Raw genomic sequence first — 57,063 nt, forward strand, 5'->3', positions numbered from 1 at the left:
AAAAAAAGAGTCAGCAATATGCTGACTCTTTTTTATTTTGTAGAATCCTCCTTTATCAACTGATTTTCCTGAAATAAATAAAGGGATTTAGGAAAAGCTATGGTATGTATAAAAAGGAGGAGACAAAAATGACACGAGTGAGAGACTTTATGAGTACTCATGTTGTACATTGTACACCGTTAGACAATGTATATGAGGCTGCTGTAAAAATGAAGGAAGAATCGGTTGGATTGATTCCTGTTGTTGAAAATGAACAAGTTGTTGGGCTTGTTACTGATCGAGACCTAGTTGTTCGTGGGATTGCTGAAAAACATCCTGGATCTAATAAAATTACAAATATAATGACAACAAACATTGTTTCAGTTTCTCCAGATGATTCGATTGAAAAAGCTACAGAATTAATGGCACAGTATCAAATTAGACGCTTACCAGTAGTTGAGAGTGGGCAACTTGTGGGTATGCTAGCACTAGGTGATTTAGCTATAAGAGAATCGGCTGATGATCAAGCTGGCTTTGCTTTAAGTGAAATCTCGGAGCACATGGAATAAAGTATGTATAAAGATCAGATACATTATTCTAGTATATATGGATTAAACTAATATGTTAGCGTGATGTATCTGAGGCATTATATAATAAATATAGCGTTAATATTTCCGACAGTTTATTAAAAATTTGTTATTCCTAATTTTTAATAAGAGGAAAAATGATATACTAATAGATATAAGTATTATGATAGATTTTGAATATAACAATATTCATTGTTAATGATGTAATAATGGATTAATATTTCCTATGTAGACAAAAGGAAAGGGGAATTATATGAGGGCTGTACAGGGCGATCCAAATTGGAATTTGGTTACAGATACATATATAGAACCAAACAATTTCGCTGAGTTATTTTCTTTGCTTGTGCCTTGTCATCCAAAAGGTGAAGGGAAAGAGCGAACTATATTAGTATGGAAAGAAAAAGAGTTTTATAAAGAAGAAAATTTAGCGGCATTTATCGTATATGGAATGAAAAAAGTAAAGGGTTTACCGCAGTTTCATAAAGATGAAATTCCAACTCTAGTACGTATTCTGCGTTTATGTCAAGAGATTGGTTGGTATGAAGAGGCAAATGCTTTTATGATAAGCCAGGGACTAGAAGAATTTGTCCAAACTTCATTGGAATATGAAACATGGGATCTTTTGACGCAAGCGGTTGCTTTAAACTATTTAATTATTAAATATCGTATTGGTGAATTAACAGATGGCGATGTAGAAATCTGGAATCGAGTTAAATTTAATGAGAAATGTATAACAGATTGTAAACATCTATTATCGCATAAAGAAGTATTGGAATTTACATTCTTTTATATGTGTAAGCGAGCTAAGCTACTGTCAAAAGAGCAATTAAATAGTGATATGATGAATCTAGCAATGTATTGTAATACTTTTGTGTATGATTTGTATACACATGACTTATTACGAAAGTATCGTAAGTGTACAGATTTTCTATCATATTATGGACCGAGTCAAGCAGTTTTAGCTTGTCAAAGAGCTGTACTTTCTCAAATTTCAGATCGATTAGATCCATTAAAGACAACGCATGTAGATGATTATTTATATGTGATGAAAGAAATGATGGAGCATATGACGATAGGGGTAATGGATCGATATGGTCATTTTATTGGAAAGTTGCTATCATATGTACCATTTTTTGAAATGATTCAAGTTCCACAGCATGCATATTATTGTGAAGAATTACTTTATATTTGTAAGGGCATTGAATACAAAGAAGAAATACTACGCAATTATATATTTATACAATTACATGATTGTTTACCATCCTTCTTTAAACTATTTCTTAAAAATAAGCGTTATGCAACGATTCATGATATTCTTTTCTATTGGTGCGATGATGAACAAAGAATGAGTTTAGAGAAAAAATATAATCTTAGTTTTATTTATGAAAAATATGCTTGTGGTTAAACCGTATTTTACATATTAAAAATTAATATAAATTAAAAAGGATCTCAAGTTTATGTGAGATCCTTTTTTGTTAGTAAAACAAGGAGAAAGTAACTAAGATAAGAAATAACATTCCATAAAGGAGAATTTGTGCAGTATAACTTCCTTGTATACCAAAAAAAGTATTCATTTTTTCATATAAATGCAGTATATATTTCGTTGGATTATCTTTGAAAGATTGGTACACAGTGTCTCCTCTTTCTAAGCTTCTTGTTCATGTTTTTGGTTATGAGGAACATTAATGTATCTAGCTATGAATAATAAAACACCTATAAAGAATACAGGAAGTATGGTAGATAAATAAAAACCAGTACTAATTATATTTGTTATAAGAGCACTCAAAAGAAAAATTGCATTATAAATATGCGCTATTTTTTGTTTTAGCCGCATTTGTAATGCTTCCATAATGATTTCTAAGGCAACAAAAGTAATAATAATAGATAAAAATACAGTGTTCGTATTATAAATGATTAAACAACAGATTAAGCCTAAAAAGGCTAAGTATTCAATTATGAGAGGTATATTGATATTGCGTGGCATACAATTTACCTAACTAGATATGGCAGTGGGTTCACTGCATTTGTTTTTTCAAGATTCCATTCCCCATTATGTAATTCAAAATGGAGATGTTGCCCGTATGAATGACCTGTATTTCCCATATGACCGACTAATTGTCCAGCTTGCACTTGATCCCCAACTTGTACAGCACGATCCTTCATATGAGCATAAACTGTTGTATATAATTTTCCATTTATTTGATGGGCAACGAACACAACATTGCCATAGCTAGCTGAATAATATGATCTCACCACTTTACCTGCAGCTGCCGCTTGGATAGAGACATTACCTTGTGCTGCAATATCTATACCATAATGCATTTGTTCCCAGCGCATATCAAAAGTTGAGCTAATTCTTCCTTGAGTAGGAAATTTGAAAACAGCTGGAATTGATGAAGGTTGAGCTGTTTTAGTTTGTGATTGATTTTGATGTTGCACTACATAGTGTTTTGCTACATATCCGTATCCTGTGCCAAAACGAATTTTATACCAAGTACCTAGCGTTTCTACTACTTGTACTTGTGTACCATTTTGTAACGAACCAAGTAGAGAGCTACTTGTACTAGCGTTGCTACGTACATTTAATTTTGGTGTTGCAACAGTATAAGAAGGTGAACCTTGTACAGCTACACCTTTTACCAGAGGTGTGGATCCATTAGATACAAAGTTTTTTTGTACGTATCCAATTTGACCGTTATGTAATATTTTGTACCAATCCCCTTGTTCACCTTGAATGGTAATGAATTGACCATTCGGTAATATATCTAGAATAGAAGACTCTGTATTAGGTTCAGAGCGAACGTTTAATGCGTTTGCATTTACGATATATTGATTCTTTGATTGAACATTTTTTTTGAATAGAATTGCATCTTTTTTTATGTAGCCTGTTTTGTTGTTAACAGATACTTTATACCAATCTTGAGTTGTCTCAAGAATAGTAACCGGGCTATTAAATCGAATGTTGTCAATTATTGCACTGTCTGCATGGTTATTTTGATGTAGTGCAACGTTGTCAATTTTTACATATCCAGTTTTTACTTTAGATGGTTGCTTAGCAGCAGCTGTTTGTATATTGGATTCTCCCATAGAAGGAAGTAAAGAAGCAATTGCGATAGTAGTGGCTGTTAAAGCCGTAGCTTTCATATTCATGTAATAAAGACCTCCTCTAGTTGTATAGTTGTAATTTTATTATAGTATAAAGATATAATATATTGGTCGTATTCACATAAATGTAATATGAAATCAATAAAAATAATGTTAGAAGAGAGGTTCGTAAATAAACATTGTATCTATCATTTGTGGGAGTGCATTTATATTTGTTAAACATATTAATATTTAATGGATAATTAAGAAAATTAAAACAGTTGATGATGTCTTATTACGGTGTTATACTGACAGTGATAATTTTATAGTTTGCTAGGAGAGCTGGTGTTGCCAGCTGAGAGTAGGCCGTAAGCCTTTGATCCTTTTCATTACCTGATCTAGATTATGCTAGCGTAGGGAAGCAATTCGGACACTAACAATGAGTCCCCGTTTCTTTGCGTATAGAAACGGGGCTTTTTTATTTGAAAATTTCATATTGAAACCACTAGGGGTGCTTGATGTGCTGAGAGAGGAATAATCCTTAACCCTTACAGACCTGATCTAGGTAATACTAGCGAAGGGAAGTGGACAACGAATAAATGTATAATTTTATTTGCTGTAACCACTTCTTATATAGAAGTGGTTTTTTATTTAGATACATATATCGGAGGGGGAAATAGAAATGAAATTTTGCGATAGATTATTAGAAACTGTACAACCAGTTTGGGAGATGAGTCATAATCATCCGTTTGTAGTAGGTATGGGGGATGGCACGTTAGAAAAAGATAAGTTTCAGTATTATATTATTCAAGATTATTTATATTTGTTAGATTATGCAAAGCTATATGCCATCGGTGTTGTAAAGGCAACAAATCCACAAGTAATGGGGAAATTTGCTGAACAAATTGATGGAATATTAAATGGAGAAATGACGATCCATAAACAGTATGCAAAAAGACTTGGAATTTCTATAGAGGAGATAGAGTCAGCAAAACCATCTGCTAAAAATTTAGCTTATACAAATTACATGATGTCTGTATCTCAAAATGGCACACTTGCGGAATTAATAGCAGCACTTCTTCCGTGTATGTGGAGCTACTGGGAGATTGGAAAGCGTTTAAATGATATTCCTGGAGCAAGAGATCATGAGTTCTTTGGTGAGTGGATTCAAGGATATAGTTCTGAAGAATACGGTAACCTTTGTATTTGGTTAATAGATTTATTAAATGAAATGGCAGTTGGAAAGTCTGAAAAAGAGCTAGATCGATTAGAGGAGATTTTCCTATATTCCAGTCGATTTGAATATTTATTCTGGGATATGTCCTATCGTAAGGAGATGTGGGGATTTGAGGAGCAAGAACATACTACAGTTTCATAATGTTTCTTTTCATTATGATGAGAAACCAATCATCAATGAATTAAATGCTTCTATACAAGATAAAGAGTTTGTAAGTATTATCGGACCGAGTGGATGCGGGAAAAGTACTTTATTTCGCCTTATTACAGGTTTAGAAGAAGCAAGTACTGGACAGATAGAGCTGACAGAAACAAAGAGCCACCCTGTAGGGTATATGCCCCAAAAAGATATGCTCTTGCCGTGGAGGACGATTATTGAGAATGCTGCCCTGCCGCTAGAGTGCCAAGGTGTGCAGAAAAAAGAAGCGCACGTAAAAGCGAAAGAACTGTTACATAAATTTGGGTTACAAGGATACGAGGCGAAATATCCGAAAGATTTATCTGGTGGTATGAGACAACGTGTATCTTTTATCCGAACTTTATTAACGGGCGGGGAGATATTATTGTTAGATGAACCGTTTAGCGCATTGGACGCTTTAACGAAGGCATCTTTGCAAGAATGGTTGTTTGAACAATGGAAAGAGTGGGAAAAAACAATTTTATTTATCACTCATGATGTTGAAGAAGCATTGTTTCTTTCTAATCGAATTTTCGTTGTAGAAAATCAACCGATAGCAACTTTAACTGAGCGAATTGTACCGCTTGATCGTAACCGAACAAGAAAGGATTTATATAGGCCTGAAGTATTGGTGCTTAAAGATGAGCTCCTTAGTATGTTACAAAGGCAGGTACTTGTATGATGAACCGTTTGAAAGAATTAGTTCCTGCTCTGACACTTTCTAGTATTTTACTCGTTATGTGGGAAGTAGGAGCAAGAATTGTAGATGAGATGTACATTTTGCCATCACCTTCTGCAATTGTAATGAAGATATGGAAACTAAAAGACATATTATTTACGGTTCATTTACCGGCAACGTTATACGTCGTTTTAATAGGTGTTGCTATTTCTATCGTATTAGGTGTGGGGCTAGCAATGTTAATGAATGCGAGTACGTGGATGGAAAGAGCATTTTACCCATTATTAATAGCTTCACAAACCATCCCGATTACAGCACTTGCGCCCCTATTTGTTTTATGGTTTGGATATACCATTTGGAGCAAGATTGTTGTCACAGTTTTAATTACGTTTTTCCCAATTGCGGTCAATACGTATGATGGACTGCGCAGTACGAAGAAAGAGTGGGAGGAGCTCTTAGTTACGTATGGGGCAACGAAGAAAGATGTTTTTCTTAAATTAAAGTTACCATCTGCTCTTCCTTACTTTTTCTCAGCTTTAAAAATTGCAGTTCCGCTTAGTGTGATAGGGGCAGCAATTGGAGAATGGCTCGGTGCACAAGCTGGGCTTGGATATTTCAGTAAAAGAATGATGACGCAGTTAGACGGAGCTGGTGTATTTGCACCCATTGTATTGTTATCATTATTAGCTATATTCTTCGTCATACTTATTTCCATATTAGAAAAGAAATTTATTAGTTGGAGGAAACATTCATGAAATTATTAAAACGCATCTTTGTGTTTACATTATTAGTTGCAATGATTGCAGGATGTTCGAGTAATTCAGCATCAGATAAGAATAAAACAGAAAAAGAAATAACAGTAATGCTTGATTGGTACCCAAATGCGGTACATAGCTTTATTTATACGGCAATTGAAAAAGGATATTTTAAAGAAGAAGGAGTAAAGGTGAATATTAAATTCCCTTCTAATCCGACTGATCCATTAACGCTAGCGGCGGCAGGGAAAGTGACAGTTGGTTTGTATTATCAACCAGATGTTGTCATGGCAAAAGCAAATGAACAGATTCCAGTGAAATCAATTGGAGCTGTCGTACGTTCGCCGTTAAATCATGTTGTATCACTGAAATCAGCAGGTATTAAGTCACCTAAAGACTTAGAAGGAAAGACAGTTGGATATTCTGGAACTCCTTTAAGTGAAGCATATTTAAAAACGATGGTAAAAGAAGATGGTGGTAATCCAGATACAGTAAAAGTAGTCGATGTTGGATTTGATTTAGTACCAGCGTTAATTACGAAAAAAGTAGATGCTGTAACAGGAGCATACATTAACCATGAAGTACCTGTTATGCGTCATGAGGGCCATGAACCAGCATACTTTAATCCAGCTGATTACGGAGTACCGAACTACCATGAGCTTGTGTTTGTAACGGGTGATAAAACATTGAAAAAAGATAAAGAAGCATTGCAAGCCTTTTTACGTGGGGCACAAAAAGGGTATGAATTTATGAAGAAAAAACCTGATGAAGCATTAAATATTTTATTAGATCATCAAGAAAAAGAAAACTTCCCGCTTGTACCAGAAGTTGAAAAAGAAAGTATGAAAATTTTATTAGAGAAGATGGAAACGAAAGATGAGCCATTCTTATCGGATTCAAAAGAGTCATGGGAGAAACAAAACAAATGGTTGAAAGACAAAGGAATGACGAAAGAAATTGTTCCAGCCGATGAATTATTTGAAAACATTTTAAAGTAGGCGAGTGAATATGAAAAATGAGCTCCATGTAATCTCAAATGGCCATATGCCATTCGAAGAGTTAGTGAATGTAGCGATGCAAATTGAGAGTGAGATTGATTATTTGCATATTCGTGAGCGTGAGAAAAGTACGAAGGAATTGCATGAAGGTGTGGAAAGTCTTTTGAAGAAAGGCTTTCCGGCATCGAAGATAGTAATAAATGATCGAATTGATATTGCTATTTTATTAAATATTCCGCGTGTTCAGCTAGGATATCGAAGTGCAGATGTAAGGTTAGTAAAAGAAAAGTTTTCTTATTTGCATGTTGGTTATTCAGTACATTCTTTAGATGAAGCGATAGTGGCATTTAAAAATGGAGCGGATTCTCTCGTTTACGGTCATGTATTTCCAACGGCTTGTAAAAAAGATGTGCCAGCAAGAGGATTAGAAGAAATTGCTGATATGGCAAGGTGTTTATCCATACCAATAACTGCAATTGGTGGAATCACTCCTGAAAATACAGGTGATGTTCTTGCAAATGGTGTAAGTGGCATTGCTGTTATGTCCGGGATTATAAGCAGTAGTAATCCCTATAGCAAGGCGAAATCTTATAAGGAATCAATAAGAAAGTGGGCGGAAAAACATGTGTAAGAAGTATGATGTAGCGATTATTGGCGGAGGTGTAATTGGTAGTTCGGTTGCACATTTTCTAGCAGAAAGAGGGCGTAAAGTAGCGATTATAGAGAAGCAAAGAATCGCATCTGAAGCTTCGAAAGCAGCTGCTGGTTTACTTGGGGTTCAGGCAGAGTGGGATGAATATGATCCGTTGTTTGAACTTGCTAGAGAAAGCCGTGCTATATTTCCACAACTTGCAGAAGTTTTACGTGAAAAGACAGGCATCGATATTGGGTATGAAGAAAAAGGCATTTATCGCATTGCTCAAAATGAAGATGAGAAGGAAAGAATTCTTCATATTATGGATTGGCAACAGAAAACAGGTGAAGATTCTTATTTTCTAACGGGTGATCGTTTGCGAGAAAAAGAGCCGTTTCTATCCGAATCAATTATAGGAGCAGTATATTATCCAAAAGATGGTCATGTTATTGCACCAGAGCTTACGAAAGCATTCGCACACTCCGCGGCATTTTCTGGAGCTGATATATATGAACAAACAGAAGTGTTAGATATTCGAATTGAAAATGATAAAGTGACTGGGATTGTTACAAGTGAAGGTGTAATCATATGCGAAAAAGTCGTTATCGCTGGAGGGGCATGGAGTACGAAATTACTACAGTATTTCCATAGTGATTGGGGTACGTATCCTGTGAAGGGTGAAGTTGTTGCAGTAAGAAGCAAGAAACAGCTCTTGAAAGCTCCTATTTTCCAAGAACGTTTTTATATTACACCGAAGCGCGGTGGGCGTTACGTAATTGGAGCAACGATGAAGCCTCGTACGTTTAATAAAACTGTGCAACCAGAAAGTATTACTTCTATATTAGAGCGTGCTTATACAATATTGCCGGCTTTAAAAGAAGCAGAATGGGAAAGTACGTGGGCTGGGTTAAGACCGCAGTCTAATCACGAAGCTCCTTATATGGGAGAGCATGAAGAAATAAAAGGTTTATATGCTTGTACTGGACATTATCGAAATGGCATTTTATTAAGTCCTGTTTCTGGTCAGTATATGGCTGATTTAATAGAAGGAAAGCAGGAGAATCACTTGCTAGATTCATTGCTTTCTAAAACAGTTTAGAAAGGGGATGGAAGTTTGAATTTAAAAATTAATGGTAACCAAATTGAAGTGCCAGAGAGTGTAAAAACAGTAGCTGGGTTACTTACACATTTAGAATTAGATAACAGAATTGTTGTAGTAGAACGTAATAAAGATATTTTACAAAAAGATGATCATAACGATACATCTGTTTTTGATGGAGACCAAATTGAGATTGTAACTTTCGTAGGAGGCGGTTGATTATGTTAAACATTGGACCATTTTCATTTCATTCTAGACTTTTATTAGGAACAGGAAAATTCCCTGATTTTGATGTACAGCAAAAGGCAATTGATGTATCTGAGGCTGAGGTTTTAACGTTTGCAGTACGTCGTATGGATATATTCGATGCGAAGCAGCCGAATTTATTAGAGAAACTTGATGTAAAAAAATATAAGTTATTACCGAATACCGCAGGAGCAAAAAATGCTGAAGAAGCTGTTCGAATTGCGAAATTAGCAAAAGCTTCGGGGCTTTGCGATATGATCAAAGTAGAAGTTATTGGTGATGATAGAACGTTATTACCTGATCCAGTAGAAACGTTAAAGGCATCTGAAATGTTACTAGAAGAAGGATTTATCGTACTTCCGTATACATCTGATGATGTTGTATTAGCACGTAAATTACAAGAACTTGGTGTACACGCGATTATGCCAGGAGCATCACCGATTGGTTCAGGGCTTGGTATTGTAAATCCATTAAATTTAAGTTTCATTATTGAACAAGCGACAGTACCAGTTATTGTTGACGCTGGTATTGGTAGTCCAGCTGATGCAGCATTTGCAATGGAATTAGGAGCGGATGGTGTGTTATTAAATACAGCAGTATCTGGAGCAAACGATCCTATTAAAATGGCATACGCAATGAAATTAGGTATTGAGGCAGGACGATTAGGGTTTGAAGCAGGTCGTATTGCACGTAAACGTTGTGCAACAGCAAGTAGTCCTTTAGAAGGAATGAGTGTAGTTGAATAATCGATATTCTCGCCAAGAATTATTTTCTCCAATTGGAGAAGAAGGGCAACGAAAGATAAGAGAAAAGCATGTACTCATTATTGGTGCAGGCGCATTAGGTAGTGCAAACGCAGAGATGTTTGTAAGAGCAGGCGTTGGTCAAGTAACAATTGTTGACCGTGATTATGTCGATTGGAGTAATTTACAAAGGCAGCAATTGTATGCAGAGAGTGATGTAGAGAATAATCTTCCGAAGGCTGTAGCGGCAAAGAAACGTCTAGAAGAGATTAATAGTGAAGTACGAGTAGAAGCTCTCGTTCAGGATGTAACGGCTGAAGAGTTAGAAGAACTCGTTACAAATGTTGATGTAATCATCGATGCGACTGACAATTTCGAAACACGTTTCATTGTGAATGATATATCGCAAAAATATTCTATTCCATGGGTTTACGGGGCATGTGTAGGGAGTTACGGCCTTTCTTACACGATTCTTCCAGACAAAACGCCATGTTTATCTTGTTTATTACAATCGATTCCGCTTGGCGGAGCGACATGTGATACAGCGGGTATTATATCACCTGCTGTATCTCTTGTCGTTTCTCATCAAGTAACGGAAGCTCTTAAACTGTTAGTGGAAGATTACGAATCACTTCGAGAGGGACTTGTATCATTTGATGTATGGAAAAATGAATATTCATGTATGAATGTGCAAAAGCTTCGTAAACATAATTGTCTATCGTGTGGTGAACAGGCAATATATCCGTATTTAAATAAAGAAAACACTTCAAAAACAGCAGTGTTATGTGGGAGAAATACAGTTCAAATTAGACCACCTCATAAAGAGGAAATGGATTTTGAACAATATAAAAAATTGCTGAATGATCGCGTGAATGATTTGAATGTAAATCCATATTTATTATCATTTTCGGTTGAAGAAAAGAGATTAGTGGCTTTTAAAGATGGCCGTGTACTTGTACATGGAACGAAAGATATAAGCGAAGCAAAAACAATTTATCATCGCTATTTTGGGTAGAAAAGGATGAGTGGGATGAAAGTGAATAAAGCTTTAACAATTGCAGGGTCTGATAGCGGAGGCGGCGCTGGCATTCAAGCAGATTTAAAAACTTTCCAAGAGCTTGGTGTGTATGGAATGACGGCTATTACAGCAATTACTGCTCAAAATACGCTTGGCGTTCAAGGGGTATATCCTGTTTCTTTAGAAGGAATTACGGAACAGCTGAATTCAATTGGTACGGATTTAACGCCAGATGCTGTAAAACTAGGAATGTTATTTAGTAGTGAAATTATTCAAATTGTTGCAGAACATATTAAAAGATTCGGCTGGAATAATATTGTACTAGATCCTGTTATGATTGCAAAAGGCGGAGCATCATTATTACAACAAGAAGCAGTACAAGCATTAAAAGAATATTTATTGCCACTAGCAACTGTTGTAACACCGAATGTTCCTGAAGCAGAAGTGTTAACTGGGATGGAGATTCATAATATAGACGATAGTAAAGAAGCTGCGAAAGTATTGCATGAATTAGGTGCTAAATATGTGCTTATGAAGGGCGGGCATGCAGAATATCAAGGTAATGAAGTAATCGATTTCCTCTTTGATGGAGAAGAGTTTATTGAATTTAGAAGTGAACGAATTCCTTCGAAGCAAACGCACGGAAGTGGGTGTACATTTGCGTCTGCAGTTACAGCAGGACTTGCTAAAGGGTATTCAATTGAAGAGGCAGTTCAAGAGGCAAAACAATTTATTAGTATAGCGATTGAAGAGCCATTGAATATTGGAAGTGGTCATGGGCCGACGAATCATTTTGCATATAAATTGAATAAAACACAAGCATAAGTGAAAATTCAACCAGTGGGGCTATATCCTCACTGGTTATTAACGTTAATGATTAATAGAAGTTTAATATATGGTAGTGAATTTGATTGGGGTATCTTGTTTAAATGCGTCCTTTTAGATAAATAAAGTGTATAAAAGGTGTGATGATATTAATATTAAAAATATAAGGTATGGAATCATGGCTTTCTTATTATTACTTAAGTATTTACTATAAATTAATAACAAACAAGAAATTAAAAAAATGATTTCTAGTGTAGTACGGAATTCAGTATAACTAGTAATAGTAACTAAAATCGCTAGAGTTAAAAGTAACGAATTACCTAGAATGTTTATTATTTTAATAAAATTATTCTTTTTACCCTCGTTCATATAGCATCCTCGTTTCACGTTTAATTTTTAATCATTTCTTTATTTAGTATTATTACAATACGACTCATGAAAATCCCTATTGAATATAAATATTTATAATGTCTAGCAACAATGCAAAATCCATCTTAAGGATTTTATATTGTTTACTTTTTCCAAATACAGGAGTAATATATCAGCCAGAATACATTTTTTGTAATACGCTGAGTCCAAATGTATGGAGCGGAGGAACCAATTGGTGCGTCGTCACTAGGGGTGAATCTTTCAATTTTGAAAGTAGGGCTACTCTCAAAGCCCGAATCCGACAGCTAACTTCGTAAGCGTCTTGAGAGAGGGCGGTGCCATGATGGATATATCACTTCGTCGGTCTGATTAGTATAGGAGAATATCAATCTATGTTTGAGTTCTTTTATGCTAAGGAGGATGAGGTACATGGAATTAACGCTTATTTGCGTTGGAGAAGAAAATAAGGTAAAGAGTTTAAGAGAGCTAGCAGCATTTCAGCATGAGTTAATTATTTTTACAGCAAATGAAGAGATAGCTGCTGAAGTTAGGAATTGTGGGTTTGATTGGACTTATAGCTGTAGTAAGGCGCAAGATTTTACTAGTATTTGTGAATGTATTAAGAAGGTGATTTTACTAGGGGATGAGCTTTCAATCGTTAGCTTCTTTACAGAACACATTCGCTTTTCTTTTCAGGCACCTATTACTGTTGTTACAAGGAATAAACGATATCCAGCGAGGCTCTATGAAACAATGGGAGCTAAATTTGTTGTGTTTACGAATTGTGATAATATTTCTTTTTTATTTTTTGAATAGGGCGGGGGAAAAGAAGATGAAGGTGTTGTTACTAGGAGATATAGCGAATCGTTGGGCGGTATCGGTAGAGCGAGTACAAGAATTGGTGGTGCTTGATCCTATTTTTCCAAGGCCCTATATTATATTGCCATCGAAAGACGCTTTATATTTAAAAACAGATGTTATCGAATATGAGCAGCTACATGCAGAATTGTCACAAGTTTATATTCGTGGGAGAAATTTGCGCGTGTTTTTGCGTGGAGAATAAATAGTGAAAAAAAGAGCGAATGCTGAGTGCAACAAGCTATGCACTTCATGCCATTCGCTCTTTTTATTTCGTATTTAAAAGATCATTTCTGTGAAAAAGAAAGAAAAGATGAGAAAACAGATGAAATAATATTAATAACACTCAATGTAAGCGTTTAAATAGATGGATATTTTCTTATTTTCAGTAATTTAGCTCTTTACAAGTTAAAAATAGAGGAGTATATTTACTCTCATAAATCATTCATGAAATTTCCAAAAAAAACCTAAAATCGCTGAGTTCCAGAAATGGAGCGGGGGAACCAATTTTGTGCATCGTCACTTGGGGTGAATCTTTCAATTTTGAAAGTAGGGCTACTCTTTAGGCCCGAATCCGACAGCTAACCTCGTAAGCGTTTAGAGAGGAGGTTTACTTTGTGTTGTTCATTTCGAACACTAAGTAGAGCTTAGTGTTCTTTTTTTGATAATAAGATGGTAAATTTTAACAAAAAGTGAGGGGTAGTTATGTTAGATGTTGTAATGATCGGGATTTTTGTTGTATTAGTTGCATCGATGGCAAGCCTGGCAAGTTGGTCAGATAAAGTTGTGAAAGAAGGGAAGCAATCATGATGATTGCCTTATCGGTTATTGTTGCAGCGATTACGGTGTACTTAGTGTACGCATTATTAAATCCAGAAAAGTTTTAATTAGGGGGAATCATTCATTATGATTTGGGTTGCAGTCGTTATTACAATGCTCTTGTTTATTTTAGTAGCAAAGCCAACGGGGATTTATTTAGAAAAAGCTTTTCAAGGTAGCAAAACGCTAGATAAAGTATTCGGGCCTTTTGAAAAACTTATTTTTAAAATTACGGGTGTAAAAGAATACAATCAAACGTGGAAACAGTACGCATTATCACTCGTTTTACTCAACGGATTTATGATTGTTGTTGTATATTTCATTTTCAGATTACAAGGTGTGCTGCCGCTAAATCCAGCGCATATTGAGGGAATGGAGCCTACGCTCGCTTTTAATACAGCAATTAGTTTTATGGCTGATACAAATTTACAGCATTATAGCGGTGAAAATGGTTTGTCTTATTTATCACAATTAATTGGGATTACATTTTTAATGTTCGCGGCACCAGCAACGACATTAGCACTTGTTATGGCGTTTATAAGAGGACTTGCTGGAAAAGAACTTGGTAACTTTTTCGTTGATTTTACGAGAGCATTAACGAGAGTTTTTCTTCCTATCGCATTTATTGCGGCGCTAGTCTTTGTCGCACTTGGTGTACCACAAACGTTAGACGGGGCGGTTACAGCACAAACAATTGATGGTGCGAAGCAAAGTATATTACGCGGGCCTGTTGCATCATTCGTTTCCATTAAGGAACTTGGAAATAACGGCGGAGGATTTTTCGGGGCAAACTCTACACATCCTTTCGAAAATCCAGGACAAATGAGTAATATTTTGCAAATGATGCTTATGATGTTATTACCAACAGCACTTCCATTTACGTACGGACGAATGGTAGGAAATAAAAAACAAGGTCGCATCCTTTTCGTGTCACTATTCATGGTGTTTTTACTAGGATTTATAACGATTACGACATCTGAATTACATGGAAATCCAGCGTTAAATGGAATGGGTATCGAACATGTACAAGGAAGTACAGAAGGAAAAGAAGTACGATTTGGAACAGTATTTTCTTCCCTTTATGCGACAGTAACGACAGCTGCTGAAACAGGGGCTGTTAATACGATGCATGATACGTTAACACCAATTGGTGGTCTAGTTCCACTCGTAAATATGATGTTAAATACAGTATACGGCGGTGTTGGAGCAGGTTTTGTGAACATTATTATGTATGCAATTATTGCAGTCTTTATATCTGGTTTAATGGTCGGACGGACACCGGAGTTTTTAGGTAAGAAAATTGAAGGTAAGGAAATGAAATTGATTGCGGTAACGATTTTATTTCATCCATTGCTTATTTTAGGGTTTTCAGCATTAGCTCTTTCAACAAGCTTAGGAACGGATGCAATTTCTCATTCAGGTTTCCACGGTTTAACGCAAGTTGTATATGAATACACATCGTCAGCTGCGAATAACGGATCCGGATTTGAAGGATTAGCAGATAATACACCGTTTTGGAATATTACGACTGGTTTAGTTATGTTTTTAGGACGCTATTTCAGTTTAATTACGATGCTAGCTGTTGCAGCTTCACTGAAAGAGAAGACGGTAGTACCAGAAACAGTCGGAACATTCCGTACGGATAATAGTTTATTTGGTGGTATTTTCATCGGAACGATTGTAATCGTCGGTGCGTTAACATTCTTCCCGATGTTAGTACTTGGCCCAATTGCAGAATTTCTTACATTGAAGTAATGGAGGGTAAATGATGAGACCGGTAGTAGTAAAAGAAAAAAGAGTAAATGAATCACAAATACATGTTGTAGAAGATGAGGTTAGACAAGCGAAAACGATGGATCGTGATATCGTGACACATGCGATGAAACAATCCTTTGCGAAATTGAATCCGAAAGTAATGATAAAGAATCCGATTATGTTCGTTGTGGAAATTGGATTTATCATTACGTTCATTTTATCGTTTCTTCCAAGTCGTTCTAGTAGTGTACCAGGATGGTTTAATATAACAGTTTCTCTCATTCTATTATTTACAGTTTTATTTGCTAACTTTGCAGAAGCGTTAGCTGAAGGTCGTGGTAAAGCGCAAGCCGATTCTTTAAAACAATCGAAGAAAGATGTGTTTGCAAATGTTGTAAAAGAAAATGGAGATATTGTTCAAGTTTCAGCAACTGATCTGAGAAAAGGTGACGTTGTTATTGTAAAACAAGGAGAAATGATTCCAAATGATGGTGAAGTAATTAAAGGTTTAGCGTCTGTCGATGAATCTGCAATTACAGGGGAATCAGCTCCTGTAATAAAAGAGGCGGGCGGCGATTTTTGTTCAGTAACAGGCGGTACGATGGTCGTAAGTGATGAGATTACGATTGTAATTACGAGTAACCCTGGTGAATCATTTATTGATAAAATGATTTCTTTAGTAGAAGGAGCTGCTCGTCAAAAGACGCCGAATGAGATTGCTTTAAATACAGTATTAATGAGTTTGACGCTTATTTTCTTAATCGTTGTTGTGACGTTGCCGATATTTACAAATTATTTAGGATTTCAAATTGATACAGCTGTACTTGTAGCGTTGTTAGTTTGTTTAATTCCAACGACAATTGGTGGGCTATTATCAGCGATTGGTATTGCCGGGATGGACCGTGTGACAAAGTTTAATGTATTAGCGATGTCGGGTAAAGCAGTAGAAGCTGCGGGTGATATTAATACAATTATTTTAGATAAAACAGGTACGATTACTTTCGGGAACCGGATGGCACATACACTGCTCCCTGTAGGTAATGAAACGATTGAACAAGTAGGAAAGTGGGCAGCAATTAGTTCAGTTTTAGATGAAACACCAGAAGGTCGATCAGTTATAGAATATGTACAAACGAAATCTATATCATATAATAGAGAACTTGCCGAACAAGGTGAATTTGTTCCGTTTAAAGCAGAAACGAGAATGAGTGGTGTTGATTTAAAAGACGGAACGAAAGTGAGAAAAGGTGCTGTAGGTAGCGTGATTGAATGGGTTCAATCACAAGGTGGAATGATCCCGAAAGATGTGAATCAAAAAGCAGATTTCATTTCAAAAGAGGGCGGGACCCCACTTGTAGTTGCAGTGGATAATCGTATTTACGGTTTAATCTATTTAAAAGATACAGTAAAACCCGGTATGCGTGAGCGTTTTGAACAATTGCGCCAAATGGGGATTAAAACGGTTATGTGTACAGGGGATAACCCATTAACAGCAGCAACAATCGCAAAAGAAGCAGGGGTAGATGAATTCGTTGCTGAGTGTAAACCAGAAGATAAAATTGCAGTTATTAAAGCAGAGCAAGATAAAGGGAAACTTGTAGCGATGACCGGTGATGGTACAAATGATGCCCCGGCATTAGCGCAAGCTGATGTTGGATTAGCAATGAATAGTGGTACGACAGCTGCGAAAGAAGCAGCAAATATGATCGATTTAGATTCGAATCCAACGAAAATTATTGAGGTTGTAGGAATCGGTAAGCAATTGTTAATGACACGTGGTGCGTTAACGACGTTTAGTATTGCGAACGATATTGCAAAATATTTTGCAATCATTCCAGCAATGTTTACACTTGCGATTCCGCAAATGGAAGCATTAAACATTATGAAATTAACATCACCGCTTTCAGCAATCTTATCAGCATTAATATTTAATGCGGTTATTATTCCATTACTCATTCCGCTAGCGATGAAAGGTATCGCATATAAACCGATGAGTTCGAATGCACTACTTAGCCGAAACTTACTTATTTACGGGCTTGGTGGAGTTATCGTTCCGTTCATTGGAATTAAAGTAATTGATATGATCGTCGGTCTGTTCATATAAGGAAGAGGGGAAAAAAGATGGCGAAAAAACAAAGTATATTTTCACCAATTATTCGTATTACTTTTACGTTCTTAGTCTTGTGTGGCATTGTATACCCGCTTATTGTAACCGGTATTGCGCAAGCGGTAATGAAGGATAATGCGGATGGAAGTCTTATATATAATGATGAGGATGAAGTAGTTGGTTCAAAATTAATCGGTCAAAATTTCACAGATCCACGTTATTTTCATGGGCGTGTCTCTAGTATAGAATATAAAGCAGAAGCGTCTGGTTCAAATAACTATGCACCGTCTAATCCAGATTTAGCAAAACGAGTTGAGAAAAGTATTGAAGACTGGAAAAAACAAAATCCAACCATTCCAGTTACAGAAGTGCCGATAGATTTAGTGACGAATTCAGGTTCAGGGCTTGATCCTGATATTAGTCCGAAGGCGGCTTCCGTACAGGTGGATCGCATCTCGAAAATAACGAATATTCCGAAAGAAAAGCTAGATCAATTGATTAAGGATCAAACGGAAGGTGCTGCACTTGGTTTGTTTGGAGAAGATCGCGTGAACGTCTTAAAGTTAAATTTAGAATTACAGAAACTAATGAAATAGTAACAGTGCTACCTCAATCTAAAGGATTGAGGTAGTGTTGTTTCGAAAGAAAGGTTGTGAGTATTTTGTATGCGGATGACTATAAACCAACGTTTCAAAGGCGAACGCCAGAGGAATATTTAGAATATATTCGTCAGCAAAATCGGGGGAAGTTAAAGCTATATGTAGGAGCAGCTCCAGGAGTAGGGAAAAGTTATAAAATGCTCTTTGATGCAAGAGAGATGAAAAAAGATGGTATTGATATTGTCATTGGTTTAATTGAAACGCACGGCAGAATCGAGACGGAAGAAGCAATTGCTGATTTAGAAAAAGTCCCTTTAAAAGAAATAGATTATAAAGGAAAGGGATTTTATGAGCTTGATGTGGAAGGAATTATAAAGCGTGCGCCGCAAGTAGTTGTAGTGGATGAACTCGCGCATAGTAATATTCCTGGATCTAAAAATAAGAAGCGTTATATGGATGTTCAAGAATTGCTAGAGGCTGGTATATCAGTATTATCAGCATTTAATATTCAACATTTAGAAAGTGTTCATGACATTGTAGCTCAAATTACGAATGTAAAAGTAAGAGAGCGTATTCCAGATTTTATTTTGCAAAAAGCAAATGAAATTCAACTTGTTGATGCAACACCTGAGGTACTCCGGAAGAGATTAGTTGATGGAAAGATATATAAGGAAGAAAAAATAAAGCAAAGCTTACAAAACTTCTTTACGCTTAATAATTTAGGGGCACTAAGGGAATTGTCGCTTCGTGAAGTTGCAGATGATATGGATGATAAAATTAGCCAAACAGTTATAGAACCGATTGGGGTGAAAGAAAAAATTCTCGTTTGTGTACAATACAGTTCAACAGCAGAGAAATTAATACGGAGAGGTTGGCGCATGGCCGATCGGTTAAACGCTGAATTGTATGTGTTAAACGTAGAAAGGGAAAATATAGATTCCCTTTCAGCAGGGAAAAAGCAAACAATTGAAGAGTGGAAATCGCTAACGAATCAATTTGATGCGAGCTTTGTATTAGAAGAAGCAAAGGGAAGAAAGCCCGCTGATGTTATTATTGAAGTTGCAAAAAGACTACAGGTGACACAAGTTTTACTTGGGCAATCGGCGAGAACACGGTGGGAAGAAATACGAAAAGGTTCTATTGTAAATGAAATTATGAGACAAACGAAGTATATTGATATTCATATCGTTGCTGATCAAAGAGCTTAAGAGACCATCTATAGGTCTCTTAAGCTTTTTGTGCAGCATGGGAATGTAGCATTTTCATTGCGTGTAAAACTATAAGTAGAAATATAATTGCCCCTAGGAAGAAAATCCAAAAGTAATTTTGATTAAATAAAAGAAACCCACCTACAATAGGCCCTGTACCCATACCAAGATAGCGAATGAAGTTGTACATACCGATGGCAGTTGCGCGTTCTTGTACGAATTCTTCCGTTAATAAAGTAGTGTGAGTCGGCATAGAAAGTCCCATACTAAAACCGTATAAAGAGGTAACGATAATTACGGATGGGATATTGATGCTATATGTGAAAGAGAATAAAGTGACACATATAATGTTGAAGAAACTAGTGATGAATAAAGCCTGCCTTGTTTTGAAATGTTTTTGCAAAAATTTGTAGCAATAGCTTCCTAACATAAGAGAAAGGGACATTGGTACAAACATAAGACCAATTTCGCTTGCGCTTAGATGAAATATATTTGTTAATATGCTAGGTAAAAAAACGAGGAAACAGAAATATATACAAAATTGAATAAAGCCAATAAGTGTAATGGAAAATCCAGTTTTATTTTTTAAGATAAGCCAGTAATTCTTTTTTGCTTCAGGTTTCTCAATTACATTTGGTTTTGTTTCTGGAAGTAGTGAAATGTTTATAATTAATAAGATGATGCCAATTGTAGATAAAAAAAGAAATACAGATAAGTGGCCATTTATACTGCCGAGATAGCCACCTATGAGAGGACCGATTGCAGGTGCGAGAGCAAGTAACATTTGATAAAGGCTCATCGCTTCTCCGCGTTCTTTTCCTTCAAATAAATCACCGATAATCGTTGCTGCAACTACAGGTATAGCCGCTATTCCTATAGCTTGAACAGCTCTAAAAAATAGAAATAAGTAAATGTTTGGTGAGAAAGCACAACCAATTGAGCCGATTGTACTAATGATTAAACTAGGGATAAGGACAGATTTTCTTCCCTTTGTATCAATTAAAGGTCCGTATATGAGCTGCATAACCGCAAGAACGAATGTGAAAAGTGAAACGGTTAAATTTACAAGATAAAGAGAAGTATGAAACGAATTTTGAATCATCGGCAAGATAGGTGTATAAATATTTTGAGCGAAGGAACCGAGTAAGGCACTCATACAGACAACATATAAAATGAAATTCAGTTTGTTTTTTTCCATAATGTTAACCTCCTTGTCATTTAGTTTCCTTGGAAACTAAATTAATTTTAACATGATTTTCTCACTTGTAAAGATGAAAAAATGATTTTAAAATGGTATATAGTTAAATTGTTTCTTTGGAAACTTAGGAGGCGAATGGATTGGAACGTACAGCGAAACAAATGGAAATACTTTCGGATATTCGTACACTTTTTCATAAAAAAGAAGAGCATTTGAAAGAAAATAATGAGAAGTTTCTTCGTGAGACAGGTGTAAGTGGTATGTCTTTATCTGAGTTACATGTTATCGAGTGTATCGGAAAAAATGGTCTGATGAATGTAACTGCTATTGCAACAGAAATGGGAATGACGAAAGGCGCAATCTCTAAAATTTGTACAAAGTTGTTTCAAAAGCAATTCGTTGAGAAAATGCAAATGTTAGATAATCAAAAAGAAATTTTCTTCCGCTTAACGGAAAGAGGAAATGAAATATATAAAGCTCATGAAAAATTGCATAAACAAGCTGAAGAAAAGTGGCTGTTACTTTTAGATGGATATACGAAAGAAGAGCAAGATTTTATTCAAAGGTTTATAAAGGATGTCTCTGGTCATTTGGAAATATAATTGGAAGAAAAAACCCCTCCATTTCAAGCCTTTTCAATATAATTTCTGAAAGAACTCATATATAATAGAAAAAGATACTTAACATAGTGAATAATTAAAGAGTCAATATATATAAAGAGGAGAGAATAACATGCTTGAAAATACGGGGTTAGTATTAGAAGGCGGCGGTATGCGTGGTGTATATACGGGCGGGATACTAGAATACTTTATGGAACAAGGCTTATATTTTCCATATGTAGTCGGTGTATCAGCTGGTGCTTGTCATGCAGCGTCGTATCTTTCCAGACAAAGAAATAGAAATAAAACGGTCAATATTGATTATGTATCACATCCGAAGTATTTATCATATAAAAACTTATGGAGAAAACGTCAGTTATTTGATATGGATTTCATTTTTCATGAAATACCAGAAAAGCATGTGCCGTTTGATTTTGAAACATACTTTAATAGTCCCGAACGCTTCCTTGTAGGAACAACGGATTGTGAAACAGGGCAGTCTGTTTATTTTGAAAAAGAGGGAACGAATGATGATGCGCTCAATTTATTACAAGCGTCTAGTTCATTACCTTTCATTGCACCAGTAGTAAATTACCGTGGTAAGCAATTGTTAGATGGCGGGATTTCTGATCCGATTCCAGTCCGTAAAGCACAGGAGGATGGATTTAGAAAATCAGTCGTTATTTTGACGAGAAATTATGGTTACGCAAAGAAAAAATCAAAATTTGGCTGGGTTGCAGCGAAAGCTTATAAAAAATATCCGAACCTTGTTAATACGATGCTAACTCGTTATGAAGTGTATAATGAAACACTTCACTACATTGAAAAAGAAGAGCAAGCGGGTAATTTATTTGTTATTCGCCCAGAAGTGCCGCTTCAAGTAGATCGTATGGAAAAAGATGCGACAAAACTACAAAGTTTATATGAGCAAGGCTATGAGGATGCAAAGAGACAATTTGCAGATTTACAGGCGTTTTTGCAAAAATAAGTATTAGGCTGTGGAGATGGAGTTCTCTGCAGCCTTTTTTATTATTGGTTTCAATACCGAATGTTGGTTATATACATTTTTAGGTCATGGTATAATATGGATAAAAGTATGTAGAGAGGTGATACATATGGAAAATGTATATAAAGGGCTTAGACATACTGGATTTACTATGTTGCTTATTTTTGGTGGCGTATTTCTACTGCGCTGGTTCATTCATGATGAAATGTTATTAGATCAGCTTATTGGTTTTAGTATAGGAATGGTAATGGTTATTTCATCAGTGTTCATTCAAAAGTATAGTAAAGAATTGCAGGTAAATGAGAAATATTAAAGGTTTCTAACCTCTTTTAAGTAGTTTGGTCGTAGAGGAGGCTTTCATATGATTTTTTTATTTGCGGTATATTTTGTTTTTATTATGACATTGTTAATTACATTTCTTCTTACTAAAAGATCATTTGAGAAGCCTTTTATTAAATATATACCAGCGTTCATATTGTTTATTTTGGCTTTCATTTCTTCTATTATTTTTGTATTTAATAACGGAATGAGAGAGCTTATGATAGCAATATTCTTAGGTGTTACAGCAATAGCGAACGGTCTTTTGCTTTTTGCGTTGAAAGTAGTTCGTGTGATTGTTGCAAAAGGAAAGTAGCGCATCGGAATTCGATGCGCTACTTTTTTATTTACGCTTCTTTTTAATAAATGAAAAGGCTAAAGCTGCAATTAAAATACTGCCTTTAATGATATCTTGTGCATAATAAGGAACGTTCATCATTGTAAGGCCGTTTAATATGATTCCAATTAATACGGAACCAAGAAATGTTCCGATGACATTTGGTTTCTTAGCACCGAACATTGCATAACCGATATAGGCAGCTGCAACTGCATCCATTAATAATGGGGCGCCAGCTGAAACTTGTCCTGTTCCAACGCGGCTACATAGAATAATACCGCCAATAGAGGCAAGTAAACCGCTAATCATATAAGCATATACACGGTAACGATCAGTAGGAATACCAGCTAGTCTAGCAGCTTCCCGATTCCCACCTGTCATATAAAAGAAACGACCGTACGTTGTTTTTTCTAAAAATACATATGCAATTAAAACGACGATAAGCATGATAATGACAGGGACTGGAATTCCTAACACAGAACCTTGGCCGATAAATAAAAAGGATGGAATAAAATGTCCTTTGGCACCAGACATTCCTTCATAAATAGAAGATCCTTTTGAAAATGTTAAGTGTAGTCCATTCACGATATACATGATACTTAATGTAGCTAGTAAATCTGGTAGTTTAATTCGGATAACGAGTAGTGCATTTAATAATCCAACTAATAGCCCACAAAGAATAGGAACAAGGAGTGTGACTAATAGTTCTTGTCGATATAAAACGAGACAGGAAGCAGCGGCAATGGTTGCTAAACTAGCGGTAGAGCCGACTGATAAATCAAATCCATCTACAATTAATGTAAAGGTAACACCAATTGCAAGTAACGTTACGATAGAAATGGAACGTAAAATATCACTAATATTGTTGTATGTTAAAAAAGAATCGTTGACGATAGAGAAGAAAATTGTAACACCTATAATGATAGCAATCGTACTAAATTGATAAAAAAGATGAGTAGGTAAATATAGTTTCTTAGTTTTGGTTTTATGAACGAGATTCAATGGAATAACTCCCTTCAGATAAATGTAAAAGCTGTTCAGGAGATAGTTCGTCTGGTAAGTATTCACCTACAAATTCTCCGTTTGCCATTATAAGAATGCGATCAGCGATATGTAGTGCTTCATCTTGTTCTCCTGTGAAGTAAATTACGGAACTTCCGTTTTCTGTAATGTTACGAATGAATTGAAAAATGTCTTGTTTTGCAGCTATGTCTACACCTTTAGTTGGCTCGTCCAAAAGAAATAGATTTGGTTTGAATCCATGCCACTTTGCAATGGAGACTTTTTGCTGGTTTCCACCGCTAAGTGAATGAATAAATGCTTTTGGGTCATTGGGTGAAATGCTGAAAGAAGAAATTGCTGTAGTAGCATTATTTACTTCGGTTTGCTTTCGTCTCCAACCTGATTGGTGTAAATTAGTGTGGCTTATAATATCTTCCGAAAGAAATACGCCTTGTTTTCTTCTTTCCTCTGGTACAAGTGCGATCTTTGCTTTAATCGCATCTCGCGGTGTTTTAATTGTTATTGTTTGACCATCTATTTCTGCGTGATAAGTATGACGAGTACCAAATAACGTTTCAGCAAGTGTTGTTTTGCCACTGCCAATTAATCCGTATATCACAACAGTTTCACCTTTCCGTACGGTGAGAGAAAGGGGAGAATGGTCTTTGTGTAATGGAAGTTCTTGTACTTTAAATAATTCTTCGTTCCCTCGTTTTGGTGCTGTATTAATAGGAAGTGTAAGTTGTTTTCCAGTCATCGCTTCCACAATTTGTTGATCTGTAACCTTTGTAATCGCTTCAGAAAGTGCAACTTTACCGTTATGTAATACGGTTACATCATCCGCGAAATTTCGAATCTCTGATAAACGATGAGAAATTAAGATGATGCCAATTCCTTTCAATGTTAAATCTTTTAATAGTTGCCCGAAGGTTTCAACTTCTTTCGGTCCAAGAGAAGAAGTAGGCTCATCTAATAAAAGATAATTTGTATTGTTGGATAAAGCTCTTGCGATAAGAAGTAATTGTTTTTCATGTAATGAGCAGTTTGAAACATCTTCCGAAACATTTAAATCAGCCTGTACAATTTGCAAATGTTGTTTAGCGAGTGAGACTAACTTTGACTTTGAAAATAGTACTTTATTTTGCATTGCTAAATGATCGATTAGTACATTTTCTAATACAGATAATCCAGGAATAAGTCCGTGATCCACTTCTTGTGTCACGAAAGAAATACCATGCTTTTTTGCATCGCGTGGTGAAGTAAAGGAAATAGACTGATTATCAATTTTTATATTCCCAGAAATTGGTTGAATTTCACCAGTTGCTATTTTTATTAAAGTACTTTTTCCTGCACCATTCATTCCTAGTAAAGCGTGAACTTTTCCTTTTTGTATGTTAATAGAAACATTTTCTAGTACAGGGGTAGAGATGTGATAAGAATGTGTAATGTTTTGAAGAGAGAATGTCATCATTTTTTCTCCTTCTCTAATTTTTTCATCCAAGGTGAATATGCATCTTTCGAGTCTCCCCAACCGTTTATATGTTTTGATAATTGATCCATCTTTATATTTTCTTGTGGCAAACTATTTTTCTTTACTAAATAAGGTTCTAGTGAATAAATATCTGGCGTTTGTTCACCAGCGATTTTCTTGTATAAGAAACGCACTTGAACTTTACCGACTTCAGCTGGATCGGTTGCAGCCGTAGCAGTCCAAGGTGAATTTTCTTTTTGCATGAGTTGTAAATCTTCATTACTTAAGTCAATGCTGTATACTTTTATATCTGTACGACCAGCTTGTTCGAGTGCTTTGACGGCCCCCTTAGCAAACTCATCCCACGAAGCGAAAATAGCTTGTAAATCACCTTTTTTCGGATATTTTTTTAGTAAAGCTTCTACTTGTGTTTGCGTATCAAGTGGTGTGTTATTACTAGCGGTACCAAAGCGTGCAACTTCTTTTATATTTGGATAACGTTTATAAAAAGCATCAATGATAATATTGCGACGTTCCATTGGGGCAAATCCGCCAACCCATACGACGGCGATATTCCCTTGTCCATTCAGATCTTCCGCTAACGTTTTTAATGATTTCCATGCAAGACTATAATCATCTTGATCAATAATCGTTACACCCGGTAAGCGTAGATCGTTATCAAACGCAACTACAGGAATATTCGTTTGTAATGCTTTTTCTACTCCGGGTTTTAGTGCTTCAGAGCGACCGTGATCAATTAAAATACCATCAACTTTTGAATTAATAGCAGTATCTAGATTTGCTGCCATTTTTGCTAAATCATTATCAGAATTGTAGACTTGCACACTGCCGCCGAATAGCTCGACTTGTTTTTTGACACCCTCAATATATTGAGAGGAAAAAGTTCCGATGGACATTTGCATAATTAATGCGATTTTTAATGGCTTTTTTACTTGGCTTGGAATTTCTGTTTGTAAATGATTTGCTGCTGTAGTAGTTTCTTTCTTCACCGTTTGTTGCTTTTGTGAAGAGATAGCATCTTGTTCATTTGTGCAAGCTGTTAATGCGAGTAAGAGAATAATGAGTACGGTGGAACATAATTTTTTCATAAAAAAATCCCTCCTAAATTAAGAAAAGAGAGGAGGGAGTGAAAATAAAAACGTCTTTTCATATAGAAAAGACGTCTTATCATATTACTCTTATCTTTCAACACAATGTGTTGTAAGAATTAGCACCGTGCCCATAAATGGGTCGGTTGCCGGGCTTCGTAGGGCTCATCCCTCCACCTGCTCTTGATAAGACATCGAATATTTAACTATTTCGAATTATTCCATAAGTGTATGCTGTTGTCAAATGTTTTTTTGTAAATAAAAAATCCCTCTTTATGAGGGATTTTAATGTGGTAAGAAAACTAATTGATAAGCGAACAAGATTCCGAATAAATACACAAGTGGGTGAACAGCACGGAATTGTCCTTTTGCCATTTTCATAAGTGGGTATGAAATAAATCCAAGTGCAATACCTGTTGAAATACTTGATGTAAGTGGCATGCTTAAGATTACTAAAAATGCTGGGAATGCTTCATCGAACGTATCCCAATCGATGTGGCGAACTGAACCCATCATAAGACTACCAACGATAATTAATGATGGTGCTGTAATAGCTGAAACGCCAGAAACAGCGCTCACTAACGGTCCGAAGAATGCTGCTAATGCAAACAGAACAGCTACTGTAACAGTTGTTAAACCAGTACGGCCACCAGCTGCAACACCAGCAGAAGATTCAATGTAAGCTGTTGATGGTGTTGTTCCGAACATAGCTCCAATTGTTGCTGAGAATGAGTCAGATAGAAGAGCTCGTCCTGCTTTTGGAAGCTTTCCGTCTTTTATAAATCCACCTTGTTGTGCTACACCAAGTAATGTTCCTGTTGTATCAAATAATGTAACAAGGAAGAATGAGAACACAACGCCGTATAATCCGTAGTTAATTACATCAGATACAGCAGTAATTGGGTTTGAAACGATAATGCCTTCTGGTAATCCAGGCATTGACGTAACGCCATTTGAGAACGTTAATTGCCCTGTGAAATAAGCGATAATACCAGTTAGTAACATTCCGATAAATAGTGCCCCGTTTATATTTAAAGACATAAGGATAATTGTAATTCCAAGGCCAGCTAATGCTAGTAGAACTGGAGCAGAGTGAAGATCGCCAAGTCCAACTAAGTTTGCATCATTTTTAGTAACAATGCCTGTTAATCGCAAACCGATAAAAGCAATAAAAAGACCAATACCAGCAGTAAGTGCATGTTTTAAGTTTTCAGGAATTACTTCCATTAATTTCGTACGGAAAGATGTGAATGATAACAAAATTAAAATCATACCTGCTACGAATACAGCAGAGAATGCAATCGCGAAAGTCATGCCTTCATGAGCTTTTACAACAGAGTAAGAGAAGTAAGCATTTAATCCCATACCTGGTGCAATTGCGATTGGTAAGTTTGTAAAGATTGCCATAAATAATGTTCCGACAACAGCGGCGATAATAGTAGCTGTAAATGCTTGTTCAAATGGAACGCCTGCATCCCCAAGGATGACAGGGTTTACGACAATGATATATGCCATTGTTAAAAAGGTAATAATACCTGCCATAATTTCAGTTTTAATAGAAGTTTTATGTTTTGAAAGGTTAAACATATAAACATCCTTTCTTTTTACGAATAATTTTCACAACAGTTATATATAATATTCGTTTTTTAACTATTTTGCAATAGTTTTGCATAAAAACTTTAGAACAATCCATATTTTATGTCTTAAATTTGAATATTAGCCGTAAAAACGAGTGGGAATTGTGGTTTTTTCATGTGTAAGTAGTTTTTAATATTGTGCACATGATAAGGGGAAAGGAGTTGAAGAAAGTTATGCCGCAGCAAAAAAACTTTTTAACAATGCCAGCACAACATCAAAATAAACAGCCTGGTATTGAATCGTTAATGAGTCCTCTTCCAAAGTTTGAAGATCCAAATTATAAAGGAAGCGAAAAGTTAAAAGGAAAGAATATATTAATTACAGGGGGAGATAGCGGGATTGGACGAGCTGTGTCCATCGCCTTTGCAAAAGAGGGAGCAAATATTGCGATTGCTTATTTAGATGAGGATGAAGATGCAAATGAGACGAAAAAACTTGTTGAAAAAGAAGGCGTGAATTGTGTATTACTGCCAGGGGATTTGAGTTGTGAACAACATTGTAAAGATATTGTGGAAGAGACCGTCCGGCAGTTGGGCAGTTTAAATGTTCTTGTGAATAACGTCGCACAGCAATATCCGCAGCAAGGACTAGAGTATATTACAGCGGAACAGCTAGAAACGACATTCCGTATTAATATTTTCTCTTATTTTCATGTTGCAAAAGCAGCGCTATCCCATTTAAAGCAGGGGGATGTAATTATAAATACAGCATCTATCGTTGCGTATGAAGGAAATGAAACGTTGATTGATTATTCTGCAACGAAAGGAGCAATTGTCGCGTTTACAAGGTCGCTATCTCAATCATTAGTACAAAAAGGGATTCGTGTAAATGGTGTTGCACCAGGTCCAATTTGGACACCGCTTATTCCATCAAGTTTTGATGAGAAAAAAGTATCACAGTTCGGGAGCAATGTTCCTATGCAAAGACCTGGTCAGCCGTATGAATTAGCGCCTGCGTATGTATATTTGGCGTCTAATGATTCGGCATATGTAACAGGGCAGATGATACATGTAAATGGGGGCGTTATTGTAAATGGATAGTTTTCATTTATAAGAGCAAAGTAAAGCTAATTGCATTTATTATGATACTAGTGCTAGGGAGGATTTAGATGAAGAAAGTATTGTTTATCGTAATCCTATTTTTCTGCCTACCAGCTAGCGCTTTTGCTAATACAGATCATTTAATTTTAGTGAACCTTACGACGAATCAGTTGTCTTTCTTTGAAGAAGGAAACTATACGAAAACGTTTCCGATAACAACTGGAAGAGATCGTACACCTACGCCTGAAGGTAATTTTTGTATTATTACTAAATATAAAAATAAAGAATACCATCGAAAAAAAATACCTGGGGGTGCACCGAATAATCCTCTCGGCACGAGGTGGCTTGGGCTAGATAAAAATGAATATGCGATTCATGGGACTAATCGGGAATGGACGATTGGAAGTAGAGAATCAAATGGTTGTATTCGCATGCATGATAGGGATATACAGTGGTTATATGACCGAGTCCAATTACAAACAAAAGTAATCATTTCTCGTTTTTATACGAGCCCTGAATATGAAGCGAATAGGCTTGGTTATCGTGTTGTGAGTTGGAATGGTCGTAAAGTAGAAGAAGAACAAATTGGAACACTTACGCTAGTAGACCGTGTAAATATATATTGGCAAGAACCAAATGGACAATTGACGAAAGTAAAAACGGTATTGCCAAATGAAAAATATGCAGTGTACTCCAAACGAAAAGATGGAATATATTATATAGGAAGAAATTTGTATATTGTTGATGAAACGGGAGAAAAAATTCGTTATGAGCAATTACCTTATTCAATCTTAAGTAATATATATAAAAGAAAATATGATGTTCCGTAATAGCTACCGTGTATAGGCGGTAGCTTATTTGTGATGAAGTGAAACTTAATGGGGGAATTGCTCTTCTTTGCTGATTATAAACTTATACTAATTGGGATTCATGTAAATAGCGGGATAAAAAAATTGAAACAGCAACTATTATGTTTTGCTGAATATAATACAGTACAGATTGGGGGGCGGTCACATTATGAAAAGTGAATTTGCATTTAAAATTTTCTTAATCACGACTTGTTTATTTATCGTGTATTTATATGCGTTACTCGTCTTCTCCTTTTATGTTCCATATATTGATTTAATATTGTTCGTCGGATTTATTTGGGCGTTTGTTAAAGCGAGGGAAGGGGAGAAGAGTGTATATCGACGCATCACTTTATGCGGGACGGTCCTTCTCGTTATTTTGTACTTTTTTATGATGCATGATTTTTGGAGAGGAATGTAAAAAAGCATACGACTAATCGTATGCTTTTACGTTTAATATTTTGGTTTAAATGTATGGCAACAAGTTTCTACACTCGTTGTTACAGAACTTTCAAGCGTCTCGTTTGTTAAAGTAGCGCTTGTATACGAATCATTTGTATTCTGACCAGCCTCTTGTGCATCCGGTTGAACAACGATTGCACTTGCTTGACAAAAGTTACCTTGTCCCCAAAATGAGCAATTGGAAACAGAGCATTTTACTTCAGGCATAAAACCCCCTCCTTATACATTAGTGTGGGATTTTACGTCCATTTCATGTATAGAAGGAGTTTCCTTTTCTCGTTATTTTTTCGTTTGCTCAAGCCATTCTTTTAATTTGTCTTCCGGTTGTTCACCACTAATACGGCTTACTTCTTTGCCATCTTTAAAGTGAATGATTGTTGGAGTTCCTTTAATTTTATATTCATCCCAAGGAGCATCTAGTTTTTCAATGTCCATAACTTTCATATCAACGTTCAAGTCTTTAGCCATTGGTACTACGATAGGAGATAGCTTTTGACAATGAACGCAAGATGTTTGATAAAAGTATACTGTTTCTTCTTTTTTCTCTTTTAAATTCTTTTGGAGATCTGAAAGAGAGATTTTATTTGTATAGTAGTCAGGGCCATTTGTCTTACTATCAGTAGCATTATCAATTTTTTGGCTAGTAGCGCTTTTTTCTTCCATTTGTGTTACAGCGAAAATGGCTGCGAACAAGGCGATAATAATACCACCAAATATAAGCATTTTTTTCATTTTTTCATCTCCTTATTTGTTTCTTATTACAATAAAACTACAAACAGCGATTGTAATAAAGCCGATAAGTGCTAAAAACGGGATTGTAATAAAACCAAACCAGTTTATGAATTCTCCGGTGCAGGGCACACGGCCGCAAGCTGCCCCAGCAGCTGAAAATGCTGCGACTTTTTGAATTGCATAGTGATATAAAGAAATACAAGCACCAATACTTGCAATTGGTAAGGAATAACTTGCAATGCGATAATCTTTTTTTACTACAGCAATGCCGAGCCATAAAACGAATGGATACATAAAGATACGTTGATACCAACAAAGTACACAAGGCTCAAATTTCATGATTTCGGAAAAGTATAGGCTACCAAGTGTCGCAATAAAAGAAGCTCCCCATGCAGCAAATAAAGCATACTCTTGCTTTTTTTCTCGTCCCATATTTTATACCTCACTTATAATAGTTACATACTAAATTATAGTATGAAGTGGTAGGGAAAAGAAAGAAAAAATATGTTTATCAATAAAAGTTTTATAAGGAGAAACTTTTATTGATATAAACATTTTAAAAAAGCGCTATTCTCATAAAGAGAATAGCGCTATATTTTACATTTGAATTTGCTCTACTTCTTCTACATGTGACTTTTGGGATGCATGGTCAATGTATTGAAATAGGAGCTGCAATTGTTTATCAACTTCTGGTAGTTCTTTACTGTATTGATAAGCGTGTAAAAAATGTTCAATACGCTTAGAAAATAATTGATCGTTTGTTTGAACCATAAGAACGAGTAATTTATCCCAATTACAGCAATACGTGTAATAGAGAGCTTTATCGTAGTCGTTATATGTTTGCACTGTGTACCCTCCTTACCGAGGAGTTATATATAGTGTGTGACAAGCGAGGAGAAATACACTTGAAAGAATTTGTTAAGAAAAAAAGTGAATGAAAAGAAAAAAACGAGGGATTTCCTCGTTTTTATGCTTTTGGCATTGGCGTAGGTGTTGGCTTGCCATAGCCTTCTTTGTATTTATCGTCAATATAGTTACGAATTTCAAGAGTTGATTTTCCTTTTTGTTTCATCGCAGCAGATTCAACTGCGATTTCTAGGCAATTGACGCAAGTTGTTGCGTGGGAATCCCAAACAACTTCACCATTCTTTTTAATTTCGCGAATAAAGCAGTTTTTATTATTTTTATGTCCTACACTCTCACCGCAACCGCAGTAACATGGAATCCAATCTAATAGCTCTGCATTTTGTCCAGCGACAGTGTAGATATCTTTCATTTGTGGATCAAGCTTGTCTAGGAAGGTAGGGAGTGTGTCGACTCCTTTTGTTTTTTCCTGAATGTCAGCTTGCTGAGTGTGCGTGGCATGATCATGTTCTTCTTTTGATTCAGATGATTTTTTTTCATTTGTACCAGTACTCCCGCATCCAGCAAGAATTAAACTCAGTACTGCAAGTAAAGAAAATACGTACTTTTTCATTCGCTTGTCCCCTTTACAAATGTATTAACCAAATTGTATCAAATATCATGGTGTGTCGGGTGAAGATTTTTTCGACTGATTTTTGAAGCGCCATCGTAGTGAATGGAATAGAAATAAAATTGGGATATAAGCGTATACAATATATAAACCAGCTTGAGACAGTACTGTATTTAATGTATTGATACTTTCACGGTTTGTGAAAAATAAGGATGAAATAAATATAGCTGCGATAAAAAATGGTAGTGTAATTTTAAATGGTACGTGAAAAGACCTTTTACTAATGCAACAAGCAGACCAAATCGTTAAACAAAGATTAGGTAAAATAATAAGATACCATAGGAAAATAATGATGTACTCAAACCTTTGGATAAAAGGAACCTTAATTATTTTTAGCATCGTTAATGTTGGCCAAATTGTATGATGTAGTTGTCCTTGACTATAGTACATAAGGGAAACGATGGCTAGTATTACGTATAGAATTGTTGTAAAAGCAATACCACCGTGCGCCCATTTATTTAATGATTTTTCTTTTTTGATAAATGGATAAAAAACAAGAATTGCTTCAAATCCAAGAAATTCTAATGCAGATGATTTCGCTGCAGTTAGAATTTCTAAAGGTGAATGAGTTAGAATTGGGAAAATGTTACGGACATGCGCATATTTCATTGGGAAAACTAAGAAAAATAGGACGAAAATCGGTATTATGACGCCCCAAAAACACATTCCTGTTACAGAGCGAAAACCACCTTTAATTACGTAGTAAGTCACAAGTAAAAATAATAAAGTTAATTTCCACGGTTTAATTGTAGGGAAGACCCAAACTTGAATGACTTCAATATATGTACGAAGGACAGTAAGGCAAAATAATAAAAGGTATGCAGCAAAGCATACGGACAAAAATGTTCCAATCAACTTTCCGAAACATGTCGTATGAATATTCATTAAATCATTATCTTTTTCTAACATTTTTAGCATGCAAAATAATACGATATGAGTTACAATGCCAGCAACAATAAGAGAAATCCAAGAATCATAACCGGCAAATTGCGCGATAATTCTTTGGTATCCTAATACACCTACTCCAATTTGAAGGGAGTGTACTAGAAGGAATGTGAAATAAGGGGAAACAGTATGTGTTTTATCTTGTCCAGCCATTACAGCACCTCACTATTCTCCGATACCAGATTGTACAACATTAATTTTTACATTAACTGCAACGTCTACGCTAGGATACATTTCTTGAATTTGTTTCATGCTCCATTTTCTTGAGTGGCTACGAATTTCTTCACGTATACCGATCGGATCGATTTCTTTTTCTTGGAATTGTTTTATTAATTCGTTTAAATGTTTTTCGAGTGTTTTTTCTACATGTTTTTTTACGTAAGTTACATTTTCGCTCTTCGATAAATCAAGCCAGCCAGGGGCATTTTTTATAAGTCCATTTAATTTCAGTCGAATGTGAACTTTCGGAATGTCACCGGCGTCGGAAAGGGAACAAACACTATTTCCAGATAAGTTTTGGGTTGATATTAAGCCTTTATGTTTACCTTGACGTATCGGAACTTCGTAACGTCCATTTTTAGTTGGATTAATGAGTAATTTAAATAAAAAAGATCCTGCTTTATCTGTATACATAGCTACTTTATCCTTTTTTAAAAAAGCGAGTCCTTTAATGGAAGCAGACTTGTCTTCTGCAACTTGAATATAAGGAAGAAATGGATCGCAGCCAGATGAATAAAAATCATATAGAAAAATATTTAAAGCCATCCGAGGGATTGTCTCCGTTTCTATATTTTGCTCCAATAAATCAGATAGATATAGCGATCCATTTGTTTTGACATGTTTAAGTAATTCTTCTGTTGAACCGTCTACAAGCGCTAGCTGCACATCTCGGCCAATGTTAGGGTCACGTTGTAAGTTGTTAATAACATCTCCGATTCCACGTTCACCAAATGATTTTCCAAATAGGACAACGCGCATTTGACCTACAGCAATCGTATGTGGTGATTTTGCATTTAGAAGTGAAGAGATTGTTTCAATCGTGCCGGCAGTAGTTGACTGAGTTTCTGGTTTTGACTGAACCCCTTTTGTGTAATCGGGATAAAGGATCGTCCCGCGAAATTTTTTATCTTTCGTTATGTCAAAGCCGCCCACATGAATAATTCGTTGTGTGTCTACTATATTCGGCTGTGTACAGCCGGATAGAAAAACTAAGATGATAATGGATAAGCACAGTAAAATATTTTTCATTTTTCCCCACCGTCATGCTTTTCTTTCGCTTTGTTTGGATCATAGCGCCATTTCCTTTTCGGTCTTAGAAAAGATGCACGTCCTGCAGTTTGACTAAATGGAAGACGAAAGAGTCCTTCAGCTGTACCTAACCCACGAAATGGATATAAAGGTAATAAATAAGGTGATCCAAGTGATTTTAAGCGAATTAAATGAGCTAATATGAATACAAATCCGACGATTAGCCCTACACCTCCAAATGCTCCAGCTAAAATGATGAGAGGGAATCGTAATATCCGGATAGTAGAAGACATTTTTACTGTTGGTGTTGTAAAAGAAGCAAGCGCAGATAACGCAACTGCAATTAATAAAATAGTACTCGTTAAAGCAGCCTCAACAGATGCTTGTCCAATTACGATTCCTCCAACAATACCAATCGTTTGGCCGACTTTAGTCGGTAAACGAGCTCCAGCCTCGCGCAGCAATTCAATTGTAATTTCTAAAAAAAGTGCTTCTAAAACAGGTGGAAAGGGTACGTTAGCTCTAGAATAAATAATAGGACCGAGTAAATCTGCAGGAATCATTTGATAGTGATACGTTAATACAGCTGTATAAATAGCTGATGAAAATAAAGAGAATGCTGCTCCGAAAAAACGAACCATTCTAAGAAATGAGCCTGCTATCCATGGTAAATAATAATCTTCTGGAGATACAAAGAAATCGAGTAATGTCGCCGGTCCAGCTAATGCATATGGTGAACCATCTGTTAAAATGACAACACCGCCATTAATGAGTGCATAAACAGAACGATCTAAGCGCTCTGTAGGTAGTAAAACAGGGAAAGGAGAGTTACTATTATCGCTAATAAATTGTTCGATCATAGTCGCATCGAAAGGAACATCAAAGTCAATGCCTTGTAGGCGCTGCATTGCAGTAGTGACGTGCTGATCATTTGTAATGCCTTCGATGTAAGCAACTATGACCTTTGTTTTTGATATAGAGCCAACTACAACTTCTTTGAAAACTAATTGCTCCGTTACAATACTTCGGCGAAGTAAGTGTGTATTTGTATCAATATTTTCAACGAATCCGACTTTGGGACCGATTACACTATATTCATTTTCTGTATCGTTATATAATCGTGTACCTAAAACTGAACTTTCAGCACGAATAAGTGCATATTCTGCTGCTTGAGAATCATTTTTTAGCTGTATGAGCACATACCCACCTAATAATTTTTCACGAATATCGTCAATAGAAGGGCCTGTGATAATCTCCTCAAGTGTGACGATATTTGCTATATCACTTATATTTTCAATGTGACCTAATTCTCTTTTTATAGGTGTTAAAATAAATCGATTAATGAGGAGTGATTCAGCTGTAGATTTGTAATAAAACAAACATAATGTCCCATCGTCTACTACGTTATAAGAAACGAAATCACTAGATTCTTTCATCGTATGGATAAACTCGGGAATGGAACAGATTGTTTTTTTATTCTTTTTAGATGTTGAACGCAACATTTTCTCACCCCTGACATGCATCATTTACTTATGTTAGTTTTTGGGAAAGACGGGAATTTATACTTGAAAATTGAAAGTTCATAAAGAAAAGGAAGAGTAATGAATATCTCTTCCTTTTTGGCATATTAATTTGTTTTCTTTTCTTTAATAGATTTCACTAATTTAATCATTTCAGCTCGTATATCTTCTTTTTTAACATTTAATTTTTCTGCAATTTGTTTAATTTCCATTCCATCTTTTTTCATTTTTAGTACATCATCGAGAGGGGTATTACTTTTTTGAGCGATGATTGTTAACACCGCGAACTGACGTAAGCCGATGTTATACTCTTTCATTTTTTGTTTTAGCTTATCAGGTGTAGATTTGTGCATGTTTGCTAATTCTTGCAGTAGTGCTTTTTTCGTTTCTTTATTCATATGATGTTTTTTCAATTTACTTGGATCTACACCGAAATGCTCGGCTGTTTTTTCCCAAGATTTATTTTGCTTATAGTAAGCTAAAACGTCCTTAATTTCTTTTTTGCTTATTCTTGCAATGTGTGAAGCTTTCCAAATTTCATGTTTGTTATAGCCGAGTTTTTCGAGCGACTGCATTTCTTCTTTTGAAATAGGCTTATGATGGTGCATTGTTACTTCTTTTGGCGTGGCAGCGGAAGCAGGAAAGACAGATATCCCGCACAATAATGCTGCCATAGTCATACTTACTACGATTTTCTTGTACATATAAATTCCTCCTAGATGGATAATGTGGAAAACTTTACACTTATCATTTCCATAAAATGTGAAATACTTGTGAACAAGTTAAGTTTTTTTCTTCACAGTATGAAATGACGTTTTGGAAGTTTTCCAACATAAAACATTGATTAATAGTAAAAAACTAGGGTATAATCGAAATTGAAAATCAATATCAATAACAAACATATACATATAGATGAAAATAAGGGAGAGAAAAATATGACTACATATACTTCCATCGCAAATGTGATTAAAGAAAGACGTTCTGTTCGCACATTTACAGATAAAGCAGTAGAAAAAGAATTATTAATTGAACTATTAAACGATGCAACATGGGCGCCAAATCATAAAAACCGTGAACCATGGAATTGTAAATTATATATTGGAGAAGGCCGTCAGAAATTAGTAGACGCAGTATTAAACTCTTTCACAGAAGAAGAAAGAGCGAAGCGCGGTAAAATTTTATCTGATCGTTTCTTAAGCACACCTGCACAAATCGTCGTATATATAAATGAAGACCCACGTCAAATTCAACGTGACGAAGATTACGCTGCAACATGTGCATTTATGCAAAACTTCCAACTGCTTGCTTGGGAACGTGGATTAGGTTCTGTTTGGAAATCAGGCGGATTAAACTACAACCCATTATTTATAGAAGGACTTGGTTTAACAAGAGGTCAACGCATCGTTGGAATTCTTCACCTTGGCTATTTCGATAAAGCACCAGAAGGAAAAGCTCGTACACCGATTACGGAGAAGATGGAGATTATTGAGGGTTAATAGATGAGACATTCTCGTTTTTGCGAGAGTGTCTTTTTATTATGCAATCAATCCTCATGAAAGCTTGTTCCTCATCATACACTTTCTTAAGGGAAAGTGTAAGGAGGGAAAATAATGAGAGCAAGTGACGATAAAGCACTACAATATGCGATTGCTGAAATTACGGAAATTGCGACTGGATTTGGTCTTGATTTTTATCCGATGCGCTATGAAGTATGTCCAGCGGAAATTATTTATACATTTGGTGCATATGGGATGCCGACGAGGTTTTCGCATTGGAGTTTTGGAAAGCAATTTTTCAGAATGAAATTACAATACGATTTGGGACTTAGTAAAATTTATGAACTCGTTATTAACTCTGATCCATGTTACGCCTTTTTATTAGATACGAATTCTTTAATTCAAAATAAATTAATCGTGGCGCACGTTTTAGCACATTGTGATTTCTTCAAAAATAATATTCGTTTCTCTAATACGAAACGCGATATGGTGGAGAGTATGGCAGCGACCGCAGATCGTGTGAAGGCGTATGAACATAAGTATGGAAGAGGAGAGGTAGAAACATTTTTAGATGCCGTACTTGCCATTCAAGAACATATTGATCCATCGCTTATGCGTCCGAAACTTGCTTGGAGTATTGGAGATTTAGAAGAGGATGTAGAAAAGAAAAAGATATCACAGTACGATGATTTATGGAATTTAGATGATCGAAACAAAAAGAGGGAACGACCTAATATGCATAAAAAGAAGAAAATCCCACCGCAGCCAGAAAAAGATTTACTCCTCTTTATTGAAGAATATAGCCGTGAGCTAGAAGAGTGGCAGCGCGACATATTAACGATGATGCGCGAGGAAATGTTATATTTCTGGCCACAGCTTGAAACGAAGATTATGAATGAAGGCTGGGCTTCCTTCTGGCATCAACGTATACTTCGTGAAATGGACTTAACATCTTCTGAAGCGATCGAATTCGCGAAGCTTAACGCAGGTGTCGTACAGCCATCAAAAACAAGTATTAATCCATACTACCTCGGTATTAAAATGTTCGAAGATATTGAAGAGCGCTATAATAACCCGACAGAAGAAATGAAGCGACGCGGTGTGAAGCCTGGTTCTGGTCGTGACAAAATCTTTGAAGTAAGGGAAATTGAATGGGATGTATCGTTCCTAAGAAACTATTTAAATAAAAAACTTGTAATGAGAGAAGATATGTACTTATTCCAGCGCCAAGGAAAAGAATATAAAGTAATTGATAAAGAATGGGAGCATGTGCGTGATCAACTTGTAAATATGCGTACTAATGGAGGTTTCCCGTACTTAGTAGTAGAAGATGGAGACTACTTAAAGAATGGGGAATTGTACATTAAACATAGCTATGAAGGAATTGAACTAGATTTAAAATACTTAGAAAAAGTATTACCGTACCTTCATCAGTTATGGGGAAGAACGGTGCATATGGAGTCGATTGTGGAGAGTAAGGGCGTTGTGTTTTCTTATGATGGGAAGATGGTGCATCGGAAGTATGTGTGAGGAAAAGAACGGACATAGAAATGCTATGTCCGTTCTTTTTTATTTGGAACAAAGTTAAATATGCTATTCTTGAAGAAAGGGAGTTATATATAGAAATGGAGCAATTCAAATGAGCAAAATAGGGGTATGCAAGGTGGATATTACGCCGCCTTTAGGTATTGATTTTATCGGATATCATAGAGAAACAGGGATTAATAATATTGAAGAGCGTATCTATGGGACGATCTTTGTGTTTGAAAAAGATGAAATGAAGACTGTGTTTATAAGTATTGATAATATTGGGATGTTAGTAGAAGATACGAATATTATTCGTGAGCGAGTAGCGAGTAGGCTTCATGTACCATTTGAGCGAATAACAGTTGTTTATACACATACACACTCTGGTCCGGAAACAGTTGGTGATCAACCTTTACTAAAGTCGTATAAAACGATTTTACTAAATAATGTAGTGCAAGGTGCTATTACTGCGAATAATAATATGCGGTTATGTGAAGTTGGCTGGGGTGTTACGACAGGTGATATTGGAGTAAACCGAAGAGAGAGAACACCTGATGGAAAAGCAAAGATGGGCACAAATATAGAAGGTATTGTAGATAAAAGAATTGGTGTTTTAGCAATGAGAAATGCTGAATCAAAGGAGTTAGTAGGGATCGTTGTATTTTGCACTGCGCATCCGAATGTTTTAAAAGGTGATAGTGATGTATTATCAGCGGATTATCCAGGAATGACGAGAGAGATTCTTGAGAAGATAGTAAACTGTCCTGTTATTATCGTTCAAGGTGCTGCTGGAAATGTGAATGCGAAATATCGCGGTTCAAGGGAAGCATTAAAACAAATGGCTTACACACTTAGTGGACATGTATTAACGATGTTGCCAATAGTTACATATAGCCCAATTATAAATTTAAGAACAATTTCGAGTACGATGCAAATGAAGTTGAAGGATATTCCCGAAATTGATGAGATACGAAGCATGGCTCAATTAGCGGAGAAGCAGTGGGGCGTGAATACGGATGAATGGCTTACTATCGTTTTAGAGAAATATAAGCAAGGTATTCGGCAGTTAAGTGTTGATTTAGAAGTTCAACTGTTTCAAATTAATGATGGTATGTTCTCTGGGATACCGATGGAACCTTTTTCAGAAACTGCGTTAGAAGTGAGAGAGAGTCTTCAAAATGAACTAGCTTTCTTTGGTGGGTATACGAATGGATATATTGGTTACTTACCGACAAAAGAGGAGTATGCATATGGTGGGTATGAAGTGGAATTAAATCCTGTTGTGTATGGGCCGGTTACAAACTTGTTGATGCCGCCAGAGGAGAATACGGCGGAGTTGATTGTACAGAGAGTTATAAAATTACATAATGCGTAAAATATAGACTCTCATATATTTAATATGAAATTTAAAGGAAACAATAATTATTAGTAAGAATGTAGAAAACGAATCCGTTTTGAAAAAGAATAATCAAAGTGGATTCGTTTTTTATATGGAGTTTTTGTTTACCAAACAGGTCGTATGCTCGATGATAATTTTCCTGTATTTTCTTTAGTAACGAATGTTGTTAAATCCTCTTTAAGCATTTGCATTCGTTCTGCACCTATGTTTGCAATCCATCGTTGTTCTATTTCAGCTACTATTTCTTCTTTTGCTTTCATTACTGCTAAACCACGCTCGGTTAAAACAATGATTTTACCTCTTTTATCAGTAGGATGCGTTTGGCGTGTGACATAACCACTGTTCTCCAGAGAATCTACCATTTTACTTATGGCCTGTTTTGAAACCCCTAAATATTCAGCTAGTTCTATACCGGTTGCTCCATTAGGAAGGATGCGTTTGAACATAAAACCGTGTGCTGGCCTAATATCTTCAAATCCCAATTCACTTAATCTATCATGTAGTTCAGTAATTAATGTACTGAAAGATAATGATAAAAGTGAAGTAAGGTCTAGTTCGTTAAATGTTTGATGATCCATATATATAACCTCCGCGATTGTAGTCAATTAAGTTGACTATAGGTGAAACCTATTGTACTATACAGGATATAGTCAATCAAATTGACTATATGTTAGTGATAGAGCAAATAATGATTTATCTAAATAGAAGCAATGGAGGTTTCACATGGTTAATATCGTTAAAATCAGAGGGAGTGTATTTGCACCATATGCATCGCTGGAACCTATTAAGGATCCTGCAACAGGAAGAGCGTTTGAATATGCTGGAGATGCACGTGAATTTGCACCATACGCTGTGAACACAAAGCGCTCAAGATTAGAACAAGAAGTGATTGTTGATTTTTATAAAAGAGAAATTTTCACATATGCAGATGCTTGTATCGTCACTGTGAAGATTACAAATCCAGATGGCTCAATTGAGTATCAAAAGGGAGAAACAAGTACAGATAACATTGCATGTACAAACATTGTATGGAGTAAAGATGAAGTTTCATTTGAAATGAGAGCAAGTGCAAGTAATCCTTTAAACGCGGCAGCACCTGCAGCTGATTATTTTTTGACTATACGAGTTAATGAAAGTGGTACTGTGCATGTTGAAGGTGTACATGATGGTTTCCCTTGCTATGAATTTTATAAACAATTAGACTTTGGTTCATTTGAATTAATATACACGCATGATTTCAGAGAAACGGATGATACCCCAGCAGCACTAGCGGGAGAAATGGAATATAGTTTTAAAACGACAATCTAATAAATATAGCGCTATTTTTCAGAAGGAAGTAGCAAATGTAAAAGAGAAGGCTATTGATTATGGGAACGAAATTGTGGTCTGTTTTACTCCATAGTATGCAGTATCTAAAATAAAATTATAGAGGTGTTTCTTATGGCCAATATCGTTAAAATTAGAGCCAACGTATTTATTCCAATGTCTTGGACAGAACCGAAGAAGGATGTACAAACAGGGAAAGTAATCCAATTCGAAGGTGATTCACGTGAATTTACACCACATGCGGTAAATACTATGCGCTCTAGAGTTGAGCAAGAGGTAGTAGTGGACTTTTATAAAGAAGAAGTGTTTTCATATGCAAACACGGGTATTACGACAGAGAAGGTCACAAATCCAGATGGTTCTGCGAATAAAAGAACAGGAAAAGCGAGTACTGAAAATATTGTGTGTACGGATATTTCATGGAATTCTGACGGTGTGCAATTCAAAATGAGTGCAAGCGCTAGTAATCCGTTAAATATGTATGCCCCTCCTGTGGACTATTTATTAACTGTATGTGTGAAAAAGGATGGTAGTATCGATATTCAAGGAGAACATGATGGATTCCCTTGTTTCGAATTTTATAAGCAAGTAGATTTCGGTTCATTTGAACAAATTTATACACATGATTTTAGAGAAACTGGTGATACACCTGAAGCGTTAGGTGGAGAAATGGATTATAGTTTTACAAAGAGTTTATAGGAAGTATGACAAATTACTTCATTCGTAAATGAATTCAGCCGTCAAAAATAAGTATTACTCCATACTACGCCGCCTTTAGGCATGGATTCAATCATACAGAAAAGAACTTGGAGCTATCTAAGTTCTTTTTTGTTTCGAATTTGTGAACAAAAGATATATATATTGAAAATGATTTTTGTATATTTTATTATATACCCATACGGGTATGAGTTTTTGTTTGTAATACATGAAGAAATTAAATAATAAACAACATGGAGGTTTGAAATATGTCTAGAAAAATTGTTGTAGTAGGTGGAGTTGCGGGCGGGGCATCGGTAGCTGCAAGGCTTCGTCGATTAAGTGAAGAAGATGAAATTATTATGGTTGAACGCGGTGAATATATTTCATTTGCAAACTGTGGATTACCATACTATATTGGCGGTGTAATTACAGAAAGACAAAAACTATTAGTGCAGACAGTTGAAAAGATGTCAAAGCGCTTTAATTTAGATATACGTGTATTGAGTGAAGTAGTAAAAATTAATAAAGAAGAGAAAACAATTACTATAAAGAATGTAACTACAAATGAAACATATAACGAGGAATATGATGTTTTAATTCTTTCACCAGGGGCGAAACCAATTGTTCCACCTATTCCGGGTATTGAGGAAGCGAAGGCGTTGTTTACGTTACGAAATGTACCTGATACAGATCGTATTAAAGCGTACATTGATGAGAAGAAACCACATCATGCGACGGTTATTGGTGGTGGATTTATTGGAGTGGAAATGGTTGAAAACTTAAGAGGACGAGGACTTGATGTTACTCTCGTAGAGATGGCCAATCAAGTGATGCCACCGATTGATTATGAAATGGCGGCATATGTACACGAGCATATGAAAAAGCACAATGTTGAGCTTGTTTTTGAAGACGGTGTAGATGCATTAGAGGAGAAGGGGAGTATTGTACGTCTAAAGAGTGGGTCAATTATAAAGACAGATATGATTATTTTAGCAATTGGTGTACAACCAGAGCGTAGTTTAGCGAAGGATGCAGGATTAGCACTAGGAGTTAGAGGAACGATAAAAGTAAATGAAAAATTTCAAACGTCGGATTCTCATATATATGCAATCGGTGATGCGATTGAAGTGAAAGATTTTGTTACAGAAACAGAAACGATGATTCCTTTAGCGTGGCCAGCTAATCGTCAAGGTCGCATGTTAGCAGATATTATTCATGGACATACGGATTCTTTATATAAAGGTACGATGGGAACTTCTATAGCTAAAGTTTTTGATTTAACAGTTGCTTCGACTGGAGTAAATGAGAAAATATTAAAACGATTAAATATACCCTATGAGGTAGTACACGTACAAGCAAATTCCCATGCTGGATACTATCCGAATGCTACGCCAGTACTAATAAAATTAATTTTTAATAAAGAGAGTGGAAAAATTTATGGAGCACAGGCTTTAGGACGTGACGGGGTAGATAAGCGTATCGATGTTATTGCAACAGCGATGAAGGCGAATTTAACTGTAATTGATTTACCGGATTTAGAATTATCATATGCACCACCGTATTCTTCTGCAAAAGATCCAGTAAACATGGTAGGGTATGCGGCAAGCAACATAGTAGATGGTTTTGTTGATACAGTACAATGGCATGAAATTGATCGTATTGTTGAAAATGATGGATATCTAATTGATGTTCGAGAGCCTAATGAATTAAAGCAAGGAATGATTAAAGGTTCTATTAATATTCCATTAGATGAATTACGTGATCGCTTGGATGAAGTGCCATTAGATAAAGAAATATATATTACTTGTCAGCTTGGTATGAGGGGATATGTTGCAGCACGTATGTTAATGGAAAAAGGATATAAGGTAAAGAATGTAGATGGTGGCTTTAAATTATACGGAACAGTATTACCAGACCGGATTGTATATTGATATTTGTTCATCTTTCAATTCAAAATTTGGTGGAGGATGAACCCCATGGATTAAGGTTTCACTTTTTGTTTTGCGAACATGTAGGATGAAAAATAAAAATAGGGGTTTACAAAATACCCTGTAGGGTATAATATATTGTCATAAGTTATAAATGGTGACATAATGGTAATGAGGTGATTGTAGAATGGAATATAATCAAGATATGAAAAATAGATTGAAACGTATTGAAGGTCAAGTTCGTGGTGTGCTTCGCATGATGGAAGAGGGAAAAGATTGCCGAGATGTTATTACACAGTTAACTGCATCCCGTTCTGCACTTGATCGTACAATTGGACTCGTTGTGGGAACAAATTTAGAGCAATGTTTACGTGAGCAGTTTGAGACAGGTAATGGCTCAAATGAAGAGTTAATTAAAGAAGCGGTTCAATTACTTGTAAAAAGCAGATAATCTGTCAAACGTATGTGTTGACAGATTTTCAAAAACATTTCATTATACCCCTACAGGTATATGTATAATAATTAGGGAGGAAATGATTATGAGTATAAAAGTTGATACGAGTTTAGACTGTAAAGGCTTGGCTTGCCCGATGCCAATTGTGAAGACAAAAAAGGCGATGGAAGGGTTGGCATCAGGGCAAGTTATTGAAATAGAGGCGACAGATAAGGGTTCTACGCTAGATATTCAAAGTTGGTCAAATAAAGTAGGGCATCAATATATTGGAACGAAACAAGAGGGAGATATATTAAAGCATTATGTAAGAAAAGCACACGAACATGAAGTAAATGAAGTTGTGAAGTATCCTCATACGATTACGAATGCGGAATTGCAAGATCTATTATTAAGTGGTGAAGAGTGTACTGTATTAGATGTTCGTGAAACGGCGGAATTTGCCTTTGGCCATATTCCATCTGCCATTTCTGTTCCATTAGGTGAAATAGATAGTGCTAGGTTAGACCATGTGAAGCCAATTTATGTTGTTTGCCGAACTGGTAACCGTAGTGATGCAGCTTGTCAAATGTTGAAAGAGGAAGGTTATTCAAATGTGAAGAATGTCATTCCAGGTATGTTAGAGTGGCAAGGGAATGTGGAAAAATAAAATTTTTTAAATCGAAATATACCTATGGGGGTAATAAGATGAGTGTTAAACCGTTACATGCAAAAGATGTTGCAGAGAAAGTTTTATTCGGAGAGTTGTTTATTTTAGATGTTCGGAATGAGACGGATTATGAAGATTGGAAAATTGAAGGGAAACAAATTTCTTCTATAAATAAACCGTATTTTGATTTATTAGATGGTGTAGATCATATTGTAGAGGAATTGCCTAAGGAGAAAGAAATTTTAGTCGTATGTGCGAAAGAAGGTTCTTCACAGTTTGTTGCTGAGCAATTGTTAGATGCTGGTTTCAATAATGTTTATTATTTAGCTGGCGGTATGAAAGCTTGGAGTGAATATGTGAAGCCATTAAAAGTAGGAGATGTACAGGGCGAGGGAAGTATATATCAATTTAATCGCCTTGGAAAAGGGTGTTTATCTTATATGGTCATTTCAAACGGTGAAGCAGCAGTCATTGATGCGGTGAGAACAATTGAAGCATACGAAGATTTTGCAAAAGAGCACGGAGCTACTATTACTAACGTAATGGATACACATCTACATGCAGATCATATTTCTGGTGGGCGTAAGTTAGCTGAAAAAGTAGGCGGTACGTATTGGTTACCTCCAAAGGATGCGGAGGAAGTCGTTTTCTCATATAAACCGCTTGTTGAAGGAGCTGTCATTACGGTGGGGGGTACCAAAATTGAAATTGACGCATTATACTCACCGGGGCATACGATTGGAAGTACATCATTTATTGTAGATGATTCCTATTTATTATCAGGCGATATTTTATTTGTAGATTCAATCGGGCGTCCAGATCTTGCTGGGAAGGCGGAAGACTGGGTAGGGGATTTACGAAATACTTTATATAAACGTTATAAGGAATTATCTCAAGATTTAATTGTTTTACCGGCTCATTATTCAAAAATAAGTGAAATGGACGACAGAGGTATTGTGAGTGCGCGTTTACAAGATTTATTTAAGGAGAATGTAGGATTAAATATTGTCGATGAGGTAGAGTTTCGTAAAACGGTGACAGAGAACTTACCGCCTCAGCCGAATGCTTATGAAGAAATTCGTCAAACGAATATGGGTAAGATTTATCCGAGTGTGGAAGAAGAGCGTGAAATGGAGATTGGTCCAAATCGTTGTGCAGTTCATGATTCATTATAAAATAACAAACTGGAGGAATAGATGATGAATGTAAAACAAGTATTAGATGCGAAAGGTTTGGCATGTCCAATGCCGATTGTAAGAACGAAAAGAGCGATGGATACTTTACAAACTGGAGAAGTGTTAGAAGTACATGTAACGGATAAAGGGTCGGTAAAGGATATTCCAGCGTGGGCAAATAAAGGTGGTCATGACATCGTAAAGCGTGTAGAAGAAGCTGATGTGCTGAAATTTTGGATTAAGAAGGCGTAGTAGTTTTATAAATGTAGAGAGGTTGGTTATATGAATACAATATTAAGTACGCTTTTCATTGTACTTGCTGCAGGGTTTGTTATTTCACGTTTTTTACCGGTGAAAGGTGTTCAAAATATAAGTGGGAAAGAATTAAAGAGTATAGCAGGAAAAAAGGGGAAACAATTTATCGATGTTCGTACAGTAGGTGAATATAGAGGAAATCATATGAAAGGATTTCAGAATATCCCGCTAAATGAGTTAGCGAGTAAGGCAAATCAGTTAGATAAAAATAAGGAAGTAATCGTTATTTGTCAGAGCGGGATGAGAAGTAAGCAAGCAGCAAAAGTATTAAAGAAATTAGGATTTCAGCACGTTATCAATGTTTCAGGTGGTATGAATGCTTGTAATTAAGAAGGAGATAGAAAAATGAAAGAAATGACTGCAAAAGAGTTAGAAGAAAAATTGTTACGTAAAGAAGCAGTAAATATTGTAGATGTACGTGAAGTAGAAGAAGTAGCTGAAGGGAAAATTTCAGAAGCATGTAATATTCCACTAGGCCTATTAGAATTTCGTATGCATGAGTTAAATAAAAATCAGGAATATATTATTGTTTGTCGCTCTGGTGGAAGAAGTGCAAGAGCAGTTCAGTTTTTAGAGAGCTACGGTTTTCGAGCAATCAATATGGTAGGTGGTATGTTAGCTTGGGAAGGTAAAGTCATATAGGACTGAGGTAAATGATTTCAGCCTTTGTACAAACAAATAAATACCCCTATAGGTAATCGGAGGGAAAACAACATGGAACAACAGAAGAAAACAACAATCGTTTTATTTAGTGGAGATTATGATAAAGCGATGGCTGCTTATATTATTGCAAATGGCGCAGCGGCGTACGATCATGAAGTGACTATTTTTCATACTTTCTGGGGTTTAAATGCTCTTAGGAAAGATGAGCATGTGAACGTAAAGAAAACATTTATAGAGAAAGTGTTTGGAAAAATGATGCCGCGCGGTGTAAATAAGATGGGATTATCAAAAATGAATTTTGCTGGTATGGGGCCAAAGATGATTAAAGGTATTATGAAGAAGCACAATGCGGTGCCTTTGCCGGATTTAATTGATTTGGCGAAAGAACAGGGAGTTAAGCTTGTAGCTTGTCAAATGACAGTAGATTTATTAGGGTTAAAAGAGGAAGAGATTATGGAAGGGGTAGAATTTGCTGGGGTAGGAGCATATTTAGCAGATGCTTCGGATGGAAATGTAAATTTATTTGTTTAGATTACCTTCTTTTTAGAAGGCGAGGGGTACAATATGAGTTTAACAGTACTACTATTTATTATTGGGTTTATAGGGTCATTCATATCAGGGATGGTTGGAATTGGCGGTGCAATCATTAATTATCCGATGATCTTATACATTCCAGTATTGCTAGGATTTACTGGCTATACATCACATGAAGTGAGTGGTATTACAGCGATTCAAGTGTTCTTTGCAACTTTTGCAGGCGCGTGGGCGTACAGGAAAAGTAACGATATGGATAAAACTTTAGTTGTGTATATGGGAGCTAGTATATTAATAGGAAGCTTTGTAGGTAGCTTTAGCGCGAATTCATTAAATGAGCATGCTGTAAACATTGTTTACACATTACTAGCTACTATTGCGGCCATTATGATGTTTGTACCGAAGAAAAATAATAGCAGAGCAGTTAATTATAATAAATGGTTAGCAAGTATGTTAGCGTTTATTGTAGGAAGTGTTTCCGGCATTATTGGGGCAGGTGGTGCATTTCTTTTAGTCCCGATTATGCTAGTTGTTTTAAAACTACCAATACGTACGACAATAGCAACATCTATCGCTATTACGTTTATTTCCTCGGTAGGGATTACGACGGGGAAAGTGATTACTGGACAATTAGTTGTTATGCCAGCTCTTATCGTTGCGATAGCAAGTTTATTTGCCGCTCCTCTTGGGGTGAGAGTAGGGAAGAGAGTGAATCAAAAGGTTTTACAATATGTATTGTCTATTTTAATTGTAGGCACCGCTATAAAGATGTGGATCGATATGATATGAATAAAAAAGGATGGTGCTGCTTGCAGCCCATCCTTTTACTTATGCCCAAATAACTTTCATTAAGTTTTTATACTCGTCATTTGCTAATTTATATAGCATTCTCGTATGTTCAAAGACAAGTGCTGGATTAAAGTTTGGTTCTGAGAATGCAAGAGATGTTGAAATATCAATTGCATTTTGCTTATTTAGCGTGAATTTTGCAAATCGGTAAGATGTGTTTAATTCATTGATGACGTGTAAAATGTCATTTGTCGAATCAGGTACGTGAGCAACATTGAAGCAGTATATATCCACAGTAGGATTTTCGCTGTCGAAAGCAGCGATAAGTTGAATTTTTGCGCCAGCTTCTGTTTCTAGTCCTACTGAGAAATGTACAGAACCATCATTTTCATCTATATTTTCTTCCATATATATATCGTTTGATTTTAAGTACTCTTTAAAATCTGAAATGTTATGTTTTACTGCAGCTTTCATATGTGTGAGCCCCCTGATAATTGGAATAGATTACTATTATTTATTATAATTTAAAAATATTAAAAAAGATAGTTGGAAAGTTCTGATTTTTTGTTTTGAAAGCATTAAAAAGAAGCAGTGCTCTATGGAGATAGAGCACTGCTTCACTTTATTCATTGTCATTAGTCGATGTTTCTGTATCTTCACTGTTATTCTTATTTTGAGTCTCATGGTTACTTGATTCGCGTTCACTCGTATTTTCAGACGTAGATTCTTTTGTTTTCTCTGAGCTTGTTTTTTTTGAATCAGAATCAGATTTTGTATAGGCAGGTAGTCCAAGGTGACTACGAAGTTCGTTTGTAACATTAGCTAATTCTTTTTTATCTGGATTGTAATAGTAAGTTCGGCCACCACCAGCTGACTTACTACATGTATCATCACCTTTTGCCATGTAACAATCTTCACCTTCAATTTGTAATTTCTCAATTGAAGAATCTGCTCCATATTTATAGAATGAAAGCATATCGTCGAATGTTAAGTTTGTAACGAATTGTCCGTTAATATCATCAATGATATTACCAACTTTTGTTACAGATCCAACACTTGTTAGTTTCTTTAAAATAGCTTCAATAACAAGTTGCTGACGTTGTCCACGCATTGCATCACTATCAATGTGCCTTGTTCTAGCAAGAGCAAGTGCTTCTTCGCCATTTAACTTTTGAACACCTTTTTGCAGGTGAATTGCCTCAGCATTATCGTTGCTATCTTGCTCAGTAAATTCAACGGGTACATCAACTTCAATACCGCCTAAGTCATCGACGATTTTTATAAATGATTTAAAGTTGAATTTTACAAAGTAATCGACAGGAACATTCATTAATTTTTCAACTGCATCAATGCTTGCTTGTGGTCCACCATCTTTTCCGTTTTTAGCAGAACCGAATGCATGAGCGTGTGTAATTTTATCTTTTTTCTTTTCTACTGGAATATAAGTATATGTGTCACGTGGAATACTTAATAGTTTAACAGTTTTGCTATCTTTATTAAAAGTTGCAAGTAATAGTGCATCCGTTCTTATAGCTTCACCGTATTCTTTCCCACGGACATCGCTTTCATCAACACCCATGATTAAGACAGATACATTGTTTGTAATAGGTTTTACAGCCTTATCACGTAAATCAGATTTATCACCGCGCGCTAAATCGTGTGCGGCATTTCGAATAGCAGAAGATGCTTTATTTGCTAAAAACCAAGTATAACCGCCGCCTACTATTAAAAAGAATAGAATAGCGCTTATAATAATTTTTATTTTTTTCTTACTTTTTTTCGGTTTATTGCGTGTATTTTCTTGCAAAGATGGGTTTTGCTCCATTTCCTGTACTCCTTCATTTGGATTGAAATACGACACTCATATCCACTTATTATAATGAAATTTAGCGAAAAAAAACATTACAAATCATTTACATTTCGTAAAAATTCAATTTATTTATAAAAAGTCAGATTTTATATATTTTATTTTTGAGATGTAGAATAAGTATAAGTTGTTTTAGTAGAAATGAAAATATGCAATGTGAGAAAGTGATAGAGAAGTAAGATTTGTTGAAATATAGCCAAGAAGATGTGATGAGCTGTATATGTACTTCTTATATAATAAAGAAAGATTTTACGGATGAAGGAGAGAGCATAATGAATAATACATCATTCCGAGCAATTGTCGTGAACGAAAAAGAAAATAATCAATTTGAAAGAAAGCTTGTTGAGAGAGAAATTAATAGTTTACCTGAAGGAGATGTGCTAATACGGGTTCATTACTCTTCATTAAATTATAAAGATGCCCTTTCAGCTACGGGTAACAAAGGTGTAACGAGAACATACCCTCATACACCAGGCATTGATGCAGCGGGAGAGGTAGTTAGTAGTGAAAATAACGCCTTTCAGGAAGGCGATCAAGTTATTGTAACTGGATATGATTTAGGTATGAATACTTCTGGTGGTTTCGGAGAATATATTCGCGTGCCATCATCTTGGGTTGTTCCTTTACCAAAAGAAATGTCTTTGAAGGAAAGTATGATGTACGGGACAGCCGGTTTTACAGCTGCCTTATCGGTATATAAGCTCATTAGAGCGGGAATTACGCCTAGTAGGGGAGATGTTTTAGTAACGGGTGCTACGGGCGGAGTAGGCAGTGTAGCAGTTAGTATTTTAGGGAAGTTAGGATATAACGTAGTAGGGGCAACGGGAAAAAGAGAAGAGAAAGAGATGTTGCTACGTTTAGGTGCAAAACAGATGATTCACCGCGCGGAGTTGAGTGATGAATCAGGAAGACCGATGCTTAAAGGAATATACGCTGGGGTTGTCGATACTGTAGGCGGAAGGATGTTAGAAACAGCTTTAAAATCACTACAGTATGACGGTTGTGTCACGACGTGTGGTAATGTAGCGGGGCAGGAGTTAAATACAACGGTATACCCATTCATATTACGAGGTATTAGCCTTTTAGGAATAGATTCAGTGCAATGTCCAGTAGACATGAGAAGAGAAGTGTGGGCATTGTTAGCGACCGATTGGAAAAACTTAGAGCTATTATCTTATACAGAAGAATGTACATTAGAAGAATTAGATGAGAAGTTTGCGCTTATACTGCAAGGAAAGTTAAAAGGAAGAACGGTTGTAAAGATGAAATGAAAAAAGAGACGCTCATTTGAGCGTCTCTTTTCCCATTATAATGATTGTTTTAAATTGATTTTTCCTTGTTCACCTAAAACACCATCAGCGATATTTACAGCGTGATCACCGATACGCTCTAAGTTACTTACCATATCAACGTAGATGATACTTGCATCACCTGAACAGCTACGTTCGTTTAGACGTAATACGTGACGTTTACGAAGAACACGTTCCATTTGGTCAATTTTACGTTCTTTTGCAATAACCGTTTGAGCTAGTTCAGTATCGAAGTTTGTTAAAGCATTGATTGCATCTTGTAATGTTGAAATTGTTAACTCAAGCATTTCATTTAATTCAGCTAGTGCTTCGTTTGATAGTGAAACACGGTTTGAAATTTGGAAATCTACAAGTTCTACAAGGTTTTCTACGTGATCACCGACACGTTCAATATCTCCAACGACACCTGCTAGAACTGAATGCTTTTCAGAGTCTGTTGGTGAAAGTGGTTTTTCTGATAGTAAAACTAAATACTCGATAATTTTTTTATCTAAATTGTTAATAGCTCCTTCTAATTGAGTAGCCATGTCAGCATGTTTTTTATCTTGTGTATTTAAAAATTGGTTTGCTTCTTTTAATCCATGTAATGAAAACTCAGCCATACGGATGATTTCTTTTTGAGCTTCTGTTAAAGCAATAGCTGGAGATTGCTCAATAAAGATTGGATTTAAATGTTGCGGTTTGAAATCAATAGCAGAATCTTCGCCGCGAATAAGTTTTGTTACAATCCATGCTAATACAGCGATGAATGGGAATTGAATAATGGCATTTGTTACGTTAAATGTTCCATGTGCAAATGCGATTGTCATTTCTGGATTTAAGTTTAATGATGTTTGGAAATATTGAATTAAATTTGTAAATGGTACTAATAAAATCGTAAAGATGATTGTACCGACGATATTAAAGATAACGTGAACTAATGCTGCACGTCTTGCTGCAATAGAAGTACCGATTGCTGCTAATATTGCTGTAATTGTTGTACCGATGTTATCACCGAATAATACAGGAAGAGCAGCTTGTAAATCGATTGCACCCTGGCCGAATAGTTCTTGCAAAATACCGATTGTTGCACTTGAACTTTGTACAACTAAAGTGAAGACTGTACCAACAATGACTCCTAAAATTGGGTTATCACTCATGCTAACCGTTAATTCTTGGAATGATTCTAAAGAGCGAAGAGGCTTCATACCTGCACTCATCAATTCTAAACCGAAGAATAACATACCAAAACCGAATATTACTTGACCTAAAGAATGTACTTTTTTATTTTTAAAGAAGAATAGTAAGATTGCTCCAACTGCCATAATTGGAAGAGCGTATTCTCCGATTTTAATCCCGATAATAAATGCAGTAACTGTCGTTCCAATGTTTGCACCCATAATAACACCGATTGCTTGTCTTAATGTCATAAATCCGGCACTTACAAGTCCGACTGTTAAAGCGGTTGTTCCTGAACTTGATTGAATTAATACTGTAACTAACATACCTGCTAGTACACCCATAAGAGGGTTTGTTGTAAAACGATCTAGAATATCGCGAAGACGATCTCCAGCAGCTTGTTGCAGTCCATCGCCCATGTATTTAATCCCGAATAAGAAAATACCTAATCCACCAATGAACTGGAAGATCATATCTTGAATATTGTATTCCACGCATTCCACTCCTTAAATTTCATGTACGATGTAATTATTAACTAAACCTTGAGGCACTGTAAACGGTTTATCAGTAAAATTTACACTAAATTTACAAAGGGATAAAAAGTTTACAAATCTTTAAAGAAACACCTGGATTTAATTGGTTTTTAACTTTTGTAAATTGTATTTTTGTAAAGAAGTCACACTTTTTAGAATAATATTTTTTGATTACATATGAAAAAAAGCGTCTGCGATTTCATCGTATATTTTTTGATGAAAGTTAAAAAAATATGTAGGGAAATGCCTGTAGTTTTATACCATCGAAAAATGGGGAATGTTTAACGTGTATTGATTAGTATGAGGTTATTGTGGGATGAAAAAAGCCACTGAATTATCCAGCAGCTTTTTCTTTATTTTTATCTCCATGCTTTTGTTTTCTTATACTTGTAATATAAATGAACAAGAAAGCAATAAGTAATAAAGAGGAATAACGATATACAGTTGCATAGTTTGTAAAATGAGCAATGAACCCAAAAATAATCGCTCCAGCACCAATTCCAAGATCAAATGCTGAGAAGAATGTTGCTGTTGCTACTCCTCTTCGGTGTGGTGCTACTCGGTCAATCATCCACGCTTGTAGTGCTGGTTGAATTGCTCCGAAACCACTTCCGTAACACGCTGCGGCAATAATTAAGCTCGGAATTGTAGTTGTATACGACAATAAAATAATACCTGTAAACGTAATAATAACTCCTGGAATGATGACGAATGTATGGCCTTTCGTATCATATAATTTTCCAGAGAACGGGCGGGTTACAGCGATTGCAAGTGCATTAAATAAAAAGAAGAGGCTAATATCAGCAATCCCGACTTCCGTAGCAAATAATGTGATAAAGCTCCCAATTCCCCCGTACATTAATGTAATACATAATATTAATAATGAAGGAAGTAAAGCTTTACGCTCAATAAATCCATCGAGAAAGGTACCAGATGTTTGCTGTGGTGGTTGCGGCGATTTTTTGATTTGAAGTAGTTTCGTTAATATTAATGAAACTATTGTGCATGAAAGTGCACATAAAAAAAGAATCGTGAAGTTATATGCTTGCATAAGCCAAAGTCCGATAAGGGGACCGAGCGCCATGGCAATAGTTCCAGAAAGACCGAAATACCCCATGCCTTCACCGCGGCGAGCTTGCGGAATTAAGTCTGAAACGACAGTTCCATATGTAGTCGTTGTAATACCAAAACCAGCCCCGTGTAAAATTCGAACGGCAAGTAATAGGAAAACGGTTGAAGCGAAAAGATAACTGCCCATGGCGAGTAAACAAATAGCGGTACCGATCATTAAAATGATTTTTTTGTTGAATTTTTGCAAGGCATTTCCAGTTAGTGGCCTAATAAAAAGTGCTGCAACGGTAAACATACCGACAACGAATCCGATATTTGAACTTGTGCCCCCAATTTCTTTCACATAAACAGGTAAAGTTGGAATTAACATTTGAAATCCTAAAAACATGCATAAGTTTGCTAGAATTAGCGCAATAAACTCTTTCGTCCATAACGGTTCTCGTTTTACGAGTACTGCCTCTCCCATATATTCATCCCCTATATAAAAGTTTTCTCTGTTCTTTCGAGTATATGTATTGGTCAACATAACAGTCAAGGAAGGTGTCTTGAAAGCGGATAACAATTTTTCAGGTGAAAAACTGACAAATTTGTGTAAAGGCTACACAACTATGAAAAAAAGATGTAAAGTATAGATGTATAGACTAGTAGTTGTTATGAATGATAGAAATTGTTTTTTCTTTAAAGAAAGCGGATTCAAATTGTGGTGGATGAGAAGGGGATATATACTTTTTCGCTACATATATTTGAAAAGGTTTACAAAACAATGAAGAAAGAGGCGTGTACATATGAGACGATTAGGTATTTCTATTTATCCGGAACATTCAACGGTAGAGAAAGATAAGGAATATTTAACATTGGCAAGTAAATACGGATTTACACGTGTGTTCACATGTTTACTATCTGTAGATGGAGAAAAAGAGAAAATTATCGAAGAATTTAAAGAAACGATCTCTCATGCGAATACATTAGGGTTCCAAGTATTAGTTGATATTAGTCCAACTGTGTTTGAACAACTAGGTATTTCGTATAACGATTTATCGTTCTTCCATGAACTAGGTGCTTATGGTATTCGTTTAGATGTTGGGTTCTCAGGTTTAGAAGAATCAATTATGACGTACAATCCATATGGCTTAAAAATTGAGATTAATATGAGTAACGGTACGAAGTATGTAGATAACATTATGAGTCATAGACCAAATCGTGAAAATTTAATTGGTTGTCATAATTTCTATCCACACCGTTATTCAGGATTATCATACGATCATTTCATTAAATGCTCGAAACAATTTAAAGATTACGGTATGAGAACCGCTGCTTTTATTTCATCATTCGATGCAACATACGGACCTTGGCCAGTAACAGAAGGCTTATGTACGTTAGAGCAGCATCG

General features: G+C 35.8%; 64 protein-coding genes and 5 riboswitches (1 of these 69 only partly in view). Of the genes, 43 read left to right on the forward strand and 21 right to left on the reverse strand.

Features of this window, described 5'->3' with window-relative positions:
* Positions 1-128: 128 nt before the first annotated feature.
* Positions 129-548, forward strand: coding sequence for a CBS domain-containing protein (locus tag BAU23_RS21300; protein WP_000199003.1), 420 nt, complete (start codon positions 129-131; stop codon positions 546-548).
* A 271-nt stretch (positions 549-819) separates the two neighbouring features.
* The gene (locus BAU23_RS21305) at positions 820-1,971 is read left to right on the forward strand and encodes a DUF3965 domain-containing protein (RefSeq protein WP_001203039.1); all 1,152 of its coding nucleotides are present in this window, start codon (positions 820-822) and stop codon (positions 1,969-1,971) included.
* A gap of 240 nt (positions 1,972-2,211) precedes the next feature.
* Here BAU23_RS21305 and BAU23_RS21310 read toward each other — a convergent pair whose 3' ends face one another.
* Positions 2,212-2,550, reverse strand: a complete 339-nt coding sequence (locus tag BAU23_RS21310) for a hypothetical protein (protein ID WP_001137809.1) — start codon at positions 2,548-2,550, stop codon at positions 2,212-2,214.
* Positions 2,551-2,555: 5 nt separating this feature from the next.
* The gene (locus BAU23_RS21315) at positions 2,556-3,716 is read right to left on the reverse strand and encodes an SH3 domain-containing protein (protein WP_071735117.1); all 1,161 of its coding nucleotides are present in this window, start codon (positions 3,714-3,716) and stop codon (positions 2,556-2,558) included.
* 259 nt (positions 3,717-3,975) lie between these two features.
* A riboswitch (TPP riboswitch) is annotated at positions 3,976-4,087 on the forward strand.
* Between the two features lie 60 nt (positions 4,088-4,147).
* Positions 4,148-4,250, forward strand: a riboswitch (TPP riboswitch).
* A gap of 82 nt (positions 4,251-4,332) precedes the next feature.
* Between BAU23_RS21315 and tenA the strand changes: the two genes are divergently transcribed.
* The 18 genes from tenA (at position 4,333) to kdpDN (ending at position 19,776) form a co-directional block, all read left to right on the forward strand.
* The gene (tenA, locus tag BAU23_RS21320; protein ID WP_000666826.1) at positions 4,333-5,028 is read left to right on the forward strand and encodes a thiaminase II; all 696 of its coding nucleotides are present in this window, start codon (positions 4,333-4,335) and stop codon (positions 5,026-5,028) included.
* Entirely contained in the window at positions 4,997-5,746 is a 750-nt protein-coding gene (locus tag BAU23_RS21325) for an ABC transporter ATP-binding protein (RefSeq protein ID WP_071735118.1), read from the forward strand. The genes tenA and BAU23_RS21325 overlap by 32 nt, the downstream gene beginning before the upstream one ends.
* Positions 5,746-6,498 (forward strand): ABC transporter permease, encoded by a 753-nt coding sequence (locus BAU23_RS21330; protein WP_002074534.1) that lies wholly within the window; start codon positions 5,746-5,748, stop codon positions 6,496-6,498. Before BAU23_RS21325 ends, BAU23_RS21330 begins: the two co-directional genes overlap by 1 nt.
* The gene (locus BAU23_RS21335) at positions 6,495-7,496 is read left to right on the forward strand and encodes an ABC transporter substrate-binding protein (protein ID WP_000771331.1); all 1,002 of its coding nucleotides are present in this window, start codon (positions 6,495-6,497) and stop codon (positions 7,494-7,496) included. The genes BAU23_RS21330 and BAU23_RS21335 overlap by 4 nt, the downstream gene beginning before the upstream one ends.
* Before the next feature lie 10 nt (positions 7,497-7,506).
* Entirely contained in the window at positions 7,507-8,127 is a 621-nt protein-coding gene (gene tenI / locus BAU23_RS21340; protein ID WP_000787157.1) for a thiazole tautomerase TenI, read from the forward strand.
* Positions 8,120-9,229: a glycine oxidase ThiO gene (gene thiO / locus BAU23_RS21345; protein WP_000335195.1), complete on the forward strand. Its 1,110-nt coding sequence runs from the start codon at positions 8,120-8,122 to the stop codon at positions 9,227-9,229. The genes tenI and thiO overlap by 8 nt, the downstream gene beginning before the upstream one ends.
* 15 nt (positions 9,230-9,244) lie before the next feature.
* Positions 9,245-9,448: a sulfur carrier protein ThiS gene (gene thiS / locus BAU23_RS21350; RefSeq protein WP_001049509.1), complete on the forward strand. Its 204-nt coding sequence runs from the start codon at positions 9,245-9,247 to the stop codon at positions 9,446-9,448.
* Positions 9,449-9,450: 2 nt separating this feature from the next.
* Positions 9,451-10,221, forward strand: a complete 771-nt coding sequence (thiG, locus tag BAU23_RS21355) for a thiazole synthase (protein ID WP_000931991.1) — start codon at positions 9,451-9,453, stop codon at positions 10,219-10,221.
* Positions 10,214-11,233, forward strand: a complete 1,020-nt coding sequence (gene thiF, locus BAU23_RS21360) for a thiazole biosynthesis adenylyltransferase ThiF (RefSeq protein ID WP_001065456.1) — start codon at positions 10,214-10,216, stop codon at positions 11,231-11,233. Before thiG ends, thiF begins: the two co-directional genes overlap by 8 nt.
* A 6-nt stretch (positions 11,234-11,239) precedes the next feature.
* Positions 11,240-12,061 (forward strand): bifunctional hydroxymethylpyrimidine kinase/phosphomethylpyrimidine kinase, encoded by an 822-nt coding sequence (thiD, locus tag BAU23_RS21365; RefSeq protein WP_116733312.1) that lies wholly within the window; start codon positions 11,240-11,242, stop codon positions 12,059-12,061.
* Positions 12,062-12,618: 557 nt separating this feature from the next.
* Positions 12,619-12,766: riboswitch (cyclic di-AMP (ydaO/yuaA leader) on the forward strand.
* 93 nt (positions 12,767-12,859) lie between these two features.
* Positions 12,860-13,246, forward strand: a complete 387-nt coding sequence (locus BAU23_RS21375; protein ID WP_000424065.1) for a hypothetical protein — start codon at positions 12,860-12,862, stop codon at positions 13,244-13,246.
* Between the two features lie 16 nt (positions 13,247-13,262).
* Entirely contained in the window at positions 13,263-13,493 is a 231-nt protein-coding gene (locus BAU23_RS21380) for a hypothetical protein (protein WP_000866317.1), read from the forward strand.
* A 259-nt stretch (positions 13,494-13,752) separates the two neighbouring features.
* Positions 13,753-13,898, forward strand: a riboswitch (cyclic di-AMP (ydaO/yuaA leader).
* 95 nt (positions 13,899-13,993) lie between these two features.
* Positions 13,994-14,098: a SipW-dependent-type signal peptide-containing protein gene (locus BAU23_RS21385; protein ID WP_000887889.1), complete on the forward strand. Its 105-nt coding sequence runs from the start codon at positions 13,994-13,996 to the stop codon at positions 14,096-14,098.
* Positions 14,095-14,175: a K(+)-transporting ATPase subunit F gene (kdpF, locus tag BAU23_RS21390; RefSeq protein WP_000972378.1), complete on the forward strand. Its 81-nt coding sequence runs from the start codon at positions 14,095-14,097 to the stop codon at positions 14,173-14,175. Before BAU23_RS21385 ends, kdpF begins: the two co-directional genes overlap by 4 nt.
* Positions 14,176-14,194: 19 nt before the next feature.
* Positions 14,195-15,862: a potassium-transporting ATPase subunit KdpA gene (kdpA, locus tag BAU23_RS21395; protein ID WP_000638365.1), complete on the forward strand. Its 1,668-nt coding sequence runs from the start codon at positions 14,195-14,197 to the stop codon at positions 15,860-15,862.
* Between the two features lie 13 nt (positions 15,863-15,875).
* Entirely contained in the window at positions 15,876-17,966 is a 2,091-nt protein-coding gene (kdpB, locus tag BAU23_RS21400) for a potassium-transporting ATPase subunit KdpB (RefSeq protein WP_016128727.1), read from the forward strand.
* 17 nt (positions 17,967-17,983) lie between these two features.
* A complete protein-coding gene (gene kdpC / locus BAU23_RS21405) occupies positions 17,984-18,565 on the forward strand; it encodes a K(+)-transporting ATPase subunit C (RefSeq protein ID WP_071735120.1) in 582 nt (193 codons plus the stop codon).
* Between the two features lie 56 nt (positions 18,566-18,621).
* Positions 18,622-19,776, forward strand: coding sequence for a KdpD-like non-kinase potassium sensor (gene kdpDN, locus BAU23_RS21410; RefSeq protein WP_080119853.1), 1,155 nt, complete (start codon positions 18,622-18,624; stop codon positions 19,774-19,776).
* A gap of 19 nt (positions 19,777-19,795) precedes the next feature.
* Here kdpDN and BAU23_RS21415 read toward each other — a convergent pair whose 3' ends face one another.
* Positions 19,796-20,974, reverse strand: coding sequence for an MFS transporter (locus BAU23_RS21415; protein ID WP_071735121.1), 1,179 nt, complete (start codon positions 20,972-20,974; stop codon positions 19,796-19,798).
* A gap of 140 nt (positions 20,975-21,114) precedes the next feature.
* Between BAU23_RS21415 and BAU23_RS21420 the strand changes: the two genes are divergently transcribed.
* From BAU23_RS21420 to BAU23_RS21435, 4 genes are all read left to right on the forward strand, one after another.
* On the forward strand, positions 21,115-21,576 hold the full coding sequence (locus tag BAU23_RS21420; RefSeq protein ID WP_002125351.1) for a MarR family transcriptional regulator: 462 nt from the start codon (positions 21,115-21,117) through the stop codon (positions 21,574-21,576).
* A 130-nt stretch (positions 21,577-21,706) separates the two neighbouring features.
* Positions 21,707-22,561, forward strand: coding sequence for a patatin-like phospholipase family protein (locus BAU23_RS21425; RefSeq protein WP_000892709.1), 855 nt, complete (start codon positions 21,707-21,709; stop codon positions 22,559-22,561).
* A gap of 127 nt (positions 22,562-22,688) precedes the next feature.
* A complete protein-coding gene (locus BAU23_RS21430) occupies positions 22,689-22,892 on the forward strand; it encodes a hypothetical protein (RefSeq protein ID WP_000432819.1) in 204 nt (67 codons plus the stop codon).
* Positions 22,893-22,940: 48 nt separating this feature from the next.
* Positions 22,941-23,213: a sugar ABC transporter ATPase gene (locus BAU23_RS21435; RefSeq protein WP_071735122.1), complete on the forward strand. Its 273-nt coding sequence runs from the start codon at positions 22,941-22,943 to the stop codon at positions 23,211-23,213.
* Between the two features lie 27 nt (positions 23,214-23,240).
* Here BAU23_RS21435 and BAU23_RS21440 read toward each other — a convergent pair whose 3' ends face one another.
* The 4 genes from BAU23_RS21440 to BAU23_RS21455 form a co-directional block, all read right to left on the reverse strand.
* The gene (locus BAU23_RS21440; protein WP_001054978.1) at positions 23,241-24,236 is read right to left on the reverse strand and encodes an ABC transporter permease; all 996 of its coding nucleotides are present in this window, start codon (positions 24,234-24,236) and stop codon (positions 23,241-23,243) included.
* Entirely contained in the window at positions 24,220-25,707 is a 1,488-nt protein-coding gene (locus BAU23_RS21445) for a sugar ABC transporter ATP-binding protein (protein ID WP_016128731.1), read from the reverse strand. Before BAU23_RS21445 ends, BAU23_RS21440 begins: the two co-directional genes overlap by 17 nt.
* A complete protein-coding gene (locus BAU23_RS21450) occupies positions 25,704-26,816 on the reverse strand; it encodes a sugar ABC transporter substrate-binding protein (RefSeq protein WP_000732099.1) in 1,113 nt (370 codons plus the stop codon). The genes BAU23_RS21445 and BAU23_RS21450 overlap by 4 nt, the downstream gene beginning before the upstream one ends.
* An 87-nt stretch (positions 26,817-26,903) precedes the next feature.
* A riboswitch (SAM riboswitch) is annotated at positions 26,904-27,009 on the reverse strand.
* 92 nt (positions 27,010-27,101) lie between these two features.
* Positions 27,102-28,403 carry an NCS2 family permease gene (locus BAU23_RS21455; RefSeq protein WP_000482735.1) on the reverse strand — a complete coding sequence of 434 codons (1,302 nt, stop codon included), beginning with the start codon at positions 28,401-28,403 and terminating at the stop codon, positions 27,102-27,104.
* 224 nt (positions 28,404-28,627) lie between these two features.
* Here BAU23_RS21455 and BAU23_RS21460 point away from each other — a divergent pair, with 224 nt between their 5' ends.
* From BAU23_RS21460 to BAU23_RS21470, 3 genes are all read left to right on the forward strand, one after another.
* Positions 28,628-29,494, forward strand: a complete 867-nt coding sequence (locus BAU23_RS21460) for an SDR family oxidoreductase (RefSeq protein ID WP_016128732.1) — start codon at positions 28,628-28,630, stop codon at positions 29,492-29,494.
* Positions 29,495-29,562: 68 nt separating this feature from the next.
* Entirely contained in the window at positions 29,563-30,324 is a 762-nt protein-coding gene (locus BAU23_RS21465) for a L,D-transpeptidase (RefSeq protein WP_071735123.1), read from the forward strand.
* Positions 30,325-30,511: 187 nt separating this feature from the next.
* Complete coding sequence (locus BAU23_RS21470; RefSeq protein WP_000834189.1) at positions 30,512-30,763, forward strand: hypothetical protein; 252 nt, start codon at positions 30,512-30,514, stop codon at positions 30,761-30,763.
* 32 nt (positions 30,764-30,795) lie between these two features.
* Here the strand turns inward: BAU23_RS21470 and BAU23_RS21475 are convergent, their stop codons facing one another.
* The 9 genes from BAU23_RS21475 to BAU23_RS29935 form a co-directional block, all read right to left on the reverse strand.
* Complete coding sequence (locus tag BAU23_RS21475; RefSeq protein WP_071735124.1) at positions 30,796-31,011, reverse strand: DUF1540 domain-containing protein; 216 nt, start codon at positions 31,009-31,011, stop codon at positions 30,796-30,798.
* Positions 31,012-31,083: 72 nt separating this feature from the next.
* The gene (locus BAU23_RS21480) at positions 31,084-31,536 is read right to left on the reverse strand and encodes a thioredoxin family protein (RefSeq protein WP_000738446.1); all 453 of its coding nucleotides are present in this window, start codon (positions 31,534-31,536) and stop codon (positions 31,084-31,086) included.
* Between the two features lie 12 nt (positions 31,537-31,548).
* Entirely contained in the window at positions 31,549-31,968 is a 420-nt protein-coding gene (locus BAU23_RS21485) for a disulfide formation protein C (RefSeq protein WP_000532252.1), read from the reverse strand.
* Positions 31,969-32,133: 165 nt separating this feature from the next.
* Positions 32,134-32,382: a YhdB family protein gene (locus BAU23_RS21490; RefSeq protein WP_001195459.1), complete on the reverse strand. Its 249-nt coding sequence runs from the start codon at positions 32,380-32,382 to the stop codon at positions 32,134-32,136.
* A gap of 121 nt (positions 32,383-32,503) precedes the next feature.
* Positions 32,504-33,013, reverse strand: a complete 510-nt coding sequence (locus BAU23_RS21495) for a PCYCGC domain-containing protein (RefSeq protein WP_000761032.1) — start codon at positions 33,011-33,013, stop codon at positions 32,504-32,506.
* A 45-nt stretch (positions 33,014-33,058) separates the two neighbouring features.
* Positions 33,059-34,168 (reverse strand): GerAB/ArcD/ProY family transporter, encoded by a 1,110-nt coding sequence (locus tag BAU23_RS21500; protein WP_071735125.1) that lies wholly within the window; start codon positions 34,166-34,168, stop codon positions 33,059-33,061.
* Between the two features lie 12 nt (positions 34,169-34,180).
* Positions 34,181-35,263: a spore germination protein GerYC gene (gene gerYC, locus BAU23_RS21505; protein ID WP_044738348.1), complete on the reverse strand. Its 1,083-nt coding sequence runs from the start codon at positions 35,261-35,263 to the stop codon at positions 34,181-34,183.
* Positions 35,260-36,765 (reverse strand): spore germination protein, encoded by a 1,506-nt coding sequence (locus BAU23_RS21510; protein WP_000946497.1) that lies wholly within the window; start codon positions 36,763-36,765, stop codon positions 35,260-35,262. Before BAU23_RS21510 ends, gerYC begins: the two co-directional genes overlap by 4 nt.
* Positions 36,766-36,890: 125 nt before the next feature.
* Positions 36,891-37,487 (reverse strand): hypothetical protein, encoded by a 597-nt coding sequence (locus BAU23_RS29935; protein WP_000277043.1) that lies wholly within the window; start codon positions 37,485-37,487, stop codon positions 36,891-36,893.
* A 231-nt stretch (positions 37,488-37,718) separates the two neighbouring features.
* Here BAU23_RS29935 and BAU23_RS21520 point away from each other — a divergent pair, with 231 nt between their 5' ends.
* From BAU23_RS21520 to BAU23_RS21530, 3 genes are all read left to right on the forward strand, one after another.
* Positions 37,719-38,279 (forward strand): nitroreductase family protein, encoded by a 561-nt coding sequence (locus BAU23_RS21520; protein WP_000214829.1) that lies wholly within the window; start codon positions 37,719-37,721, stop codon positions 38,277-38,279.
* 114 nt (positions 38,280-38,393) lie between these two features.
* Positions 38,394-39,809 (forward strand): stage V sporulation protein SpoVR, encoded by a 1,416-nt coding sequence (spoVR, locus tag BAU23_RS21525; protein ID WP_071735126.1) that lies wholly within the window; start codon positions 38,394-38,396, stop codon positions 39,807-39,809.
* Positions 39,810-39,918: 109 nt separating this feature from the next.
* Positions 39,919-41,181 (forward strand): neutral/alkaline non-lysosomal ceramidase N-terminal domain-containing protein, encoded by a 1,263-nt coding sequence (locus BAU23_RS21530; protein WP_071735127.1) that lies wholly within the window; start codon positions 39,919-39,921, stop codon positions 41,179-41,181.
* A gap of 128 nt (positions 41,182-41,309) precedes the next feature.
* On the opposite strand, the gene BAU23_RS21535 is transcribed toward BAU23_RS21530, so the two are convergent.
* Positions 41,310-41,783 carry a MarR family winged helix-turn-helix transcriptional regulator gene (locus BAU23_RS21535; protein WP_000350028.1) on the reverse strand — a complete coding sequence of 158 codons (474 nt, stop codon included), beginning with the start codon at positions 41,781-41,783 and terminating at the stop codon, positions 41,310-41,312.
* 145 nt (positions 41,784-41,928) lie between these two features.
* On the opposite strand from BAU23_RS21535, the gene BAU23_RS21540 reads away from it, so the two are divergent.
* The 11 genes from BAU23_RS21540 to BAU23_RS21590 all read left to right on the forward strand — a co-directional run bounded on the left by BAU23_RS21540 (position 41,929) and on the right by BAU23_RS21590 (position 49,734).
* Positions 41,929-42,513: a DUF3238 domain-containing protein gene (locus BAU23_RS21540; protein WP_000247259.1), complete on the forward strand. Its 585-nt coding sequence runs from the start codon at positions 41,929-41,931 to the stop codon at positions 42,511-42,513.
* 132 nt (positions 42,514-42,645) lie between these two features.
* Positions 42,646-43,230: a DUF3238 domain-containing protein gene (locus BAU23_RS21545; protein WP_001284286.1), complete on the forward strand. Its 585-nt coding sequence runs from the start codon at positions 42,646-42,648 to the stop codon at positions 43,228-43,230.
* A gap of 266 nt (positions 43,231-43,496) precedes the next feature.
* Entirely contained in the window at positions 43,497-45,161 is a 1,665-nt protein-coding gene (gene cdr / locus BAU23_RS21550; RefSeq protein ID WP_000087571.1) for a CoA-disulfide reductase, read from the forward strand.
* 184 nt (positions 45,162-45,345) lie between these two features.
* The gene (locus tag BAU23_RS21555; RefSeq protein WP_000456201.1) at positions 45,346-45,609 is read left to right on the forward strand and encodes a metal-sensitive transcriptional regulator; all 264 of its coding nucleotides are present in this window, start codon (positions 45,346-45,348) and stop codon (positions 45,607-45,609) included.
* Between the two features lie 88 nt (positions 45,610-45,697).
* Positions 45,698-46,258: a sulfurtransferase TusA family protein gene (locus BAU23_RS21560; RefSeq protein ID WP_000023999.1), complete on the forward strand. Its 561-nt coding sequence runs from the start codon at positions 45,698-45,700 to the stop codon at positions 46,256-46,258.
* A gap of 38 nt (positions 46,259-46,296) precedes the next feature.
* Positions 46,297-47,433: an MBL fold metallo-hydrolase gene (locus tag BAU23_RS21565; RefSeq protein WP_071735128.1), complete on the forward strand. Its 1,137-nt coding sequence runs from the start codon at positions 46,297-46,299 to the stop codon at positions 47,431-47,433.
* A gap of 21 nt (positions 47,434-47,454) precedes the next feature.
* Complete coding sequence (locus BAU23_RS21570; RefSeq protein WP_071735129.1) at positions 47,455-47,685, forward strand: sulfurtransferase TusA family protein; 231 nt, start codon at positions 47,455-47,457, stop codon at positions 47,683-47,685.
* 30 nt (positions 47,686-47,715) lie between these two features.
* Positions 47,716-48,078 carry a rhodanese-like domain-containing protein gene (locus tag BAU23_RS21575; RefSeq protein ID WP_001092308.1) on the forward strand — a complete coding sequence of 121 codons (363 nt, stop codon included), beginning with the start codon at positions 47,716-47,718 and terminating at the stop codon, positions 48,076-48,078.
* 15 nt (positions 48,079-48,093) lie between these two features.
* Positions 48,094-48,390 carry a rhodanese-like domain-containing protein gene (locus BAU23_RS21580; protein WP_000661801.1) on the forward strand — a complete coding sequence of 99 codons (297 nt, stop codon included), beginning with the start codon at positions 48,094-48,096 and terminating at the stop codon, positions 48,388-48,390.
* Between the two features lie 72 nt (positions 48,391-48,462).
* Positions 48,463-48,942, forward strand: a complete 480-nt coding sequence (locus tag BAU23_RS21585) for a DsrE/DsrF/DrsH-like family protein (protein WP_000437716.1) — start codon at positions 48,463-48,465, stop codon at positions 48,940-48,942.
* Positions 48,943-48,975: 33 nt separating this feature from the next.
* Positions 48,976-49,734: a sulfite exporter TauE/SafE family protein gene (locus BAU23_RS21590; protein ID WP_016128746.1), complete on the forward strand. Its 759-nt coding sequence runs from the start codon at positions 48,976-48,978 to the stop codon at positions 49,732-49,734.
* A gap of 39 nt (positions 49,735-49,773) precedes the next feature.
* Here the strand turns inward: BAU23_RS21590 and BAU23_RS21595 are convergent, their stop codons facing one another.
* Together BAU23_RS21595 and BAU23_RS21600 are read right to left on the reverse strand one after the other, a co-directional pair.
* Entirely contained in the window at positions 49,774-50,208 is a 435-nt protein-coding gene (locus tag BAU23_RS21595) for a YbjN domain-containing protein (protein ID WP_000642367.1), read from the reverse strand.
* Between the two features lie 148 nt (positions 50,209-50,356).
* Complete coding sequence (locus tag BAU23_RS21600; RefSeq protein ID WP_000437397.1) at positions 50,357-51,559, reverse strand: LCP family protein; 1,203 nt, start codon at positions 51,557-51,559, stop codon at positions 50,357-50,359.
* Between the two features lie 314 nt (positions 51,560-51,873).
* Between BAU23_RS21600 and BAU23_RS21605 the strand changes: the two genes are divergently transcribed.
* Positions 51,874-52,872 (forward strand): YhdH/YhfP family quinone oxidoreductase, encoded by a 999-nt coding sequence (locus BAU23_RS21605; protein WP_071735130.1) that lies wholly within the window; start codon positions 51,874-51,876, stop codon positions 52,870-52,872.
* A gap of 35 nt (positions 52,873-52,907) precedes the next feature.
* Here BAU23_RS21605 and BAU23_RS21610 read toward each other — a convergent pair whose 3' ends face one another.
* Together BAU23_RS21610 and BAU23_RS21615 are read right to left on the reverse strand one after the other, a co-directional pair.
* The gene (locus BAU23_RS21610; RefSeq protein WP_071735131.1) at positions 52,908-54,563 is read right to left on the reverse strand and encodes a Na/Pi cotransporter family protein; all 1,656 of its coding nucleotides are present in this window, start codon (positions 54,561-54,563) and stop codon (positions 52,908-52,910) included.
* Positions 54,564-54,936: 373 nt separating this feature from the next.
* Positions 54,937-56,139 (reverse strand): MFS transporter, encoded by a 1,203-nt coding sequence (locus BAU23_RS21615; protein WP_071735132.1) that lies wholly within the window; start codon positions 56,137-56,139, stop codon positions 54,937-54,939.
* A 319-nt stretch (positions 56,140-56,458) separates the two neighbouring features.
* Here BAU23_RS21615 and BAU23_RS21620 point away from each other — a divergent pair, with 319 nt between their 5' ends.
* Positions 56,459-57,063, forward strand: partial view of a DUF871 domain-containing protein gene (locus tag BAU23_RS21620; protein ID WP_071735133.1) — the 5' portion only. Its footprint extends 484 nt past the window's final position; 605 of the gene's 1,089 nt are visible here — the first part of the coding sequence; its start codon is at positions 56,459-56,461; its stop codon lies beyond the right edge, outside the window.

Source organism: Bacillus nitratireducens, assembly GCF_001884135.1.
Classification (GTDB): domain Bacteria; phylum Bacillota; class Bacilli; order Bacillales; family Bacillaceae_G; genus Bacillus_A; species Bacillus_A nitratireducens.

What these genes read in the sequence shown, in the direction of transcription:
- BAU23_RS21300 (WP_000199003.1), top strand. Translation starts at nt 129, where the DNA reads ATGACACGAGTGAGAGACTTTATGAGTACTCATGTTGTACATTGTACA.
- BAU23_RS21305 (WP_001203039.1), top strand. Translation starts at nt 820, where the DNA reads ATGAGGGCTGTACAGGGCGATCCAAATTGGAATTTGGTTACAGATACA.
- BAU23_RS21310 (WP_001137809.1), bottom strand. Translation starts at nt 2,550, where the DNA reads ATGCCACGCAATATCAATATACCTCTCATAATTGAATACTTAGCCTTT.
- BAU23_RS21315 (WP_071735117.1), bottom strand. Translation starts at nt 3,716, where the DNA reads ATGAATATGAAAGCTACGGCTTTAACAGCCACTACTATCGCAATTGCT.
- tenA (WP_000666826.1), top strand. Translation starts at nt 4,333, where the DNA reads ATGAAATTTTGCGATAGATTATTAGAAACTGTACAACCAGTTTGGGAG.
- BAU23_RS21330 (WP_002074534.1), top strand. Translation starts at nt 5,746, where the DNA reads ATGAACCGTTTGAAAGAATTAGTTCCTGCTCTGACACTTTCTAGTATT.
- BAU23_RS21335 (WP_000771331.1), top strand. Translation starts at nt 6,495, where the DNA reads ATGAAATTATTAAAACGCATCTTTGTGTTTACATTATTAGTTGCAATG.
- tenI (WP_000787157.1), top strand. Translation starts at nt 7,507, where the DNA reads ATGAAAAATGAGCTCCATGTAATCTCAAATGGCCATATGCCATTCGAA.
- thiO (WP_000335195.1), top strand. Translation starts at nt 8,120, where the DNA reads ATGTGTAAGAAGTATGATGTAGCGATTATTGGCGGAGGTGTAATTGGT.
- thiG (WP_000931991.1), top strand. Translation starts at nt 9,451, where the DNA reads ATGTTAAACATTGGACCATTTTCATTTCATTCTAGACTTTTATTAGGA.
- thiD (WP_116733312.1), top strand. Translation starts at nt 11,240, where the DNA reads ATGAGTGGGATGAAAGTGAATAAAGCTTTAACAATTGCAGGGTCTGAT.
- BAU23_RS21375 (WP_000424065.1), top strand. Translation starts at nt 12,860, where the DNA reads ATGGAATTAACGCTTATTTGCGTTGGAGAAGAAAATAAGGTAAAGAGT.
- BAU23_RS21380 (WP_000866317.1), top strand. Translation starts at nt 13,263, where the DNA reads ATGAAGGTGTTGTTACTAGGAGATATAGCGAATCGTTGGGCGGTATCG.
- BAU23_RS21385 (WP_000887889.1), top strand. Translation starts at nt 13,994, where the DNA reads ATGTTAGATGTTGTAATGATCGGGATTTTTGTTGTATTAGTTGCATCG.
- kdpF (WP_000972378.1), top strand. Translation starts at nt 14,095, where the DNA reads ATGATGATTGCCTTATCGGTTATTGTTGCAGCGATTACGGTGTACTTA.
- kdpA (WP_000638365.1), top strand. Translation starts at nt 14,195, where the DNA reads ATGATTTGGGTTGCAGTCGTTATTACAATGCTCTTGTTTATTTTAGTA.
- kdpB (WP_016128727.1), top strand. Translation starts at nt 15,876, where the DNA reads ATGAGACCGGTAGTAGTAAAAGAAAAAAGAGTAAATGAATCACAAATA.
- kdpC (WP_071735120.1), top strand. Translation starts at nt 17,984, where the DNA reads ATGGCGAAAAAACAAAGTATATTTTCACCAATTATTCGTATTACTTTT.
- BAU23_RS21415 (WP_071735121.1), bottom strand. Translation starts at nt 20,974, where the DNA reads ATGGAAAAAAACAAACTGAATTTCATTTTATATGTTGTCTGTATGAGT.
- BAU23_RS21425 (WP_000892709.1), top strand. Translation starts at nt 21,707, where the DNA reads ATGCTTGAAAATACGGGGTTAGTATTAGAAGGCGGCGGTATGCGTGGT.
- BAU23_RS21430 (WP_000432819.1), top strand. Translation starts at nt 22,689, where the DNA reads ATGGAAAATGTATATAAAGGGCTTAGACATACTGGATTTACTATGTTG.
- BAU23_RS21435 (WP_071735122.1), top strand. Translation starts at nt 22,941, where the DNA reads ATGATTTTTTTATTTGCGGTATATTTTGTTTTTATTATGACATTGTTA.
- BAU23_RS21445 (WP_016128731.1), bottom strand. Translation starts at nt 25,707, where the DNA reads ATGATGACATTCTCTCTTCAAAACATTACACATTCTTATCACATCTCT.
- BAU23_RS21450 (WP_000732099.1), bottom strand. Translation starts at nt 26,816, where the DNA reads ATGAAAAAATTATGTTCCACCGTACTCATTATTCTCTTACTCGCATTA.
- BAU23_RS21455 (WP_000482735.1), bottom strand. Translation starts at nt 28,403, where the DNA reads ATGTTTAACCTTTCAAAACATAAAACTTCTATTAAAACTGAAATTATG.
- BAU23_RS21460 (WP_016128732.1), top strand. Translation starts at nt 28,628, where the DNA reads ATGCCGCAGCAAAAAAACTTTTTAACAATGCCAGCACAACATCAAAAT.
- BAU23_RS21465 (WP_071735123.1), top strand. Translation starts at nt 29,563, where the DNA reads ATGAAGAAAGTATTGTTTATCGTAATCCTATTTTTCTGCCTACCAGCT.
- BAU23_RS21470 (WP_000834189.1), top strand. Translation starts at nt 30,512, where the DNA reads ATGAAAAGTGAATTTGCATTTAAAATTTTCTTAATCACGACTTGTTTA.
- BAU23_RS21475 (WP_071735124.1), bottom strand. Translation starts at nt 31,011, where the DNA reads ATGCCTGAAGTAAAATGCTCTGTTTCCAATTGCTCATTTTGGGGACAA.
- BAU23_RS21480 (WP_000738446.1), bottom strand. Translation starts at nt 31,536, where the DNA reads ATGAAAAAAATGCTTATATTTGGTGGTATTATTATCGCCTTGTTCGCA.
- BAU23_RS21485 (WP_000532252.1), bottom strand. Translation starts at nt 31,968, where the DNA reads ATGGGACGAGAAAAAAAGCAAGAGTATGCTTTATTTGCTGCATGGGGA.
- BAU23_RS21495 (WP_000761032.1), bottom strand. Translation starts at nt 33,013, where the DNA reads ATGAAAAAGTACGTATTTTCTTTACTTGCAGTACTGAGTTTAATTCTT.
- BAU23_RS21500 (WP_071735125.1), bottom strand. Translation starts at nt 34,168, where the DNA reads ATGGCTGGACAAGATAAAACACATACTGTTTCCCCTTATTTCACATTC.
- gerYC (WP_044738348.1), bottom strand. Translation starts at nt 35,263, where the DNA reads ATGAAAAATATTTTACTGTGCTTATCCATTATCATCTTAGTTTTTCTA.
- BAU23_RS21510 (WP_000946497.1), bottom strand. Translation starts at nt 36,765, where the DNA reads ATGTTGCGTTCAACATCTAAAAAGAATAAAAAAACAATCTGTTCCATT.
- BAU23_RS29935 (WP_000277043.1), bottom strand. Translation starts at nt 37,487, where the DNA reads ATGTACAAGAAAATCGTAGTAAGTATGACTATGGCAGCATTATTGTGC.
- BAU23_RS21520 (WP_000214829.1), top strand. Translation starts at nt 37,719, where the DNA reads ATGACTACATATACTTCCATCGCAAATGTGATTAAAGAAAGACGTTCT.
- spoVR (WP_071735126.1), top strand. Translation starts at nt 38,394, where the DNA reads ATGAGAGCAAGTGACGATAAAGCACTACAATATGCGATTGCTGAAATT.
- BAU23_RS21530 (WP_071735127.1), top strand. Translation starts at nt 39,919, where the DNA reads ATGAGCAAAATAGGGGTATGCAAGGTGGATATTACGCCGCCTTTAGGT.
- BAU23_RS21535 (WP_000350028.1), bottom strand. Translation starts at nt 41,783, where the DNA reads ATGGATCATCAAACATTTAACGAACTAGACCTTACTTCACTTTTATCA.
- BAU23_RS21540 (WP_000247259.1), top strand. Translation starts at nt 41,929, where the DNA reads ATGGTTAATATCGTTAAAATCAGAGGGAGTGTATTTGCACCATATGCA.
- BAU23_RS21545 (WP_001284286.1), top strand. Translation starts at nt 42,646, where the DNA reads ATGGCCAATATCGTTAAAATTAGAGCCAACGTATTTATTCCAATGTCT.
- cdr (WP_000087571.1), top strand. Translation starts at nt 43,497, where the DNA reads ATGTCTAGAAAAATTGTTGTAGTAGGTGGAGTTGCGGGCGGGGCATCG.
- BAU23_RS21555 (WP_000456201.1), top strand. Translation starts at nt 45,346, where the DNA reads ATGGAATATAATCAAGATATGAAAAATAGATTGAAACGTATTGAAGGT.
- BAU23_RS21560 (WP_000023999.1), top strand. Translation starts at nt 45,698, where the DNA reads ATGAGTATAAAAGTTGATACGAGTTTAGACTGTAAAGGCTTGGCTTGC.
- BAU23_RS21565 (WP_071735128.1), top strand. Translation starts at nt 46,297, where the DNA reads ATGAGTGTTAAACCGTTACATGCAAAAGATGTTGCAGAGAAAGTTTTA.
- BAU23_RS21570 (WP_071735129.1), top strand. Translation starts at nt 47,455, where the DNA reads ATGATGAATGTAAAACAAGTATTAGATGCGAAAGGTTTGGCATGTCCA.
- BAU23_RS21575 (WP_001092308.1), top strand. Translation starts at nt 47,716, where the DNA reads ATGAATACAATATTAAGTACGCTTTTCATTGTACTTGCTGCAGGGTTT.
- BAU23_RS21580 (WP_000661801.1), top strand. Translation starts at nt 48,094, where the DNA reads ATGAAAGAAATGACTGCAAAAGAGTTAGAAGAAAAATTGTTACGTAAA.
- BAU23_RS21585 (WP_000437716.1), top strand. Translation starts at nt 48,463, where the DNA reads ATGGAACAACAGAAGAAAACAACAATCGTTTTATTTAGTGGAGATTAT.
- BAU23_RS21590 (WP_016128746.1), top strand. Translation starts at nt 48,976, where the DNA reads ATGAGTTTAACAGTACTACTATTTATTATTGGGTTTATAGGGTCATTC.
- BAU23_RS21595 (WP_000642367.1), bottom strand. Translation starts at nt 50,208, where the DNA reads ATGAAAGCTGCAGTAAAACATAACATTTCAGATTTTAAAGAGTACTTA.
- BAU23_RS21600 (WP_000437397.1), bottom strand. Translation starts at nt 51,559, where the DNA reads ATGGAGCAAAACCCATCTTTGCAAGAAAATACACGCAATAAACCGAAA.
- BAU23_RS21605 (WP_071735130.1), top strand. Translation starts at nt 51,874, where the DNA reads ATGAATAATACATCATTCCGAGCAATTGTCGTGAACGAAAAAGAAAAT.
- BAU23_RS21615 (WP_071735132.1), bottom strand. Translation starts at nt 56,139, where the DNA reads ATGGGAGAGGCAGTACTCGTAAAACGAGAACCGTTATGGACGAAAGAG.